Below are 57,671 nucleotides of genomic sequence, written 5' to 3' on the forward strand. Positions count from 1 at the left end.
AATCAGTCATAGATCTATTGATGGCATCCTTGCCTTTTAAACCAAATAAATCCGTGAATCCGCGGTTTATCATGGTAATTTCTGCTTTTTTATTTACAAGAATAATAGCATCATAGGCAATTTCGAGAACGGAGGTTAGTTGACTATACACAAAACTATAAGAAGACAGTAATTCTTTTGTAGAGATTACACCAATTGGAACTCCTTCTTCATTAACAACCGGAGCATTTCCAAAATTATGTTTCAAAAGCAACTGTCTTGTATCCTCAATGGCTTCGTTTGGGCGAAGGAAGACTGGACTGGGTGTATAGAATTGGTCAATGGTAGTGTTCAAGGATGGCTGGGTGGTCAGCAATTTAAAAACCTTATTTTTTGTGATGATTCCAATTAATTTATTGGAATCATCCACAACCGGAATAATATTGGAGGATGTTTTTGTAAACATAGGAAGTAATTCTCTTAAAGTTTGATTTTTGGTGCAGCAAACAAAATTTGATGTCATAAGATCGGAAACATGCAAATGTATTCACCCCTTTTCATGGTTATTATAACAAAAGGATTTGAAAGCGTTAACAGTATTACGTTAATTATATTTACAATTTACAATTTTCTGTTAATGATAATTTACAAGTTCAGTATAGAGGGTCGCCATTTAACGGACATCTAACTTGGCACGGAAATTGCAATTGTAATAGTTAGAGAGATTTTGAATGGAGGAAACTAGATGAACTAATCAATCGCCATAAAAGAAGAAATCACCTTATTCAAAAAAACCATCGAAGCCTTTGCGAAAAATGAAATTGAAAATTACTATTCAAAATGGGAAGAAGACGGAATTTTTCCTAGAGAATTGTGGAAAAAGTTAGGGGATGCAGGTCTGCTTTGTGTGGATATACCGGATCAATATGGCGGATTAGGTGCACCTTTACATTTTGCAGCATGTATTGTCGATGAATTCAGCAGACTTGGATACAATTCCGTCTCCGGAAACCTCGCCGTTCATTCAAATATTGTTGCACATTACATTCTGAATGCCGGTTCGGAGGAACAGAAAGCTCACTATTTACCGAAGATGGCTACCGGGGAATTGGTAGGAGCCATCGCAATGACAGAGCCTGGTGCAGGGAGTGACCTTCAAGGAATCAAAACAAAAGCCATTAAAAATACGGGTACGGGTGAATATGTGATCAATGGCTCAAAGACCTTTATCTCGAATGGACAAAATTTTGATTTTGTCATCGTGGTGGCTAGAACGAATCTTGATGTTTCCGCTTCAAGGGGGACCACACTCTTTATCATCGATGCTAATAGCAATGGCTTAACCAAAGGAAAAAAACTAAAGAAAATCGGACTTCATTCTGCTGACACGTCAGAATTATTTTTAGAAGAGGTTAAAGCGGGCTCACGCCAAATATTAGGTGAAATGGATCGAGGGTTTATTACCTTAATGCATGAGTTACCAAGGGAAAGGGCAACGCTTGCTGTCGGAGCATGCGGCGCTATGGAGGGTGCCCTAGAAATCACGATTAAATATTTACATGAACGTGAGGCCTTTGGAAAACCGCTCAGCCAGCTCCAGGTCATCCGCCATAGGATTGCCGAAATGACGACTGAGGTAAAAATAAATCGAGCCTATGTGAATCAATGTTTAGAGTTGTTAGAGAGAAGTGAGCTGTCAACTGCTGATGCCAGTATGGCGAAATTATCGACCACAGAGGCTCAAGGCCGGGTGGTGGATGGCTGCTTGCAGCTGTTTGGCGGATATGGCTATATGGAAGAATACCCAATTTCAAGAGCTTTTACCGATGCCAGGGTCCAACGAATATACGGTGGGACGTCTGAAATTATGAAGGAAATCATAAGTAAAGATGTATTAGGAATAGTAGAGTAGGAGGAATAATGGTGGGGATCTTGAACGGCTTGAAAGTTTTGGATTTCACTACGCTCTTGCCTGGTCCATTTGCGGCGATGATGTTGGCAGACATGGGAGCGGACGTGATAAAAGTGGAATCTCCTGAACGTGTGGATTTAACGAAATATGTCCCACCAATGGATGGAGGAGTATCGGCGTTGTTTGGACAGCTGCAACGCTCGAAACGATCTTTAGCATTAGATTTAAAGCAAACGGAAGCAAGAGAAATCGTCTACCAATTGGTACAGAAATATGACATTGTCATCGAGCAATTCCGCCCGGGCATCATGGATAAATTAGGCATTGGTTATGAAAAGTTGAAGGAAATCAATCCTAGTGTCATTTATTGTTCGATTACTGGATACGGGCAAACAGGACCACTGCGGAATAGGGCCGGGCATGATAATAACTATTTAGCGTTAGCCGGTATTGCCAGTTACTCCTCAAGGGAAAATGAAGCCCCTGTTCCGACAGGCATACAGGTGGCCGACCTTGCAGGAGGCTCACAGCCTTCGGTAATTGGAATACTTGCTGCCGTCTATCACCGTGAAAAAACAGGTGAAGGACAGTACGTTGATATAAGCATGACGGATGCAGTATTTTCCTTAAATGCCATGTATGGCTCAGGCTATTTAGCCGGAGGAAGAGAACCTGAACCGGAATCAGAAATGTTAAATGGCGGGTCCTTTTATGACTACTATGAAACAATAGACCACCGATATTTATCGGTGGGCAGCCTTGAACCACAATTCCAAGCAAGACTTTGTACATTAATTGGTGATAGCAATCTAGTAAAACTTAGCAGCAGTCAGAAACTTGAGGATCAACATGCTTTTAAAAGAATTTTAGCAGAGGAGATTAAAAAGAAAACGTTTGAGGAGTGGCTGACCATTCTTGGCGATGATTTTGATGGATGTGTCGAACCTGTGTTGAAATTCTCAGAAGCAGTCAATCATTCACAAATAAAGGAAAGGAACTTGGTCGTTTCAGTACCGAAGCCACAAGGGGGTACACAAAAACAAATCGCCTTTCCAATTAAGTTTTCAACACAGTCAGCGGAGTATCGATTCACAGGGGTGGAAACAGGAACACATACGGAGGAAATTTTAGCAGAGGCTGGTTTTGATTCGCACATGTTTGAAGCACTTGCTGATAAAGGAGTATTTGGAAAACAATTAAAAAGTAAGGGAGATGCGAGAGTATGAATGTAAAAGATAAGGTTGCGGTGGTAACAGGTGGAGCTTCAGGGTTAGGGTTAGCGACGGTTACAAGACTCGTAGAAAAAGGCGCGAAGGTTGTTATTTTTGATTTAAATGAAGCGAAAGCCAAGGAAGTTGTTGAACAATTAGGTGAGAATGTTCAATATGCAATCGTGAATGTGGCAGATGATGAATCGGTTCAGAAAGGAATCAAACAAACCATTGAAGCCTTTGGAGCGATCCATATTTGTGTCAACTGTGCAGGTGTCGGCACACCAGGAAAAACGATTGGGAAAAAGGGTGTGTTACCGCTTGAACAATTTAATAAGGTTATAGGGATTAATTTAATCGGTACATTTAACGTTTTGAGACTAGCAGCGAATGAAATGGTAAAAAATGAATCGCTTACCGATTCTGGTGAAAGAGGGGTCATCATTAATACCGCTTCGGTCGCTGCCTTTGATGGCCAAATGGGGCAGGCAGCTTACGGGGCAAGCAAAGCGGGTGTGGCAGGAATGACGTTGCCAGTTTCACGTGATTTGTCAGAGTTTGGCATTCGCGTAAACACGATTGCACCTGGATTGTTTTTGACACCAATGGCAGACACGTTACCTGAATTTATCGTTCAAAAATTAGCTGAAAGTGTAGAATTTCCGAAGCGATTAGGGCATCCATCTGAATTTGCGGAATTGGCCACATTTATGATGGAACATGAATATTTAAATGGAGAGGTTATTCGTTTAGATGGCGGTATCCGGATGGCGCCAAGATAAAAAATCAATGGGAGGTATGGAATCGTGACGAGTAAAGCAAATGTAATCGGTGTTAGCATGGTAAAGTTTGAGAAGCCAGGCAGAAACGAACCCTATGAAATAATGGCCTCAAAAGCAATTACTGATGCATTAAAAGATGCAGGTATTGAATTATCCAAAGTCGAGCAGGCCTATGCCAGCTATGTTTATGGTGACAGCACGTGTGGTCAAACAGCCTTATATAAAGTTGGAATGACCGGCATTCCGATTATTAATGTGAATAATAATTGCTCTTCAGGTTCCACAGCTCTCTACATGGCACGGCAAGCAGTGGAATCAGGGGCGTGCGACTGTGTCCTGGCATTTGGCTTTGAAGAAATGAAGCCAGGTGCCTTAGGAGAAAATTGGAGGGATCGAACTTCACCCTTCCAATGGATATACAATCGTTTTGAACAATTAAATAAAGGTTTACCAGAGGGACCGGTTGCGTTAAAGGTTTTTGGGGCTGCAGGAATAGAATACCTGGAAAAATACGGTGCAAATCCTGATATTTTTGGAAAAGTAGCGGTGAAATCAAGAAATCACGCAATTAATAATCCATATTCATTGTTTACAAAAGAACTTCAATTAGAAGAGGTCATGAATTCACCAGTTATCTACCCAGGACTGACTCGGTTTATGGCATGCCCGCCGACCTGTGGAGCAGCAGCCGTCATTGTTTGTTCTGATCGTTTCGCACAAAAAAATAATATCAACCATGCGGTAAAAATCATCGCTCAATCCATGACAAAAGATACACCGGAAACTTATGTGATGTCCTTATTCGGGACGAGAACGGCAACTATTATTTTGCTGATCGGAAAAAAGACATCGTAAAGACAGGTGGCGAGAATGTCTCAAGTCAAGAAATTGAAAGCGTCCTAAGTCTTCATCCGGAAATACAGCAATGTGCAGTTTTCGGTGTTCCTGAACCACGTTGGGGAGAAGCTGTAACCGCGGCCGTCGTTTTAAAAGATGGATCTACTCTAACAGAGGAAGAAATCATTGACTATTGCCGCCAAAAATTATCTGGCTTTAAAACACCGAAGCAAGTCGTGTTTAGGTCCAGCTTACCGACTACATCGGCTGGTAAACTACTAAAGCGAGCATTAAAGGATGAATATAAAAACTTATTACTGGAAATCTAAAGTATCAAAGTGAGGAATCCACTGCAATGGTGGATTCTTTTTTCCCGGTTCAAGAATAATAGACTTGTAAGATAGAAAGAAAGCCGCCAAGAAATGGCGGCTCTCTGCTTATTGTTGGACTTGCTTTTGATGCTCCATGACCTATGACAATCATGGTCCCTACAAAATACCAATATGGGGAGTCAAGTTCCACAGCAAGCAGCCATGTTCCGCCGAGGGAAATCAAAACCGCACCAATCATGGGAACATAAAGAAGAAATGCTTGTAACGAAACAAAATATGACGGGATGAGTTACGGTCGCAAAAACAATTTAAATGGTTCTAAATGAACGAGTAGTATACCTAGACATTCTATATATATTGATTTAGAATAAACCTAGAATGTCTAGGTATTGTTTTTTCTTGATGGGGGATTAAAATGCATAGAAAAATAATATTGATTATTGTACTACTTTTATTGGCAACTTCTATTGTAATAGTAAAACCATCTTTAACTCGTTCATTCCATTATCTCATTACATCAAGCACAAACTTTAAGAATGAAAATATAAATGGTCTACAATTGTTTGATAACATACACGACAAAAAATTCTTAAATATATACGATGAACAAACCACTAAAAGCCAAGATAATAACCTCTATAATTATTATGAGATTCAAGACGGAGTAGAAATTGCAACTAATGATAAAGGAGATATTTTAAGATTTATTATTGAAACGGGAATTCCAACTGCAAAAGGAATAGAAATCGGAAATTCTATTGATAAAGCAAAGGATTTATATGGAAAAAATTATTATAAACGTGTAGAACAAGGTGTCGATATTATTGGCTATGTGGATAAAAAACACCACCAATCTCTCGAATTTTGGTATAACCCTCAAAATAAAATCATCATGTATCGGTTAGATGACAATTCGATGAAATAGAAAAAAATAGCACGCTTATCCGTGCTATTTTTTGTGCAATACGGAATCCAAAAATCTGTTTTTTGAGTTTGTATTCCAGACAAATGCGCCATATGGAAGGAGCAAAACATGGCAAAGTAAGAGGGATCGTAGTTAAGTTAAATATTGGGGGGGAGGAGAACTCAATTTATGGAAATAAGAAAACCAAACGATTCAGAATATAAAAAGATTTTATCACTTTCACCACAAGCCTTATTAGATGGTACATTAGGCGAGTCAAAACCGTCAGATGAAAAAGTTAAACAACTTATTGAACCATTATTGGAGAAAGGAAGCTATTATTTAATAGCAACTGAAGGCGATATTCTAATGGGCTGGATTCTTATAGGAACAAGTAAAGACCCATTTACTGAAAAGATTTATGGATTTATTTATGAACTTTTTGTATTAGAAGAATTTAGAGGAAATGGAATTTCAAAAAGATTGATGGAGACTGGTATTGAACAGCTTAAACAAGCTGGATATTCAGAGGTTCGTTTAAGTGTATATGCAGGAAATCAAGCCATTAAACTGTATGAAAAATTGGGATTTAAAAATAGAACCATTACCATGAGTATGCCCATTTAAAATAACTATCTTTATTTAACAGCTAATAAGATGGTTTAAGGACTGTCGTTAATTGGGCAAAGATGATAATTATCTTAACAATTTGTAAAACAGTGCCTGGCACCACCTTAATTAGGTGGTGTCAGGCACTGTTTTAAATTCAGGTGTTTGAATTTAAAGTTGTGATTGTAGTATCGTATACACGAGGAGTGATAGCATGAACGAAACCATTCAATTATTAAAAAATCATCGCTCAGTTAGGGACTTCGACACTGAAAAAGAGGTAAGCGAAGCGCAAATCGAAGTAATTATTGAGGCGGCTTTGGCTGGTCCCAATTGGATTAACGGTCAGCAGGTGACAGTGATTGAAGTCAGAGATCCTGAAAGGAAAGCAGCATTAGCTAAAGCGGCAGGTAACCAACGGTGGATTGAGGAAGCTCCCGTGTTTCTCGTGTTTTGCATGGATTTTTATCGGGCGAAACTGGCTGCAGAAAAAAATGGGACGGAATTTAAAATTGTCGAGGACTTAGAAGCTATTATGGTTGGTTCAACAGATGTAGGGATCGCTCTGGGAAGCGCAGTAATAGGGGCTGAATCGATGGGGCTCGGGATCGTTCCTATCGGAGGATTACGGAGAAATCCCCAAACCTTTGTAGATCTTTTAAATCTTCCAGAATATGTTTTCCCCATCTCAGGTCTGGTTGTTGGATATCCACGATCTGTCCCCGAACAAAAACCAAGGCTGCCAATGAAGGCAACCCTTCAGAAAGAACAGTATGATACAAATTTTCAAAAGGAAGAGATTGATCAATATGATCAAACGATATCATCCTATATGTCTGAACGGACGAACGGGAAAGATACCAGCGATTGGTCAAGTAAAGTCGCTCAATTTTATGATACTGGTTTTGACCAATATGCAAAGAATTCCAGTCCTACGGTGAAAAATCAGAGGTTCCGATATAAGTAAAAAAATAGATTTCCTACAAACGCCTTCACACAAAAAAGGCTAAAAAATCACCAAAATGCAAAAAGCGCCTTCAAAAATCAAATTTGGAGGCGTTTTTTTGCCGTTTCGCTCTAAAAATGCCCTCAAAAATATGAAAAATGAAAGTTTTCTATACTGTCAATCTCGATATTGTAGAAGTGCTGAAGATGAGTACAAGGCATAAAGAATGAAGATTGGTGGAGTTAAACCGTGCGGTAAGAATGTTGATTTGATCACATTAACCACTCTTTTGCATATTTTCCAGCCGGAATGGGCAATTTTTATCAGTATAATACCTTGGTGAAAAATGCTTTTTTGGGGGGAATAATTTGATTTTTAATAAAGAGCAGCTAAGAGAAGAAGCGCATAAAACAGCATTAACCCACGATCCTTACATAAGTCGAAAGAAATCAACACGCTTTATACGGTCAAATGAGTCGGACTTTGAGAAATTGCGCAACTTTGTTAACGACTTAAGAGATAATTGTTCATCCTGTTCACAGCCAGCCGAAGATTGGTTACTAGATAACGCGGAATTTTTGGAAGAGCAGGTGCTTGTAGTAAACCAAGAGTTAACGAAAAAGTTTGTTAACTCTTTACCCCACCTAAAAAAAACGGGGGATTCTAGAGTTTATTCTATTTGTACAGACTATCTTCAATTTAACGACGGGCATTTAGATATGGATTCATATATTTCCTATCTACAGTCTTATCAGGAAGTTTCCGTACTGACAATGGGTGAAGTTTGGGCTGTGCCGCTTATTATGAGGGTGGCTTTGATTCGTCGGTTGGCCGAAATCATGGATACAGTCAAGGAAAGACGCGATGTTTGTGTGTTGGTTGAAAAGTTACTTACCGATATCAAGACCACAGAGATCACGCCAGAAAAACTGAAGCAAGTATTAGAGGAAGCTGGACAAGATATGCCTCTTTCTGGACCGATGATTGTCCATTTGGTAAAACATCTGCGCGAACGAGCTGATTATACTGCAACAGTCGGTGAATGGCTCATTTGCAAATTGGAGAATGGACCAGAGAGCCTTGATCACATATTGTCATATGAATATCAGCTCCAAGCAGCCTTTCAAGTAACAACAGGTAACCTGATCACTAGCTTGCGTAAGCTTTCTCGATGGGACTGGAAGGAAACCTTTGAGCAAATTAGCATGGTTGAGCAATCACTAAGGAAAGAGAGGACTGGCCTTTATGCGCAACTTGATTTCTCTAGTCGTGATACTCTTCGAAAGAGGGTCGAGAGGCTTTCGAGACGTTTAAATCTGCCGGAAAATCTTGTGGCAGCACAGGCAGTGGAGCTCGCGGATAAATATGGAGAGAAACTATCAGGTGAGGAATCGCAAGAACAGGAAAATAGCGAGGAACGAGCAGATACATATGGAAAGGAACTTAACGAAAAATATAGCAAGGATAAAAATCGTCAATTATTTGTTGCCTATTACTTTTTAGATCCCAATGGCATGATGCAATTGAGACAAGCGTTAAAAATGTGTGGTAAGCCACGAGCTCTCCCAGAAACAGGGATAATGCGCCGAGCCACAGGGACCTATTTTAATATGTTAGCAGTATACTTCGCTGTGTTCTTGATTGGCTTTTCAATATGGATAGGTTGGGATGAATTTTTTACACCGCTTCAATGGCTTGCTATTCTAGGAACTCTTTTGTTCCCAGTGACAGAATGGGCGGTTACTTCAGCTCATTGGTTTATTGAACGAGTCAAAAGTCCAGTCCCATTATTGAGATTTGATTTTTCAAAAGGAATTTCCGCTGATGCGAAAACGATTGTGGTGATTCCAGTCATCTGGTCATCGATAACAGAAGTAAAAGAGTTGACGGACCGGCTTGAATTGCATTATTTGGCGAATCGGGATTCCAATCTCCACTTTGCGTTACTTGGCGACTTCCAGGATGCGGAGACAGAGTCTCTCGAACAGGATGAAGTCATTTTAACAGCGGCTAAAAAAGAAATTGAACGATTGCGAACTACCTATTCCAGCACAAACTTTCATCTCTTTCAGAGAAAGCGGCAATGGAACCCGTCAGAGGGTGTTTGGATGGGATGGGAGAGAAAGCGTGGAAAGCTAGTCGAATTTGTAGAGCTTCTAAAAGGGAGAAAGGATACAAGCTTTGCTTTATTAAAAGCCGATTTGACTACCCTTCAGGATGTGCGTTATATCATTACTCTCGATTCTGATACGCAGCTTCCACTGGAAAGCGCCCAGCGAATGATTGGGACACTGCATCTACCCTATAATCAACCGATCCTAAATGATACAAAGACAAGAGTAATCGAGGGCTACGGGGTGCTTCAACCAAGACTCAGTATGAGTCATGAGGCCTCAATGAAATCGCGTTTTGCCAGACTATTTTCAGCAGATCCAGGGTTTGATCCATATGCGTTTGCCGTTTCTGATCCGTATCAAGATGCACTGGGTCAGGGGATTTTCACTGGAAAAGGAATATTTAATGTGGATGCGTTTTATCAAGTGCTATGTGAACGGATTCCGGATAACCGGGTGTTGAGTCATGATTTACTTGAAGGAAGTTTCCTGCGTGCAGGCCTACTTTCCGATATTGAATTAATTGATCATTATCCAGCGAAGTTTATCGTCTTTCAAAAGCGGCTGCATCGCTGGGTAAGAGGAGATTGGCAGCTATTACTATGGTTGCTGCCAAGAGTGAAGAACCGAAGAGGTGAACTGCTGCCAGTCGATATGTCTGTACTGACTAAGTGGCAGATCATTGATAATATACGGCGGAGTCTAATGTCTACGTCACTATTTATTACCACTCTATTAGCAGTCACGATCCTTCCGGGATCACCTTTACGCTGGATCGCATTGGTGACTGCGACATGGTTCTTGCCGATTCTTCGCCAGCTTGTTACCTTTCAGACAAGTTTAATGAATCTGCGTAGTATTTTAAACACGGCGGCTCAAGTCTTGTTAGGGATTGTTACCATGCCGTTTCAAATAGTCCTTTTGCTTGATGCTATTGTGAGATCGTTGTATCGTTTATTGTTTTCAAAAAAACGGATGCTCGAGTGGGTCTCAACAGATGAAGTAAATCGTAATAGCGAACGGAAGGGAACTCCTTTGCTCCAATCCATGTTAGGAGGTTATGTTCTTTGTCTTTTGTTCTTGGCGGCAACCTTATTTAATGGAAATACAGTGGTACAGATCATTGGGCTTACATTAACTGTGATGTGGATATGTGCTCCACTTGTCATAAGGTGGCTCGATCAGCCGTCTCCACAGGAACGTATGGCATTTTCGGAAGAGGAGCTCGAAGAATTAACGAACCTGGCTCAGCAAATATGGTCTTTTTATGAAGATTTTGTTACTGAAAAAGAGAACTGGCTGCCGCCTGACAATGTGCAAATGGAACCGCAGAACGGGGTAGCGCATCGAACCTCTCCTACCAATATCGGGATGTATCTTACCTGCGCTTTAGCGGCGAGGGATTTTGCGTTTATTGATACCCCTGGATTAATTTTGCGGTTGGAGCGGACATTGGAGACACTTGAGCGGATGGAAAAGTGGGAAGGGCATTTATACAATTGGTATGACACGGAGACACTGAACCCGTTATCGCCGAAGTATATATCAACAGTTGATTCAGGAAATTTAGTCGGCTGTCTGATTACGGTAAAGGAAGGCTTAGCTGAGTGGCTAGAATCTTTTGATAAAAAAGAAACTCCGATTTACCACTTTCATAACGATGAAAAACTGAAAACTGCTTTTTCCGAAGAAATCGCACCAGATGTCTCGAGACAACGAAGTGGTAAGAAGGCAAATATTATTTGGCGCGATAGGGGTCATGTGTTGCTTAAACGGATCGAAAAATTGATTGAGGAAACCAATTTCCAGCCACTATTTGATCATAGAGCTAATCTTTTTTCCTTAGGATACCATGCTGATCGAAATACACAGGATGAGGTGCTGTATGATTTAATGGCGTCTGAGGCAAGAATTGCTAGCTTTGTCGCGATTGCGCTTGGTCAAGTGTCTGTGTCCCATTGGCATGTACTTGGAAGAACGATGACAAGAGTGGGAAAACGGCCCGTCCTTTTATCCTGGTCTGGAACCATGTTTGAATTTTTAATGCCATGGCTGTTAATGAGGACCTATCGAAATACCTTGTGGGAAAAGACGTATGCTGCGGTTGTGGATCGCCAAATTCAATACGCACACCAGCGAGGAGTGCCATTCGGAATCTCTGAGTCAGGCTATTATGCGTTTGATTATCAAATGAATTACCAATATCGGGCCTTCGGTGTCCCGGGTCTCGGATTTAAACGGGGACTTGAACAAGATTTAGTTACTGCACCTTACGCAACGATTATGGCTCTGCCATTTGCAAAGGATCAGGCTTTGGCTGCTTTGAAAAAAATAGAGCAGTTAAATGGTCGAGGTAAATATGGCTTTTATGAAGCAATGGATTTTACGCAAGAACGGCTCCCTAATGGTAAGCAACATCAGGTGATTCAAAGTTTTATGGCCCATCATCAAGGGATGAGTTTCCTAACCCTGGCGAACCTATTGCTGCCAAAAACAATGGTAGAGAGATTCCATCGGAACAAACAAATCCGTTCAGCAGAATTACTTTTACAAGAGCGGATTCCTAAAACGCCGAAGTATATTAAGCATCCAGCCTTGGGACGTGTGCACAAGCCTTATTCCAAAACTGCTCAGGATGTTCCAACTGTAAGAGAATATATTTCACCTGACACAAAGGTTCCTGAGGTCAGCGTTCTCTCAAATGGTTCATTCACAACAGTGGTAACGAATACCGGCAGTGGTTTTAGCCAGTACAAAGGCTTATTGCTCTCTAGATGGCGCGAGGACCCGGTAATGGATCCATGGGGGAGCTATGTTTATATAAGGGATATCTCCCAAGATAAATTATGGTCGCCGTCGTACCAACCATGCCGAGTGAATTCTCCGGAACAACACGTAAAATTTGAATTAGATCGTGCTACGTATATGCGGGAGGATGGAGAGGTTAAGACAAGTATGGAGATTTGCGTTTCATCGGAATGGAATGCGGAGCTGCGTAGAATAACATTAACCAATAGCGGTGACGAAGCAAAAGTTTTGGAGGTTACTACTTTTGTTGAGCTTGCTTTGTCCAATCCTATCGCAGATGCTGCCCATACTGCCTTTAGCAAGCTTTTTATTCGGACGGCTTTCGATGCTGGATCAGGCTGCCTTATCGCTGGCCGAAGACCTCGTGAAGCAAAGGACCAGACACTCTGGTCGGCACATTCACTCATGGTGGAGGGGGATACCCTTGGATCGGTAGAATTTGAAACAGACCGCGCTAGCTTTATTGGCCGGGGCTATCGGCTATCCGATCCCCAAGGAATCCGGTCTCGCCTACGTGGTAAGGTTGGTTCAGTGGCCGATCCAGCCTTTGTGATGAGACGGCGGATCTGTATTGAACCTGGCAAAGAAATTCGATTAGTGGCCGTCACTTCGGTTAGTGAGACAAAGGAAGATGCAATCGAAATTGTCCGTAAGTTTGCTCCTAATCAAGCTGTGGAACGGGCGTTTCAATTATCATGGAACCGAGGACAGATTGAAATTCGTAATCTGCATTTAACGAATCGAGAGGCAACTGATTTTCAAAGGCTGGTAGGTCATATTTTATATACTCCTCCACTTAAAGAGGGCCGTGGAGAAAATATTTCAATCAATACAAAAGGTCAGTCTGGACTATGGAGTTTTGGGGTATCTGGTGATCGACCGATCGTCCTCGTCCGAATTGAAGACCGAAGCCAAATGCCGTTCGTTGTAAAAATGTTAACAGGTCATGAATACATAAGGAGACTTGGTCTTTTATTCGATCTTGTTCTCCTTAACGAATCGGAGGAAGGCTATCAACAATTCTTGCAAGAAGCACTTCAGCAGGCGGCAGAACAAGGAGTGGACCGTTTTGGTGCAGGTTTATCTGGAGTATATGTGATTGCCTCTAATCAATTGGCTGCGGAGGACAAAGCATTGTTAATGGCCGTAGCTCGTGTCGAGTTCCGCGCAGGCGGTGCTAGTATAGAAACGCAAATGCGATTGCCTAAGGTTGAAACAGAAAATGAACCGCTTAGGTCTGAAACGAAGAATGGGCTGCCGGACCAACTTAATCCGGTGTCTTCTGCAAGAAATAAGTACGTTTTTTCTGGTCAAACCATCCAAGTGGAAACGAAGGATTGGTTATTTTTCAACGGGTGGGGCGGGTTTTCCCCCGATGGAAAAGAGTACCGGCTCATGATTAAAAATGGAAACCACTTACCGGCGCCGTGGATTAATGTCCTGTCCAATCCTCGTTTTGGCTGTCTCATTTCCGAGATGGGAACGGGTTATACCTGGTGGCAGAACAGCCGTGAATGCAAGCTAACGCCATGGTCCAATGATCCCGTCCTTGATCCCCCCACGGAAACAGCCTATTTAAGAGATGAGGAAAGTGGTCAGGTCTGGTCAGTTGCACCATCCGCAGACCATTCAAACGAGCCATATAAAATAACGCATGGCAAAGGATTTACAAAGTTTGATCACGAAAGAAACGGCATTAAACACGAAATGCTGGTATATGTACCATTAGAGGATCCGGTGAAAATCATCAAGTTGAAGCTGCAAAACAAGACTACGGAGCAAAGGCAGATTTCTATTACCTATTATGCCGAATGGGTTTTAGGGGTTCAGCGACAGACGAATGCACCATTTATTGTGACGGAATGGGATGAGTCTGAGCGGGTCATGATCGCCAAAAACACATATCAAGAAACCTTCCGTGATGCCACCGCATTTTTGGGGATGTATCCGCAGCGGGGTGCTGATAAGGGCCCTGACCATTTAAACGATCTTACATGGACCGCGGACCGCAACGAATTTATTGGACGAAATGGAAGTATGGAACATCCAGCGGGAATGGATCGTGTTGGTTTGTCATGTCGGACAGGCACGCATTACGAATCTTGTGGTGCGATTCAGACTAAGCTCACGTTAAACCCGGAGAAAGAACAGGTTGTCTATATTTTATTAGGATGCGATGATTCTAAAGAGAGCGTCTTACAGTTAACTGAGAAATACAGCCAACCTTCCGCTTGTGATCAAGCGATGGAGGAGATTACTGCTTATTGGGACCATCATTTAGGCCAAATTCAAGTGTCAACCCCGTCAAAGGAAACCGATTTTATGTTGAACGGGTGGTTATTATATCAGTCTCTTGCCTGTCGAATATGGGCCAGAACGGCCTTTTATCAAGCGGGAGGAGCATTTGGCTTTCGCGATCAATTGCAGGATTCGCTAGCACTCCTTCATACGATGCCAGAAAAAACAAGAGCACAAATAGTGCTCCACGCCTCCCACCAATATTTAGAGGGGGATGTGCAGCACTGGTGGCATGAAGAAACTGAACGTGGGATTCGGACGACGTTTTCTGATGATTTATTATGGATGCCGTATGTGGTTTCACGTTACATCGAGCATACTGGTGATCGAACGGTTTTGGACGAAGTCGCACCGTTCCTAATGAGTGAACAGCTTGCTGAGGGTGAACACGAACGCTATGAACCGACCGTACGTTCTACTGAAACGGGATCTGTATATGAGCATTGCCTGCGAGCGATCGATCGGGCATTGAGTCGGATTGGCGAGCATGGTTTGCCATTAATCGGAGTAGGAGATTGGAATGATGGCATGAATCAGGTTGGTGTGAAGGGACGAGGCGAAAGCGTGTGGCTCGGTTGGTTTATTTGTGACGTGCTGAACCGATTTGTCGAGGTTTGCGGATTACGTGGGGATTCTGAACGGGTGGAGTCATACCAGACAATGCGGAAACAGTTAACAGACTCTCTCAACAATGAGGGCTGGGATGGTCAGTGGTACAGACGTGCTTTTACCGATGCAGGACAATGGCTCGGCTCCATTCAAAATGAGGAGTGCCGGATTGACGCCATTGCTCAATCATGGTCCGTAATCTCAGGTGCGGCACCAATGGATCGTGCTGTTCAGGCAATGAACTCGTTCGACAGGGAACTCGTCGAGCAGGACCTTGCTATTGTTCGGCTATTGACTCCAGCTTTCGATCAGACTGAACCAAGCCCTGGATATATACAAGGTTATCCACCAGGAATCAGGGAGAATGGTGCCCAATATACACATGGAGTTATTTGGGGCATCATCGCTTGGTGTCAGCTTGGTAACGGTGATAAAGCAATGGAGATGTTTACAATGCTTAATCCGATGACGCATACTCGTACCGACCAAGAAGTAAGAAGATATACAGGTGAACCCTACGCAATTGCCGCTGATGTGTATACGGCAGAACCGAATCAGGGACATTCAGGATGGACATGGTATACGGGTGCATCAGGGTGGTTTTATCAGGCCGGTATCGAGTGGATCCTAGGGATTCGGCGACGAGAAACTCGTCTTTATATTGATCCGCGTATTCCAAGTGAGTGGCCGGGATTCTCTGCTACGTACCGATTTGGGAAGACTTCTTACCACATTAACGTTAAGAATGGGTCTGGTGGCAGTGGAAGCGAGTTGACCGTTGACGGTGTGCAAATTCCGATTCTTGAAAAGGAAAAAGCTGCAGGACCATTTGTGGAATTACGAGATGACGGACTCGACCATCATGTGGAATTGAGAATTTAGGAAAAATAAAAACATTGGTAAGCTCCCTTTATTCAATAAAAATGCTCCGGGATTAATTGAACGGACCTAATACTGGAGTGGAAGGATTCAATGACGGCATTATCCAAGCAGTTGCCTTTTTGGGCCATGCTTGTGATAATGCTTTTTTCATTTGCACTCGGGCATGTTTGGCGGTGGAGTCCAGAACGCCAACCATTTATTGATACAGGTGCTTTCAACCCTTCATGATGCAAACGGAAAGGTATATGTTGACCATTTTTTACGATGTTGTTGTGGAGCTAACGAAATTTGAAAAGGAACAAATTAAAGCTAAATAATATACTTGTTAACTGCTCCCTGTTGTTCTTGTACGATGAATCAGGGGAAGAATTAGAATATTTTTCCTTAGACAATGCATACTAAAAACATAATTTAAAGCAATTGCAGAAAGGGACGGAGATGATGTTTTATTTTCTGAAGTTTTTAAGAGGAAAACGCTCTTCTCGGTTCCATCAAACAAGCAATAATTCTAATCTTCAGAAAAAAAATATGGAAGATGATGTCCTGGACTCTGATTTATCCCAAAATACAGAGAATCTCCGACTGCTTTATTCTCAAGCACCTGATTTAGTGATTCGCCGCTTTCCCATCGCCGCGGGCAAATCTGAGGCAGCTTTGGTGTACTTTTCTGGATTATCGGATAAAAATGCCATCCATGATCATGTTTTGAAGCCATTGATGCAAAGCGACTTCGATCTTCATAAGGAACTACCTATCACATTAGGTGAGGTTGATATTGTCTATACGTGGGATGACATCGAAAGTGCGATTCTAGGTGGGGATAGCGTTTTATTGTTAAACGGACAGATCACCGGGTATCAATTGAATACAAAAGGGTGGCCGCAAAGACAGCTGAATGATCCACAAAATGAAATCTCTTTAAAAGGCGCTCATCAAGGATTCGTAGAGACAGCGAGTCAAAATATCGCCTTAATTCGCCGATATATTCCCCATCAGGAATTGAGATTGAAAGAGATGACAGTTGGTATTCGGGGGAAAACAAAGGTATCGATTTTGTATTTGAATGATGTGGCTTCTGAAGACGTGCTGAGAGAATTGGAGTCACGGATTCAGAAAATTACGGTGGACGCGATCATTAATACCGGCGAGCTGATCGAGTTCATTGAAGATAATCCGTATTCACCATTCCCGCAAATTATGCTGACTGAAAGGCCTGATACCGCAGTATCCCAAATTCTCCAGGGAAGATTTGTGATTGTTTTGGACCGTTCTCCGAGCGTATTGATTGCTCCGACGAATTTTATGTCCTTTTTTCAGGCTGTGGATGATTACGGTTCCCGTTGGTTAGTTTCGTCATTCATCCGAGTGAGCCGTTTTTTATCTTTTTTGATTGCCTTATTTTTGCCCGCCACCTATGTTGCCTTTATTTCCTATAATTTTGAAGTTATCCCGATGGAGCTTTTACTTTCGATTGCAGAATCAAGGATACAAGTTCCGTTCCCACCCGTGCTGGAAGCGGTGATTATGGAAATGATCCTGGAGATGATGAGGGAGGCGGCACTAAGGCTGCCGACTCCGATTGGTCAGACCATTGGCATTGTGGGCGGCATTATCATTGGACAGGCGGCTGTTCAGGTGGGAATTGTCAGCAACATAATGATTATTGTCGTTGCTGTTACAGCGATTGCTTCTTATAACATCCCTAATTATGATATGAGTTCGTCCATTAGATTATTAAGATTTCCAATGATGTTATCTGCTGCCATGTTTGGAGTTGTAGGGATTGTGGTAGGATGGATGACTATAGTTGGACATCTGGTTAGTCTTGAATCATTAGGTACACCCTATGGTACTCCTCTAGCTCCATTCCGTTTTGCTGATATGAAGGATGCATTTTTGCGCTTTCCTTTATGGTCAATGAAAAGCCGCCCCAAAGGAACTGGGGCAATTCCAACTATTCGACAAGGGCGAAATCGCACTAAAAGGTGAAACGATGAAGAAATATTCCTATAATGAAATCACGCTCATGCAGTATATTTTTTTGATTAATGGAGCGCAGGTAGGGACCGGTGTTCTATCCCTCCCGCGCATACTTGCCGAAAAAGCTGGAACCGACGGTTGGATGGCTATCATAATTGGCTGGTTATGCTCAGTCGCTGCCAGCATTTTTTTAGTTAAAGCGGCTGCAAAATACCCGGAGGACACCCTTTACGAAATTCTAATACGTTTTTTCGGAAAAATACTGGGGAAAGCGCTCGTCTCGGTTTACATGGTGTACTTTGCATTTTACGCTTGGACCATTCTTGTAAATGCCTGTCTTTATATCAAGGCATGGTTTCTTCCTAAAACCCCTGATTATATCATTTTGCTATTATTTTCGATTCCAACTTTTTTTGTTGCCCGCAACGGGTTGCGCGTTTTAGGCAGGTATTCGGAACTATCTTTTTATATGGTCATGTGGATTCCTCTGTTTTTATTGATACCGCTAAAGGATGGAAATTGGCTCCACTTCCTTCCTTTGCTTAAAGAAGGGTGGCGACCGGTTTTGTCTGCTGTGCCGACCACTGTTTTTTCCTTTTTGGGATTTGAAGTAGCGTTCTTCTTGTACCCCTTTTTACAAAAAAAGCAGCATGCGGTGCTTGGAATCACGATTGCGAACACCTTAACGATGTTGTTTTATTTATTTGTCACGGTTGTCTGCTTTGCCTTTTTTAGCCCCGATGGGATTATTGGATTTAATCAACCTGTACTGAATTTACTTAAACTAATTGAATTTCGTTTTTTGGAACGTTTTGACATGGTTTTATTGTCTGTTTATCTGATTGTTGTTTCTACAGCCTGGATTCCATGCATATACCTTGCAGCGTTTTGTTCTAGTCAATTGCTTGGAAAACAGGATCACAGCAATTACGTGATCATTTTATTATTGGTCATTATTGGATCGGTATTTTGGCTCGATCCTACTTGGATTGATTCGGAAGGGTGGCAGAAAATGGTGGTCAAAGGCGGGCTGGTATTGGCATTCGTTGCCCCGCCCTTTTTATGGGTTTATAGCTGGATATATGAAAAGTTCCGTCGGAGGGTAAGCCATTGAAAAGGAAGACATTGCTTTGCCTATCGCTTGTGGCTATGATGATTACCGGATGCGTGGACCAAATGTATGTTGAAGATGTCACTCTGTCACTAATACTTGGTTTAGACTTGGATGAGGATGACCATTTAGTGGTGTTTATGTCAAGTCCGGTGTTTAATAAAGAAGCAGAGGTAAAAGAGGAGAAAGTCGAAGTGAAGGCTGTTACTATTCGAGATTCCAGGGAACTGTTTGATACGACCGTAATGGCTTTAACATCGGGAAGCAAAACGCAATTAATCTTAGTCGGGAAAAAGCTGTTAAAACAAAAAAATTGGATTGATTATCTCGATCCTTTTTATCGGGACCCCAAAAATACGGTAACCACACGCGTTGTCGCCGTAGATGGGCCTGTTTCGGATGTGATTTTTTTCAAGCCAAAAGACAAGCCTCGTCTCCCATTATATTTAACTAATTTAGTTGATACAGCCTCCAGAAGAAATATCGCTGTAAAAACGACCATTCAAGAGTTCCGTAAGCAAACGAAAGAAAAAGGGATGACAGCAAGCATTACCGATATGAAAAAAGACGACAAAATCATGTTGACCGGCACGGCGCTGCTGGATGAACAGAGCCGATATAAGTTAAGCATCACACCACATGAAAATAAATTTTTACGCATCCTTCAGAATAAAACAAAAGGGGATTTCCCATTTACCATTTCAGTTCCTTTGAAATCGAATGGACAGGATAAACATTGGATCAGCTTTAGTACGCCGAGCATCAAGGTAAAAACAAAGGTAAGGTATAACGATCATTTTATTTTTGACACAGACGTAAAAATGAGAATTGCCATTACAGAACGGCTTTTTCCATTCAATGTAAGGAAGGACGAAGCGAAACTGCAAAAGAGTATTGAAACGAAACTGCAAGCAGATTTTGAGCGCTTAATAAAGAAAACGCAAACCGCACTCATTGACCCTTTTGGATTTGGATTATATGCAAGAGCTTATACATATCCAGAGTGGAAAAAAGTCCAAAATCAATGGGGGAAAGCCTTTTCGAAGGCTGATGTAAACGTCAAGGTACATGTAACCATTGGCGGGATGGGAACGATTAAGTAACACGGGCCAATGATGTTCTATTTAAAAAAGGCTATTCTTATTGTTACAACCTTAACGAATGGATATCACATGATGCTTTTTTTAATGACCGTTACGAACAAACGAAAAGTTGAAAATAAAGTGGGTAAAACTTAGGAATATCGAATAAAAAGACAAAATGGGGAGGGAGCGAAGCTCCTTCCCCATTTTGTTAACAGCCCCAATTAGGACCTTTAATCAATTCAAGGTGTTTCTATAAACATAAGGGTCATTAGGCTTTGAAATGGTTTTGTAGCTTGTTACTTTTAAAACAGGAATTTTGGTTTTCATTTGTGAATAATACACTGTATCCATTGTTCCTGTTACTTGGTACCATTGGTCATTCGGAATGTGTACGTTTTTCGGGAATTGAATCATCATTCCAAAGGCACCAGAGTCAGCGACACAATGAATGAGCCCAAATCGAAGTAAAAAAAGTTGGTTAGGCTGTACTCCTGGACCATTGTAAGTAAAGCCTTTCATGGTCAGCGTTTTCCCTGCAAAAGCCCCAGAAAAATTATACATTACTTCTAACCCGACTAAATAGTCTTTATCCGTTAAAGTAATATTATTTTTTGGAATATAAGACTTAGACTCTTTCCTGACTAAATCCGTAAAATCAGCCTGGTTCATGAATTTACTCATATCAGGATTTAGGACTTGATGGGTCCCGTACCGATCATTTCCGTCCTCTAATGTTGGAAATGAAAACCCTTTGGCATCCACAAGCTGTGAATCAAGTGTTGCCACTGGCAAAAACACTCCAGTAATAGCAGGAATTAGCACAAGAGTGTACGCCAGGAATTTTTTTATCTTTTTTCCAGCTGATGGTTTCTTTTTTTCGTGACCATGGTCATGATGGTGTTCATGGTCATGATGATCGTGGCTACATTCACAATCCTGCTCGTTCTCTTGTTTATCTCCAGATGACCATAATTTAACTCCTTCGAAAACTGTAAGGATGGATAAAATCACGATCATACTCGCAGATAAGAAGCTATATTTCATGTTTATATATTTTGAGATGTTTCCTGTGGTATGCAGCATAAAAAACAAGTTTGTAGTAAGTATTAAAATAAGGACTCTAAACATCATCCCACATCCTTTACAAAAGAAGTGAACCAATGAATACAAATGATGAAATTAATGAAACTAAAAGAAGAACAAATTTTGCTTTAAAAGAACCAAACATCATCAGTAAATTTTTAATATCTACCATATTGCCAAACACTAAAAAAGATACAATTGAAGCTTGGGGAAAAAAATTACGAAAAGATGCTGCTACAAAAGCATCTGCTTCCGAACAAACGGATAAGATAAAAGCTAAAGCCATCATAACCAATATAGCCGTTACGTGCGTACCTCCCAGTGTTGTTAATATCCGTGTAGGTACATAAACTTGCATAGTGGATGCAATCAGTGCACCCAGCACTACATATTTACCCATACTAAAAAATTCATCAACGGTATGGTTAAAAACACTCATTAATTTTTGTTTAGTATTTTGGTGAGAATGGTCATGAGTGTGTAATTCGCTATTTTCCTTTAGTGGATTCTCCTTTATGACAAAAGATAATACAAGGCCAACTAAAATAGAAACACCGATTGCTAACCCTGCTCGGTAACCTACCATCTTCCAGCTATCTCCGAAAGCAATAAAAGTAGCGAATAAAACAATCGGATTGATAATTGGGCCAGAAAGCATAAAGGAAATAGCTGCATGTGGGGCGAGCCCTTTTTTTATCAGCCTCGAAACGATGGGAACAATACCACATTCACACCCTGGAAATAATACTCCCATTAAACTAGCCGCAATAACAGATAAATATCTATTTTTTGGTAGAATTCTAAGTAATGTATTTTCAGAGATAAAAACTTCAATCAATGCAGAAATAAATGCTCCCACAACAATAAAAGGGAATGCCTCGATGACGATACTTATAAAAATGGTGTTTAATTGTAATATTCGGTCCATGCAATTTCCTCCTGTGGTAGAACACATTTGGTTTCTAAAAAAACAAAACATATCATATCAAAAATAATACTAATATGCTATGTTTTGATTTTCCAAATGGAGTAGATATGTTTCCCATTAAAATATATTAAACAATCTTTGTGACGAAACTATTAACAGTTCAAAAGAATTTTCTAAATGTTTTATTTGAAACCATTAGAAATAGAAAATCCAGCACAATTACGGCTGGATCTCTTTGTATTAGGTAATGGTTCGTTTACACAAAGATGATTCTACTACTTAAATCAGGTCTTTCCAATTTAGGGAACCTTCTTGAATTACTTTAATTAATTGGAAATAACAGTAGAACAGAGCAGTTCCAATATTTCTTCAGGTGAATTACCACGCATATCCTTTTGAAAAAAATATGAATCGCTGCTTAAAGCCGTTAGTACCATATCGGCTTTAAAGACACTTTGCGAATGAGTGGTTTGCCCTTTTACTGTCACTTCGTCAAATAGTTGAACCAATATTTGATGTAATTCAACAAAAAGAGGGCTTTGGGCTCGGGACTTAAGTGGGTTAGTTGACTTCGTTTCCTCGACTCCTGTAAGCAGTTGTGCTTTTTTTTCTCTGAAACGAATAAAAAAGCGTATGATCTCTTTTAATTTTTGATTAGCCGGAACGGTTTCGTTTTCTGCCAAGTATGCTTCAATATCCTCGAAAAATAGATCAACACTGTCTTTAATTAAATCCAGACATAACTCACCTTTGTTTCTATAACGACGATAAAGTGTTCCTGGACCAATTTGTGCTTCTGTGGCAATTTGATTCATACTTACCTGTTCAACACCATTTTGTTCAAATAGTCTATGAGCTGTATCCAATATAAGCTGACGATTTTTTGCTGCATCACGTCGCTCAGCTCGAATAGGTGGTGTATTCTCGTCATTTACCATCCAATCACATCCTAAAAATCAATACTCACCTTGACAAGCGGAGAGGTCTCCATTTATTATAAGTGGAGAGGTCTCCATTTTATTTTAATCGAATAAGGAGGAACAAACAAGTTATGCAAAATCAAAATCAAAAAACGGCATTGTTAGTAATGGATCTACAAAATGGTATTGTATCCCGTTTCGCTGAAAATACTGAAATCCTTAAACCATTTCAAAGAGCTATTGAAGCTGCTCGTCAAAACCATATACCAGTTATTTTTGTTCGAGTAGGCTTTAGCGAGGGGTATCCGGAGGTCAGTCTACATAATAAGGTTTTCTCAGCAATGGCTAAAAATGGTGGAATGACCGTCTCTGATTCAGCAACACAAATTCACGAATCAGTTAAGCCAAAACCAAATGAACCCGTTATAACGAAGTATCGCATTAGTGCGTTTGCAGGCAGCAATCTTGAAATCATCCTTCGTGCACAACAAATCGACTCAATTGTTCTTAGCGGAATCTCAACAAGCGGAGTCGTCCTATCAACTTTAAGGGAAGCCGCAGATAAGGACATTTCCCTAACTGTCCTTTCGGATGCATGCCTCGATGCTGACCCTGAGGTTCATAGAGTTCTCCTCGAAAAAGTATTTCCACGCCAATCCGAAGTTCAAACTGTTGACACTTGGATTGGTACTTTAAATTAATCTCGATTTTTAAATAAATCCTAAAAATTTCGTAAATAACCAACAAGCATCTCTTAAAGGCTGGTCCTAGAAGAGGTGTTTGTTGGTTTTTATTACGCAGGAAGTTCCAATAACAAAATGTTAAAAAGGAGAGAGAGTACATTCATGCCCATCTGGAAAAGGAACTTAATTGTATGTTGGTTTGGGATGTTTATGTCCAGTATAGGGATGAGCCAAATTGCCCCCATATTACCACTTTATATCGATCACCTCGGAGTTCATAATACGGCTTTAATTGCTCAATATTCGGGATTTGCTTTTGGGGCTACGTTTATCATTTCAGCTGTGTTCTCACCAATCTGGGGAAGTGCAGCTGATAAATATGGACGAAAACCCATGCTGATACGGGCAAGCGTAGGTATGGGTTTTGTTATAGGATGTATGGGGTTTGCACAAAATGTCTATGAACTGATTGGATTAAGATTATTGCTTGGGGTGATTTCTGGTTATGGTTCAGCCTGTACAGCTTTGATCGCTACCCAAACAGATAAAGAACATGCAGGATTTGCTCTCGGCACACTTTCAACTGCGGGTACGGCAGGTTCTTTGCTTGGTCCACTGATAGGCGGCTATTTGGAAGAGAGCACTGGATTGCAAAATGTATTCTTCTTAACAGGTGCCTTGTTGGTTCTTTCCTTTATTGCCACTGCTTTATTTGTAAAGGAATCTTTTATTCGCCAAGATAAAAAAATCCTTCTCATTAAGGAGGTATGGAGTCAGATTCCTGAAAAAGGTTTAACATTAACTTTGTTTGTGACCTTTTTCGCACTAACTCTAGCTCTTTATTCCATTGAACCAATCATTACACTCTATATTACACAATTGACCCAAAACTCTAGCCATGTTGCTTTACTAGCTGGATTGACTTTCTCAGCTTCTGGACTGGCAAGTATTATTGCAGCCCCAAGACTTGGCAAACTGTCTGATAAGCTTGGAACACAAAAAGTAATCCTGGCTGCACTTATAGTGGCTGGACTTATGTTTATTCCTCAAGCCTTTGTTACAAATCCCTGGCAATTAATGGGGTTAAGATTTATTTTAGGATTGGCTTCAGCAGGACTAATACCATCTGTAAATACTTTGCTTAAGAAAATTACACCGGATTTTATTACGGGTAGAGTGTTTGGGATTACCATGTCAGCAGGGTATTTAGGGGTATTTGGTGGTACAACTTTAGGTGGTCAGATGGCAGCGCACTATGGAATCAGATCTGTCTTTTTTATTACGAGCGCCGTATTACTAATAAATGCTGTTTGGTTTTATATTAAAGTATTTAGAAAAATGAATATTAGAGAAAATTAATTATATAGTTTGTGAAAATTCCACTTTTTTTGATGGAATTTGGCGACCCAATAGGTAAATGAGGACAGGGCTTTTTGCCAATTAAAGAAAATTCATTAACAAAAAAAGTAGGATAATAGAGTGCATGTTAAAAGTATTCAGCATGGACTACTAAAATTTCTTCGTGTAAAAAAAGGGTGTGAGGGTTATTTTGCTTCAGTCAGGGGATTTACTTTTTAGGCAGCCGTCTTTTCGGAACTATTGGATATCGAGAATTTTAGCCTCAACCTCGTTCCAAATGCTCTCCGTCGCCATAGGATGGCAAATGTATGATTTGACACATAATGCCTTTAGTTTAGGGTTAGTGGGGCTCGCCCAATTTATTCCGATGGTATTGCTTACATTTGTTGTCGGTCAGTTTGCGGATCGCTTTGACCGTCGGAAAATTGTTTTTGTTTGTCTGCTTATTGAAGGTATCATCGCCGGACTGCTTCTGTATGCAAATTTAGGCAGCTGGATGGGGCGTGAACAAATTTTGATGGCAGCTGCAATTCTAGGAACTTGCCGAGCCTTTGAAGGTCCAACATCTTCTGCGTTATTGCCGCAATTGGTTACAAAAAAGCTCCTGCAGCAAGCTATTTCTCTAAGTACCACAGCAGGGCAGACTTCGCAAATCTTAGGTCCAATGATTGGCGGATTACTTTTTTCAATAGGGGCATCCTTTGTTTATAGTTCTGCTATAATCGCGTTGTTTTTTGGAGCAATTCTTACCTATTTCATTAGGACTGAGCATGAATTCGTTCGGAAAGCAGAGCCAGTTACATTGCGTTCTGTTTTCTTAGGGTTGGAATTTATCTACCGTCATCCCGTTATCTTAGGAACGATCTCCCTAGATTTATTTGCTGTTTTGTTAGGCGGAGCGACAGCTTTGTTGCCGATCTACGCCCAGGATATTTTGGATACGGGTCCATGGGGCTTAGGTTTAATGCGGACCGCTCCTGCAGTTGGAGCGCTACTCGTATCACTTGTCCTTGCCTATTTTCCTCTAAAAAATAAAATCGGACTTAAATTGTTTGGGGCACTCGCTATTTTTGGCTTAGCAACCATGCTCTTTGCTATTTCAACTAACTTATTTGTTTCTTTGATTGCGTTATTACTCATCGGTGGTTCAGATGTCATCAGCGTGGTGATCAGATCCTCGCTTGTGCAGCTGCAAACACCTGATGAGATGCGAGGGCGTGTGAATGCTGTAAACTCACTGTTTATCGGTACATCCAACCAACTTGGTGAGTTTGAATCCGGGACGGTCGCCGGGCTCATCGGTACGGTTCCGGCCGTCTTTATTGGCGGAATTGGGACGATTATCGTAGCAGGGATGTGGATGTATTTGTTTCCTTCATTAAGAAAGATTCGATCTTGTCGGAGAGTTAGAGACCGAAGTCCAGAGGGGATGGTTTTTTTGGTCGATTTTATCCTTTCAAAAATCCAACAGAACCGTCTCCTACGTCCTTTGTTATTATGCTAACGAGTAGGATTGTTCAAGACTGTTTAGCTATTTTTAATTAGGCTTTTTGTACTTTTCTAACAAGTATTGGAACCCATAAAACAAAAATGCCTTAAAAAAGAAATAGAAGAAAAATTGTAAATGATTAAGACGAACCAAAGTGAAGCATGTATATTCTAAAAAAGACTTTTGCGGTATTGCTTGGAAGTTTATTGTTATCAATTGGGATAATATTCTTTTTAGTTCCATTTGAATTACTTGATGGAGGAATAATTGGTATCGGGTTGATTATTAAGTATTTTACATCATCGTGAACGTTTAGAATTTACGAAATATTAACAAAATATTAACCTCTTCCCTGTATTTGATTACGAAGGTATTTGCAATAATTGTGAATGGGAGTTTTTTCTACAATAAATAGCTTTCTTCTAGAATAAATCAAATAATGGGAGGTAAGGAAATGTTAAAGTCAAAAACAATTCTTGGATTAGCCATAGCAGGGACAATGTTAACAGGTCCACTACAATTAAACGGGTCACCAATATTGGCAAAAACTGAGGCAAGCCAATTTAATACTGGCAGTGTAAACGGCAAACTTAAGGAAATCGGTAACTATCAGACAGGAATGAGTAATAAAGACGGTGGTATTGCAGAAATCGTAAAATACAATAAAGACAATCAAAAAATGTATCTTGTTAATGGGGCAAAGCAATCTGTGGATATCGTTAGTGTAGCAAATATCAAATCCAATCAAAAAACAGAGTTTAAAATCGATACTCGACTTAATATAACTGCGATGGGGCAAGCACACGGGTTTTCAGTTGGAGATATCACCAGCATTGATGTCAATACGAAAGAGAAGATTATTGCGATTGCTGTCCAAGGGACTACATATAAGGATCAAGGCAGTATTGTCATTCTTAACTATGATGGGGACTATATCAAGCATTTTGAGGCAGGCGTGCAGCCTGATATGGTGACTTTCAGTCCTGATTATAAATATATTCTTTCTGCAAACGAAGGAGAGCCAAGGGAAGGGTATTCGGCTACTGGAGCAATCGATCCTAAAGGTTCTGTAACCATTATCGACATTAAAAAAGGAGTAAATAAGGCTACTGTTCAAACAATTGTCTTTGAAAAGTTTGATACAGCTGAGGCGAGATCAGAACTTGTTAGAAACAACGTTCTGCTTAAACCAAACACAGCACCGTCTGTCGATTTAGAACCGGAGTATATCACGGTGTCGGATAACAATCACTATGCGTATGTAAGTCTTCAGGAGGCCAATGCTTTAGCCACAATTGACCTCAAAACCCAGGAGATAATTAACGTGAAAGGACTTGGTTTTAAGGATTATAATCTTGAAAAAAATGAGCTGGATGCTTTAAAGGATGGCCAAGTGAAACTTGCCACACAGAACCTGTATGGTGCCTACATGCCTGATGGGGTTGCTGCACAAAAAATCGGCGGCAAGAATTACATCTTTACTTCGAACGAAGGGGATGCAAGAGAATGGGGAGATTATCTAGACACCGGTTCTTATACCTTCCCAGGTACAAAATACAAAATTGATACTATCTTAAATTCAGAGAGAGACGGGCTAGAAGCAGGTAAGAATTATATATATGGCGGTCGCTCCTTCTCCATTTGGGACGCGGATACAATGGAACAAGTATATGATAGCGGAAGTGATTTTGAGAAAATAACAGGTAAGCTTTTTCCTGATGCGTTTAATTCATCAAACAACAAAACTGAACTAGATTCCCGAAGCGGGAAAAAAGGACCTGAGCCTGAAGATATTAAGGTTATGAAAGTAAATGGTAAAACATTCGCCTTTATCGGTTTAGAAAGAATAAGCGGCATTATGATGTATGATGTAACGGATATCGAAAATGTAAAGTTCTATGATTATATAAACCTAAGAGACTTTGCAGGAACCGATATTGCAACAAGCGGAGACCTGGCCCCTGAAGGACTCTCCTTAGTGGAAGCAAAGGATAGTCCAACTGGAAATCCCTTGCTACTTGTAGCAAATGAAGTGTCCGGTAATGTTAGAGTTTTCGAGATTAGTGGAAAATAAGTGGTGAAAGGTTAGTGAGATGTTCACTAACCTTTTTTATTATTTCGTTGGTTTGGACCAACATTATTTTTGTTATTGAAATCTCTCTTTTCATACTAAAAAAAATAATTTAAAGTAATCCTTTATACAGTTCTTACAAGGGAGCTATAGGAACTATTGCCTAGAACCGAATTAATCACCTTTTTAATAAAATGGCATCAATTTGCTAGTACATCTTGATACGCTTCCTTACTTTCAAGAACACTTTTTGCGTAAGGGCATACAGGAATAATATATAAGTTTTCATCTCTTGCATATTCAGCTATCTTGTTTACTAATTCTTTGCCTAATCCACGACCATTATGTCCATCGTATACAACTGTATGGTTTACAATAATTAAATTTCTTCCATTTACATCTTTTCCGCTTGGGATAAATTGAATTCTTGCAATAATTTCATTAGATTCCTCAATATAGAATTCATTCTTGCCCATTTTAATTTCAGTCATTTCCACATTCTCCTAACTTTTTTAGTTCTGTTTATTTTTGCTCATAAGTAAGTGCTCTGCTTGGACAACGATCAATCACTTCCATGATTTTTTCAGCTGTTGCATTCTGTGGTGATACCCAAGGTCTTTTCTGGGTATTGAATACACTGGGCAATCCCTTTACACATTCTGCTGCATGTTTGCAAATATTGGATTTCCAATATATTTTGATACCTTCAGCTTCATAAGTTTTAATATTTTCGCTCATAATATCCTCCTTCTAATAGTTCTGTGGGAATAATAATTTTAAATTTATATTTCACAAAACTGTATGATGGGTTTTTACCAAAAAACGAGCCACTTTGTAGCAACATTATAAATTTTTGAAAAACAATATTAATTTAATAGTACTTTATGTTATGAGGAATCTCCAATTTGAGGCTTGTTATTTAAAAATAAAATAATATAGACGTAGTGAAGTTATTGATAATTGGATTTTATTCCACAGAAATATAAACAATAAAGGGGCAGCATTCCTGTAATAGTTGAAAATAAGTTTGAAGGTTGTGAAAGAATGTACTGATTCGTTTTCAGTAAGATTATGTTTAAAGTATTTATTGTAGCTTCTTTAACTAACTAGGCAGGTTTGTTAAGGAAGGAATATAAAAGAAATTGGTAGAATAAGTAAATTGGATTTAAATCTTAACGTCTAAATATTAATAAGAGGAGAATGTCTATGGGAACTAACGAAGTAAAAAGCTTAAACTAAAATAAGCACGGGGGGTAAAAAAATATGAAACAATTGGGGACGCTATACTTTTTCTGTGGAAAAATGGGAGCTGGAAAGTCAACTAAATCAAAACAATTGGCGATAGATAAACATTCGGTACTGTTGTCTGAGGATGAATGGCTTTCATCTCTTTATCCCAATCAGATTGCATCATTTGAGGACTATCTAAAATTCTCAGCGCAGCTCAAGCCATTGGTGAAAAAGCATGTCCAAAACATATTAAGTGTCGGTACAGATGTAGTGATGGATTTTCCAGCTAACACTCAAAAACTGCGAAAATGGTTTTTGGATATAGCGTCAGAGGTCAATGCAAGCCATCAACTAATTTTCCTGAATCTAAATAACGAGCAATGCTTACATCAAATTGCACAAAGGCGTAACGAACAACCCGAAAGAGCAGCTTTTGACACGGAAGCAGTGTTTATTCATGTTACTAAATTTTTTGAAGCACCAGAGGCATCCGAGGGTTTAAATATTTTAGAGTTTTGCGGTAAAGAATAACAAAGAGTTCAATGATTCGTGTGTATAGAGTACTTTTTGTTCTGGGAGGTGCCCTATATGATATAAAATGAAATGTGAGTAAGAAAAGTTTCAATGTATATATGTTAAAATCGATGTAACTTTGTGAAGTGGTACTCTTAAACTAATTGGGTGCTTTAGTGAAAGAAGCGTAAATAAAAAAGTCGATTTCTTATTGGAAATCGGCTTTTTTTAGGTTGAAACTTCCTTAACGTTGTAAATCCGCATTTTCCTGACTCTACCCCAATTTGAAAAACGAGATTGAAAACTTGTTTCATACTTTGATAGACAAGGGATTGGAATGCCTCGCATGTTTGGATATGACACGCTAATAGATGGTTAGAATTTGTATTATAGAAATATGTTCTTTAAATCGAGGATAAAGTCTTCAAAAATACTTACTTCTATTAGATCTTTCCCTTTACATATAACTCTTGAAGTTGATAATATCCACTTTCCTTAAAGATAAGCACTTCAACTGTCTCAGTACGGTTATCTACGATCTAATACCCTTTAACTCCTGTCCGTCCATATACTTTTATTTTTAGCTAACGCTCATTTTTGTCAGTTAATGGCGTATTTTTACAATTATGGAGAGGGAACCGAATGGTAAACGTGGTTCCTTTTCCTTTTTGGCTTTGGACGATGATTTTTCCATGAAGCGAGTCGATAATGCGATAGCTCACCATGAGTCCTATGCCAGTTCCTTTTTCTTTCAGAGAATAAAATGGTTGTCCAAGACGTTTTACTTCGTCTTCATTCATCCCCACTCCCTCATCTTGGATTTGGATCACCACATGCTGTGATTCCTGTTTCATGAGAATGGAAACCGCACCACCTTGATGTATCGCTTCGATGCCATTTTTGATGATATTGAGGAAGGCTTGTTTCACTTTTTGGGGATGACCCAATATCACACACTCTTGCTCCGGAAGTCGGACGTCTATGCTTACTTTTCGTTCTAAAGCATAGGAGTAGAGAATATTGACGACTGTTTGTATTGTTTCGCAAACATCGACGGACTCTTTCATATCCGCTTCTGGCTTGGCAAGCGAAAGATATTCGGTAATGACGTCATTCGCCCGATCCACTTCTTCTATACAAATTTGAACATACCCTTTATACGTCTCTGAAATTGGCGATTGTAGAAGTAACTGGAGAAATCCTCGATTGGTCTGCATAGGATTTCGAATTTCATGAGCAAAGGAACTCGCCAATTCTCCGAGTATCTTATATTTTTCAGCCTGTTGAGCTTCCATGTGTAACTTAGAATTTTCCCTTAAGGTTTCAATCAGAAAGATAGTTACAATGGTGGCAACACATATCGTTAAAACTTCCTGAAGTGTGCTAAAAAATTCCATCTCTTGCAAATCCACGAGGATGAAGATTAAGGACATCCCCAATGTTATCCTCCAAGTCAGTTTCATTCGACCTTCTCGATCCTGCTGGACGAAACGTGGATATGCTAAAAAAAACATGGGTAAGAGGAACAAGATTTCGTATACCGTTGAATAAAAACCAGTCCCTCCAAAGTACCAACGATACAACAATAAAATGATCGTGAGAACTATACCTGTTGCGTATCCATCTCCATAAAATATACCTATCATGAGAGCTACAAACCGTAGATCATTTCGCTCGTTTACATCCGAATAGATTGGGAAGGACATGCACAATACTAACGTAATCATTGCCAAGAAACTGAAAATTAATTTTTGACGCTTCGTTTCGATGAATTGATGACGATTGGTTAAATACATAGAATAAAAAAAGACAGGAATCAAAATAATCATTACTTGTAAGAGCAAATTTTTAGTATATTCCATACAGTTTACCTCATTGTTAAACTCATTCTAGTATAAAAGGAAACTGAATATAAAAACAGGGGAAAAAAATGGGTTCTAATCCAAAAAACTCAAAACAATCGCAATTAATCTCTAAAGCTTGGAGATACTGATACTATTACTCTAAAAAAGGGGTAAAAAGGAGAAAAACGAATCAAGTTTTTAAATGATTTGTTATTTCTTTAAAAAACAGAATTAACCTCCCATATGAACTAGATGTTATTATGACACCAAGTTTGTGAAGATTTGTACTTTAACTATCAGGGAGATTAGTTAAAGAAGGATAGGGCGACTGTTGTGGCAGGTTATTATATCAATAAGTTATTCTTATAGAGATTTATAAAAATAATAAAATTTTTTTATGCTATTAGTTCCAGTACAATTAAGATGTAAACTCTTCGGTTAGACGTAGTGTTTTTAATGCAACAAGATGAAAGGAAGATTAGATGTATTTTGATTTAGACCCATCTTTATTAATTATTTTAATTGTATTTGGATTTTTAGCTTCATTTATCGATTCAGTTGTAGGGGGCGGAGGGTTGATTGCATTGCCTGCTTTATTATTTACAGGGATGACTCCTGCAACAGCTGTTGCTACGAATAAATTAGTAGGGACAATGGGATCTTTAACGAGCACGCTTATGTTTTATCGCTCTGGTAAACTCGATTTAACATCCTTATACAAGTTGTTCCCGCTCGTATTTATTGGCTCGATGCTTGGTGCCTGGACCGTTCATTTGATGAACCCAGAAGTGCTTAAGCCATTAATGTTAATAATGCTTGCAGCGGTTGCCTTCTATACGGTTTTCAAGAAAGATTGGGGCAGTATTTCAACCCCTAAGAAAATGTCAATTCGTCATTTTATTATTTTCACTGTGTTAATTTTTGCTATTGGTTTTTATGATGGATTCCTCGGTCCTGGCACAGGTTCATTTTTAATGTTTGCTTTTTTAATGATTGGATTTGATTTTATAAAGGCAGCTGGGAACGCAAAGTTTTTAAACTTTGGCAGTAATATTGCTGGTTTGTTGATGTTTATATTTTTAGGAAAAGTAAACTTTGCTTACGGATTACCAATGGCACTTGCAGGGATTGCTGGAGCTATCTGTGGATCGAAATTTGCCATCAAAAGAGGAAGTGGTTATGTTCGTGCATTGTTTATTGCCGTAACTTTGTTATTGTTAACAAAAAATATTTTCGATCTGATTAAGTAATCTCCCCTAAAAAGGTTAATATTTATAGTGAAAACACAAAGGAGAGGACTATGGAAATCAAGATTAGACAAGTAGATAAGGAAGAAGTATGGAAATTAAGGCATATAATTATGTGGGCAGATAAGCCATTTGACTATATTAAATTAGAGAACGATGATTTAGGTATTCATTATGGTTTTTTTAAAGAGAATATTTTGATTTCTGTCATCTCAATTTTTATAAACAATGGAGAATGTCAGTTCCGCAAATTTGCAACCCTTCAACAAGAACAAGGTAAGGGGTACGGAAGTATATTGTTAGATTATGTTATAAAGGAAGCACAGAACAATGGCGTGAAGGAAATTTGGTGTAATGCTCGAAAGAATAAGGTGAATTTTTATAGAAAGTTTGGGTTACAAGAGACAAACTCCAGCTTTATAAAAGAGGGTAAATCCTATGTAATAATGGAGAAATATTTGTAGGCAATTATGGGGGACTACCTAAAGATTAGTTTGTGAAAAAATGTACTTAAACAAACTGGTGCTTGAGTTAAGGATGATGATCGCTGCGGCGATCCCCTTTTTATATTGTGCTAACGGATGCAGAATAGTTAAATAACGAAGGAGAAATAATAAGCTAGATAATTCCTTTTGTAAAAGGGGGGGTATTAATATGACAATTAAAAATCAGTGGTTACTTAATATTGTAATGATAATACTCTCGTGGCTTACAATGCCTTTGTTAGGATGGAGGACTATAAGGAGATTTTTACCAGCATCAATCCTTGCTGTTCTAATATGTAGTTTGGATGCCCAAATTGGAAAAAAACGCAAATGGTGGTCTTTTTATAATTAACCAAAGTCCTTTATTCAAAATGAATTTCCTTTTCTCATAGGTCCAATGTTGGCGATGTCTTTATGGACATTAAAATGGGCATACGGAAATTTAAAAAAGTTTATTATGTTAAATGCTATTGGCGAAGCAATTTTTGTATCTCCTATTTCAAGAGTATTTACAAAATTAAAACTATATAGATTAGTTCAATTTAACGAATTTCAATTCTTTCTATATTTCTTTTACAAGGTTTTTTTCTTATATGGATTTCAATACCTTTTTGAAAAATGCAAAAAAACTAATGATTAGTTAAGTAACGGGTGCGACTCTTCAAGATGAAAGTTCCCTTTTATTGTTCCACAAGAAATATTGTGAAATATTACACTTAAACTATCGGGTGCGATTGTTCGATAAGAGCAATCGCTTTTTCTTGTTCCGCTAACGATGCAGGTTAGTGGAACAAGAAAGATGAAAATCCATCTCTCAATTATGACGCATTTGACTCAGATTGTGCAGCTAAGAAAAGTCGATCGATTTTTCTTATTCGACCAACAGAGTAGATATAAAGAAGGGAATAATACCTAGTATGTGGAAATTTATATTATGTTTCTAAATAAAATTAAAAAGAGGTATGGAATATGGAAAGTAAACACTGGACGATAGTTTATAGGCTTGCTGTTGTTGGAATTTTGATTTACATTGCTACTCAATTGAATCTATTAATTGACCTAACAAGAGTTTTGACTGAAGCAAGTGGGCCTTAGTGTTAATATTTAAGGGCATTTCATATGGGATGCCCTTTTTTATGGGAAAAAATCTATTTTTTTGATGGGAATGAGTTCCTTTTTAGATAATTAGACAGGAGACTACTTCATATTTTGAAGGACATTGTTTCAGGAGTTGATTATGAAACAGTACACTTAAAGTAACGAGTGCAAGAGTTAAAGGCTGGGATGGCGGCGGCGATCCCGTTTTCTTATTGTGTTAACAGATACAGATTACATGAATAAGAAGTATAAGATCGTAGTGTGTATCATTTCATACAAAATAGGTAATAAACTAGTCCGCACAAATCTAAGTTCACATAGACTAATGTAGTATCAAGATATTTTCACATGGAGGTCATATAACGATGTTTTGGAAAAAAAGTCCAAAAGCAGTACCAAAAATGAAAGAAACTCCAAAAGCGGAACCAAAAATGAAAGAAACTCCAAAAGCAGTACCAAAAATGAAAGAAACTCCAAAAGCAGTACCAAAAATGAAAGAAACTCCAAAAGCAGTACCAGAAATGAAAGAAACTCCAAAAGCAGTACCAAAAATGAAAGAAACTCCAAAAGCAGTACCAGAAATGAAAGAAACTCCAAAAGCAGTACCAAAAATGAAAGAAACTCCAAATGTAGTACCGAAAATGAAAGAAGTTCCAAATATAGTACATCCAATGAAAGAAACTCCCAATGTAGTACCACACATGAAACAGATGCCAGTCCAATACTTTCCATTTCAAGCATGTCAGCCAATATACTGCCCGCCTCAAGCGTTCCCTGCTCAATATTATCCACCACTAGTTTCACCTTGGCAACAATATGTAAAAACAAATTTGTATAATACACATGTACACCCTTCGCATACAACTACTTTTAACAAGCATATGATTCATCATCAATACTATTTCCCGCACACAGAATCATATGTAAATCAATGCTGTGAAACACCTACGATGTGCGGATTCCCATTCAACCCTTGTTGCCCGCCTAGACCATTTGGATACTAGCTTCATTTACCCCAGCCATTTAGGCTGGGGCATTTTTATTAAAGTCGTTTTTACTTCCCTAGGTGGGTCTATTGTGTAATATTTCTTATTAAAGTAACGGGTGCTTATCTTAATGATCTGGCTGTTAAAAATGCAGCCTTTTCTTATTGAGCTAACGGAGCAGCTTAGTTGAAGAAGGAAAATGATTATTTAGTAAAAAAATTGGGATTATCACTTTTTGTTGATATATCTTTAGTGAGATACAGCAATATGAAGAAAGTTATAAATTATGCTACGTTCGTGGTCCAGAGGGAATTATTTTGGAGTTGGCTGAGAAAATCAAATAAGTAATGTTAATTAAAATGAAAGTACGACTCTTTGTTACTTTCTTGCAACAATGCCTTTTTTACTGGTGTTTTTTGATAATGGAACGAAATCGTTATATTCCCACATAAAACTTAGAATACTAACAAAAAGGGAAGAACCCTTGAGGGGTGAAGCAGTTTTGGAAACATTATATCGTACGTTCATAATTTTTGTTGCGGGATATTTGTTTTTAAGGATTACTGGAAAAAAAGCTGTATCCCAAATGAACACTATTGATTTATTGTATATTTTTGTCCTTACAAATATTATCAGTACGCCCGTTGAGACTAGTAATGTATGGAAGTCATTAATCTATGCTGGAATCGTTGTGATACTTTATAAAATTATTTTGCGTTTATCCTTACATAATCAATTAAGATGGCTTTTATATGAGCGTCCAATTGTACTGATTCGTAACGGGGATATAGATCGAAAAGGACTGAAAAAGGCGAAGATGCCATTGAACGAATTATTGTCCAATTTACGAGTGAAAGGCTATACCGATACGCAAAACATTGCCTTTGCAGCCATGGAAGAAACAGGAAATATTAGTGTGATCCCGAAATCGCAATACAGACCAGTTCAACCGAATGATTTAAATTTAAAGGTAAAAAAAGAATACCTTCCAATTCCACTGATAATGGACGGTCAAATCATTTATCATAATTTAAAATATTTACAACTAAACCAAGGGTGGCTCATGAATGAGGTAAATAAAAAGGGAGAAAAAGTAGAGAATATTATGTTAGCAACTTTTTTAGAAAATGGAACGTTATTTATTGATAATAAGGAAATTAAAAATCATAAAAATGATCCTCGCTACTACAATCCTGGCAAAGGGGATTAATGAAATTTAAATAACCCTATTGCATAACATATTCTTATTTTTTGTAAATATCATAATAAAGCAGATAACTTACAATTTATATGCGAACTAATTGTGAAGGGGTGGGGGTATGGCTAAGGTAGGAAAAGATGATTTTGTAAATGGATTTGTTCCGCATCATAATCATGGTTCCGTTGATTACACCTCGATGGAGGCTGGGCATGTTCATCAGTGCTTAGATGTTACGTCTCCACCGATACAAACTCAGGATGGCAGCCATATTCATTATACTGAGGGATTTGTTGTTTTCGAAAACGGGCATAACCATCATTATAAAGCTTATTCAGGTCCGGCTATACCTGTTGGTAATGGAATGCATGTCCACTATTATGATTTTTATACATCAGAAGAAGATGGACATAAGCACCATGTTAAAGGTGTTGATCAGCCGGCTCCAGGAAATAAATAGATTGGCAGTGGGCTTCTAGATAATCAATAATGAAAATTAGCAGGATGAACGGGTAGCTTTAGTTTAATAAAAATAACGACAAGAAGATAAACCTTCTCGCTTTCTTTATTGGCATACAAAATCGCATAATGTTAACACACACCATAATTTAAATTATGGTTTGTGTTAACATTATGGTTATTGTAACTGCTATTTATAGCTGAAAAGGTGAAGAAACCTTGTTGCATCAATAAAAAAAGCAATGCGATTTCCTTTGAGAAATGCATTGCTTTTATATGTGATTTTATAGCTGCGGGTACTCCAAAAGAGAACGGCTTACTTATTGCTAAGCATTTTTTTATTTCACCTTATTTGGCTTTAGGGAATACTCTACGAATTGTTTCAGTAAACTCATTAAAGAAACCTGAGATTGGTCTACCATTACGAATATCAGAGGCATATGTGTTCATGCGATCATAAAAGTCAGGGTTTTCCGATACATAAACGTTATCAATATCCCGATCAGTGGATTTCACTCTTTGTGAAATCTTATGTTCGATGCTATAGGTATCCTTATTTCGAGATGTAGGTGTGAGCTTTACTGCTACATATGCATTATTTTCTGTAACTATGACATTTGCCGTGTCCACTTCTTTCATATCAACTACTTTTTTAGCTGCATCATCCGCAACTCTTATTCTTGATCTATTATCGTAATCATTATTGTCTCTGACGTTGGTGATGTTGTTCCTTGTCACATTTTGGTCACGATTTACAAGATCATTTTTATTTACGTTATTTCTGGCACACCCTGTTAATTCAAGGCTAAATATAAGAATCGCAAATAAGATTAGGCTCTTCTTCATGGTGTATTCCCTCCGTGAATTAAATTAAACACACGGATAAGTTCTCCATTTCCTTAAAAGAATATTCATATGAGGTTTAGTTAATCAATTACTTTATTTACTTTGAATTGGTGTAGTAGTGTAATCTCTTGTCAAACTCTAGTACAGTATGTAAAGAGCCCCACTGGGTACCGGCAACAATGCTGCTGCAGGGCGGAGAAAAGCTTCAATACGAAAACCGACGACGCGGATGCGCCGTCGTTTTTTGTGTTGAAGTTCAACCATATTTAGACACCATGTTACAACTCAAGGGCATAAATTTTCCTATGACAGGGATTTGATTGCAGGGGATTAGTCGAAATTTGAATTGGTAATATCTAAGTTTTCAGAAAAATATGTTAGAATGAAAATTGTACCCTGTAAATGATGGTAGCAGAGAGTTCAAAACAAAAATGTTAAAGTAAAAGAATATTATTTCCATCGTGGTATATGACAACTATTCACTTGTTCAATTGAGTACAGACTAAGGGGTTGAGTAAAAAATGAGTTTTAAGGAAATGCACATAAAGAATGTTTTTGAACTACCTAAAGAAACAGTTCTAAATGGATTTTATGAACGAATTATTTCAATCCCTATTGAAGCAAGAACAAATTTGAAAAAAGAGCTCATTACCGTCATTGGCGATGAACGAACAAGGGGCGTGTTTATTCGCTACGGCTGGCATTGTGGCGTGAGTGATGCGGAAAAAGCCATGTCATTACAATGGGACGACGAGCTAGATTTGGTAAATGCAGGTCCTAAATTTCATAGGTTGCATGGTTACTTAGATAAAGTGGAAATTTTGGGAATGAGCTTTGATGAAAATAAGAAGTGCAATTATATTGAAGTCCTTTGGATTAATACGTTTGAAGCCTCTCAATATTTAAAGGCCAAAGGCCTCAGTAAAGAGCCTGTTTGTCACACCTTGTGTGGATATGCAAGCGGTTACTTATCAAAAGTGTTGCAACAGCCGATCCTTGTTAAGGAAGTTGAATGTCGTGCGATGGGCCACGAGCAATGCAAATGTATTTGTATGCCAATTGAAAAATGGGGAGAAGAAATAACCAGTGACCTGAGTTACTATCAAGCGAATAGCATGATCAAGGAACTCGATGAAATAACAGCGAAATTAAAAATGGAGCGGGACCATTTAAGTAAAGCGAGCGATATACACCGGCAATTAATTGAAGAACTACTGTCAAACCAAGGCTTACAAAAAGTGGTTGATATTCTATATGAAACGACTGGTTTAACCGTCTTTATTGAAGATGAATATCATCAAATCATTGTAAAATCAGGAAACCTTCCGAATCAGCTTATTTTACATACATTTAATGATTCGAACACGGCATATGTACGTTATTCAGAAAAGCTTTCCTTGTTACGCAGCCCCATTATTAATGGAGAGCAAATGAAAGGCTATTGTTCTTTTGTTTATACAAGAGAGAATGAGCCGAATGAGCTTGATTATATGATTATTGAAAAGGCAGCCATAACCTCTTCGCTTATATTAATGAATGAGAGTATAAAAGTTAATACAGAGCAAACAATTAAACGGAGCTTTTTAAATGATATCTTGGAAGGTCGATTAGCAAAAGAAGAAATGTATAAAATCGCCTATTATTTAGATTTCAATCCTTCCTCGACCTATTGGATGCTCACGTTAGAACGATTTGTAAAGGAACACAAAATTGAACATGAGATCGCGTTTAATGAAGAATTGATTCGTCATATTCATCTATTTTTGAAAGAGCGCAAGATCAATTCAATCGTTTCACAAAAACTCAACAAAATTATTATATTAATGGAATACCCTACTTTTGAAAGTTTGCATCTATCACAGTCTACGTTTATTGATCAATTGTTAAAGCATTGTTCGCGGCGCTTCCCAAAATATAGAATCTCTGTTGGTGTTAGCTCTGTCATCCAGGAGTTTTCACAAACAGTCACACTATACAAGGAAACATTGGCGGCATTAAGTGCTACAAATAATCGAAAAAATGTATATTACTTCGAAGAACTTGGAATTGAAAGTGTTTTATTCCAGATACAGGATGATGTATTGATTGAGCGCTTTGTGAATCAACATATTGGTAGGTTGTTAGAAGCAGATAGCCATGAATTTGAGTTAATAAAAACGTTATATGCCTTTATAGATAATGGAAGCAGTATTAACAATACCGCGAAGGAATTATCTATGTCGATTAGCGGATTACGCTATCGACTGGCCAAAATTAGTGAGATTTTAAACCATAATCTGAATGATACCCAATTTGCCTTCACGCTATATTTAGCCATCAATATTTTAAAAGCAAAAGGAAAAATAGAGATTTAACATATAAGGCCTTGCCCATTCACTTGTTGATGGACAAGGCTTTTTTGTCGTTTACGCAACTCAATTAAATATATAAAGATAGTATTTAGTAGAAAACGTTTTAAAAATTAGCAAATTTCAATATTTATTGTAGGTATATTTAAAATATTCTAACTATTATAATTCAAATCAGAAGCAGCCGCTTTATAGAATTTGAAAACGTTTACTTAAAAGGAGGAAGGTATATGGCAGTTAATCTTTTAGAAGTGAAAAAGACCCCCAACAAAGAAGAACTTCTGATGATGGCAAAGGAAGTCGGTTTATTAGCAGAGAAATACGCTTTAAAGGCAGATCAAGATTCAAAGCTTCCAGATGAAGTAATTGAAAAAATTAAAGAAGCCGGTTTTCATAAACTTATGCGACCGAAAGCTTATGGTGGTCAATATTTGGATTACTTTACGTTTGGTGAAATCATCCGCACCATCGCCAATCATAGTGTCGCTGCTGCCTGGTTAAGTTACTTCTTTGTTATTCATGAAACCTGGGTTGCTTTTTTGCCAAAAGAAAGCCGTGATGAATTATACAATCATGGTGGATTAATGGCGGACGTATTTGCTCCTGTCGGGAAAGTAACAGATGATGGCGAAGGCTATCGCCTTTCAGGTCAATGGAACTTCTGCAGTGGCGTGCTTTGGAGTGATTGGATTGGTTTAGGCGCAATTGCCAAGTTAAAGGATGGCACAGAGCCGGAATATTGCATGTTTATTTTGAATAAGGAGGAAGCGGAAATTATCCATAACTGGGATGCAATGGGCTTGCGCGGCTCGGGAAGTAACGCGGTAAAAGTTGATAATGTTTACATACCGCCGAATCGAATTTTCCATGCAACTCGTGTTATTAACGGAGAAGGCCCAGTAGATGGCAATTTTGAGTCTGACTACCAAATTTTCAATGTACCATATATCCCATGGTTTTTAATGGGCTTCCAATTTATTCAGATTGGCGGCATAGAACGATTGATAGATATTTTCCAAGAAAAAACTGAAAATCGGATTCGTATTTTTAACAATAATTCAAATGAAAAAGAAGCAGCTAGCAGCCAGCGCGTACTGGCCGAATTAAAACTACAATTAAGTTCTTTAAAAGGCTTAGCAAATGAATATTGTGAGAAGTTAACGTATTACGAGCAAAACGGCATGACAACATTGGATGAAGAAGAACGTGAAAAATTGTTCGGGATCCGTGGGCATATAGCGAAGACGACTTCTGAGATGGCGCTCCGTATTTTGCTCACTTTAGGTGGAAACTCCGTATTTAAAGGGCAGCCAACTGAATTGTTTGTACGTGACCTTATGACAGCGGCTTCTCATCCGACACACCATTACGAGGATGCAATGGCTTCATACGGCAAGTCAATCTTTGGTTTTAAAGGAAACCCAATTTGGTAAAAAAACTTTGGAGGGAATGTGAAATGATGAAAGAACCTATTTTTGACGTAGCGCATTTGGCACATATTGAAATTTATAGTCCTAAAGTAGAAGAGTCAGTTTGGTTTTTTAAAGAGATTTTAGGGATGGAAGAATCGCACCGACAAGGTGATTCTGTTTATATGCGTGCTTACGAGGATTTTTATCATCATACATTGATCATTACCAAAAATGAGGAAGCGGGACTTGGGCATGTTGCATGGCGTGCTACTTCTCCGCAGGCTCTAGAGCGTCGTGTACGAGAGATTGAAGCGACAGGTTATGGAATGGGGTGGATTGAAGGCGATGTCGGTCATGGACCAGCGTATCAGTTCACAACGCCAGATGGTCATAAAATGGAAATTCTTTGGGAGGTTGAATATTTCAAACCGAATGAAGAGCAGGCAACACCACTTCTGAATCGTCCGCAAAAACGTCCACGCCGCGGAGTACCAGTCCGCCGCTTAGACCATGTTAATGTACTGGCGAAGGAAACAAATAAAAACGTTGAGTTTTTAGAAAATGCACTTGGATTTAAGGTGCGTGAAAGGATTCTAAATGATGATAATACAGATGTAGCAGCCTGGTTAAGTTCAAACTCATTAGTGCATGAAGTGGCCATCATGGGAGATGCGTTAGCTGAAAAGGGAAGACTGCATCATATTTGCTACTGGTACGGGTATCCCCAACATCTAATGGATGTGAGTGAATTATTGGTAGAGCACGGCTTTAAAATTGAAGCAGGTCCTGGCAAGCACGGTGTCTCTCAGGCTTACTTCCTATATGTGATCGAACCAGGGGGCAATCGTGTTGAATTATTCGGTGACACGGGGTATCAAATTTTTGATCCGGACTGGAAAACGGTTGAATGGAAAGGGAAAGATTTAGAGCATGCCATTATTTGGTACGGTTCTAATTTACCACAAGAGTTCTTTGAATATGGAACACCAGTAAGGAAAAAGGCAGTTGCACCAATAAAATAAACGATGTTGAATCGTTAAAGGTGAGCTTGTTGAAAGGGGAAACATGGACTTCCTGCTACGGACAAGCTTACTATGTATGGAATCTAAAAGCGAGAGGAAGCTTTCAATAGTTTCCTCTATCTCTTATTTTAATAGATGAAAGGAGCAATGCATTATGGCGATTATCTCAAAATATATGGATGTGAATGGGATTAACACACACTACCATGAGGAAGGGAGAGGAGCAGAAAAAATTATTTTAATACATGGGTCAGGACCAGGTGTATCTGCCTTCGCAAACTGGCGCTTAATTATCCCACGTTTAAGTGACTCCTATCATGTATTTGCACCAGATATTATTGGTTTTGGTAAGACGGATAAACTCCCTGATCATCAATATAACGTTGAATTGTGGGTACAGCATTTAATTAGCTTTATTGAATCCGTGTCTGATGAGCCTGTTCACTTAGTCGGCAACTCAATGGGCGGCGCATTAGCACTCCATGTTGCCTACCAAAGACCGGACTTAGTGAATAAATTAATTTTAATGGGTAGTGTTGGCATCAAGCACCAAATTTCAGAGGGGTTAGAACGTGTTTGGGGTTATGAGCCAAGTTTGCAATCCATGCGGGAATTAATCGAGCTATTCTCGTATGATGAAAAAGCAGCGAAGAATGAAGAATTGGTCCGTCTTCGCTATGAAGCTAGTATTGAACCTGAGGTGAAAGATGCATTTTCGGCCATGTTCCCAGAGCCTCGCCAACAAAAACTCGATGAATTGGCGTTAACGGATGAACAAATTCAAAGCATAAACGTACAAACACTATTATTCCATGGCTTAAATGACAGGGTTATTCCTATTGAAGATACAAGCTATCGTCTGATTGAATTGCTTCCGCATGCAGAACTACACGTATTTAATGAGTGCGGCCATTGGACACAAATCGAAAAAACCGAGCCGTTCGTGGAGAATATTTTAAGATTTATTTAATGATGAATCAAAAGGATATGCCCTTCGTGTGATAAGGATTTCGAAAAGTAAAGGTGGGTAATTTCAATATTCCTACTACATAAAAATAATTTTGGGAGGTTGTTAGAGATGGATGATCGTCAATTTCGAACGGCAATGGGAAAATTCGCAACAGGGGTAACCGTGATTACCACAGAACTTGATGGAGATATACATGGTATGACAGCAAATGCCTTCATGTCTGTATCCCTTGATCCAAAGCTCGTTGTCATTTCAATTGGAGAAAGAGCAAAAATATTAAATAAGATTAAGGAAAGCAAAATCTTTACCGTGAATATTTTAGCTGCGGATCAACAGGAGATATCGATGATTTTTGCGGGACAAATCAAGGAACCCCGCGAAGTTATTTTTGCTCGTTTAGATGGTAAACCCGTGTTAGAAGGAGCATGTGCACAGGTGGCTTGTGAAGTATCCACGGTGCATGTGGAAGGAGATCATACTTTGTTTATTGGAAAAGTAACCGATATTCACCTGGAAGAGAAGGAACCGCTTGTTTTCTTCAATGGAAAATATCGTGCATTGGCAGAAGTATAAGCTGACTTTATTTTTGAACATGAAAGGAGACTGGATGGAAACAATCTATTTAAATAAGGAGAATTTGGCTGCTTATCAGGAAGTGGCAAGCGTAAATGTTATGGCACTTGGATGTTTTGACGGTCTCCATCATGGGCATGTAAAAGTGATTCAAACCGCATGGGAGGAAGCAAAGGAAAGACAAGTCTCTCTTTCAGTCATGAGTTTCTTTCCTCACCCGAAAACGGTCATCGGGGGGAAGGCGGGTTTTCACTATTTAATGCCGCAGTCCGAAAAAGAAAAAAGGCTTTGTGAACTAGGTGTTGATACTTTTTACCTTGTGGAGTTCGATAGAGACTTTGCAGGGTTGTTACCTCAAACATTTGTTAAGGAATACCTTGTTAATCTGGGTGTTATTCATGCAGTAGCAGGATATGACTTTTCTTATGGCAGCCGAGGTGCAGGAAATATGGATACACTAAAACAAGATTCCGGAGATCGAATAGATGTAACTGTGGTCGAAAAGGTGGAGCACAAAGGTGAAAAAATCAGTTCGACTCGTATCAGAGAACTATTGTTAGATGGGTATGTCGAGGAGCTGCCCAATCTGATCGGTCACTCTTACGAAATAAAAAGCAAAGGCGCTGGATCGGTGTTAACACCCTATTCGCACTTTACACTCCCTGCTCCTGGAAGATATGATGTTACATTGAAAAATAAGAGCAAATCTTTTCAGACCGAAGTGATTGTAAAGGAGAAAGGCGTAACGCTTACTTGTTTAGATCAAATTCCGTCATGGCTCGAAGGAAACTTGACCATAGTCTGGAATCGGCGGTTGAAGACTGAAAGGGTTCAAACGGGGAAAAAGGATCATACTTTTTGTCGTCCCTTATTTGTATAAATGCAATATAAACCGATTATGAATAGAAAGTAGGGTTAAAAGTGGCTCAAATTGTAGAAGCCTATAAGCATTTACTTCAAGCTGAGAAAAACAAAAAGTCTGTGGCCCCACTTACGGATTTGTATCCTGATATCACTATTCAGGATGCTTACCGTGTTCAAATAAAAAATATTGATCAGAAGGTTAAGGATGGACAAAAAATTGTTGGGAAAAAGATCGGGTTAACATCATTTGCGATGCAGGAGCTATTAGGAGTTGATCAGCCCGATTACGGTCATTTATTGGATAGTATGGATATTCCCAATGGTAGTATCATTTCAATGGAAACACTTTTTGAGCCCAAGGTAGAGGGGGAGCTTGCTTTTGTGTTGAAAAAAGATTTGATAGGGCCAAATGTTACAGTAGAAGACGTCCTAGAAGCAACAGAATATATTGTCCCTTCTATAGAGATTGTTGACAGCCGTATTACTGATTGGAAAATTAAATTAGAAGATACGGTTGCGGATAATGCTTCTTGTGGACTATTCACCTTAGGCCGTCAAAGGTTCGATCCAAATGAAATGGATTTAACGAAAATCGAAATGAGTCTTTATAAAAATGGTGAGTTCATAAATAAAGGGACAGGGGCCGATGTGTTAGGTCATCCTGCAGGATGTGTTGCATGGCTGGCAAATAAGCTAGCAGAATACAATGTTACTTTAAAAGCTGAAGAAGTCATTTTATCTGGAGCCTTATCTGCGGCTGTTGCAGCTCAAAAGGGAGATGTCTTTACAGCTGAGTTTAGCCAGTTAGGAAAAGTTGAGGTATCTTTTGGTTAAGTTACGAATGGTGATAGTTGGTGCCAGAATTGTTCAGATTGATTTTTCTATTAAGTAAATCTACTTATATAATTGTCAACACGATTGTAAATACCTCAAAGTAAGCTGTAAAAAATTGCCTATGAAAATGAAACAATTAAACTGATAAGTAGAAATGAAAATAGAATGGTGGCATCGATGTAGTTGAAAACTTTACAAATTATATAGAATTACCTACTAAATATGATGTGAATGAATATTGATAATGGAAAACTTTTGCCTAACTGTAGGAGATCAACGAAAGCAGGAAGACTTATCTAGGGCAATTAGGGAAGAGGGGCCTATAGAAGATTGAAGGACAAAATTATTGATGGTGGAATGGAAGTCAAATGGTATTCATACCGAGAAGTGTTTAAAAGAAATTGCGATTGAAGGGTGTCGGGGAAAAAATAGACTTTATTGAATAGAAAAGACAGGAGGTGATTACTAATACAAAAGGCAATCACCTTTTCTTTTTGAATTAAACCAGCTAATAGTTTGTTAACATTTTTCAATAAATAATCATAATACCTCATAGGCAGTGCAATTTTCTAAAGAGTTTTCAATGCGATTTCCTTTGTATTAATTTATGAATAATCGCACTTGTAAAAGAGCCTAATACAGCACTTCCTGCAATGTCAGAAGGATAATGATGTCCTACCCAAATTCGTGACAATCCCGTTAAAAAAGAAAACCCCAACATAATAGATCCAAGGATACGTTGATTAAAGAGGACTATTGTTGAAACGGCGAAAGTTAGTAGAGTATGTTTACTTGGAAAGGACGAATCGAATTTAGAAGGGGAAAGAATGTCTACTCTCCCTTTTATAAATGGACGGGGTTTAAAATAAAATAACTTAATTATAAAATGCAAGATTAACGAAATCATGATAGACACTACTGCTTCAATAGTTACATTCTTTTTTTTAAAGAGCAAAATCACTAAAATAATAAAGAAAACAAATTTCATCTTTTTGGAAATAAGTATCATTAATTTATCTATTATTAAATGACGTCCGGAAAGCAAATTTATTAAATGAAATAGTTTAACATCCAAGCTTATTCACCTCTGTTTACTGGAAGGCTTTGGATAAAGTGATAAATGACATGATTCAATTTACTTGCTGCTTTTGTTGGGACCTGATGTTTAATGCCTTCAACAAAGGTTATTTCATTTTGAGGTAGTTTCGTATGTAGTTGTTTTGCATAACGATAAAATGTTCTATCTTTCGCACCATAAATGAGGGAAATTGGCATAGTAATGTTCTCTAGTTGATCGGAAATGTTATAGTTCAAACTGTAATCATAGTATTGCAAGATGTTTCTAGCATCACCTTTTTTAGCTTCTAGTAACATCTTGTCGAACAACTCTTTTGTATTTGAATTGCTATTGGATATTGACCGAGCTAAAGCAGGTAATGCCCCAATCTTTGAAAGGTTTTTAGCAAGGCATATTCTGTTTTTTAGACGCCAGTCACTTACCTCAGACATTCCACTAATAATGATTCCACCTAAAGCACGCCCTTTAGATGTTGATAACAAAAATTCCAATAGGATAGATGCCCCTGTTGAATATCCGCATAAAAAGGCTTGCTTAATATCCAAATGGTCCATTAGGTTTTTTATATCCTCAACGATTAGTGGATAGGTAACAGGTTTTCTAGAAAAAGGACTCCTTCCATGTCCTCGTATATCAAAGGTGATAACTTGAAAATAACGAGATAGTCCTTCTAACTGGTATATGAAATTTATAGAAGTTAGAACGGGTGGATGAATAAATATGATTGGAATCCCTTTACCTTTAACAGTGTAGTAAAGGGTACTCTCATCAACTTCGAGGATTGGCATTGAATCACCTCAAATTAATAATAACTTGATTTGCTTTCATTTATTATTTGGTTTATTTTGTTGAATCATACAAAAAAGGCTTAGTCTCCCTGGCTTTTTTAGAACTATTAAATTGTGTCATCTGCATCTTTTTGTTGTTTTTGAAACATTTTTTGTAAAAAACAGAAGATTGACACTATGATAAATGATATATAAAATATTTTTATATATTTAAAGATAATAGATTGGGGCTATGACATGTTTAAAACTGAGATAAACACCGTAGTAACTCTATGTCAGCTTCACACAGATCTATCGGAACAAGACATACAAAAGATCCAAGAAGTCGTTCAAAACCTGCAATTAATTGCCGATTTAAATCAAGCAAATGTGTTTGTCGATTGTCAAACAAGAGAAAAAAAGCATGCTATTGTGGTGGCAGAAGCAGCGCCTGCAACGGCCAGTTCTGTCTATAAAAATCCGGTAGTCGGAAAGTTTGCCTATGAAACGTTTGAGCCTGCTGTTTTTTATGCGTTTCGGACGGGTAAGCCGCTTTTTCTCAATCATGCCTTAACCCAGGAGGGGAAAAAAGTCGAACAAAGCGTTGTTCCGATTGTTGGAGTCCATAATCGGGTGATTGGCACGTTGATCATGGAGAAAGACAACAGTGATAAGCTCCAAAATCAAAATAAACTGAAAGCGTTAACAGAGGCGAATGAGACGCTTAGCGAACTCTTACTGGGAATGGCTGAAAATCGCCCTTTTATCCCAGAAGTGATGGAGGAATCTCTATTCATCATTGACGAGGATTTACGGATTCAATATTCGAATCCTGCTGCAATGAATCTTGTTTTAGAAATGTGTTCGGAGGAATGTAAAAGCGGCAAACTTTTTACTTCCTATTTTCCTAACCTTGCAGAAATGTGCAGGCTGCCGGATGAACTTGTGATCCAAGAAATCATCATTCAAAATAAAGTCTTTCAAATGAAAAAAATTGCTCTTGTGCAGCATGAGAAAAATAGCGGATCATTTATCATTTTTCGAGACTTAACAGAGTTGCGTGAAAAAGAGAGGGAGCTTACCGTAAAGACCGTGGCCATCCGGGAAATCCATCATCGCGTAAAAAATAACTTGCAAACGGTAGCGAGTCTTCTTCGGCTGCAAATGCGAAGAGGCGTCCCCGAAGAAAGCAAGATTCATTTTATCAAGAGCCTTAACCGAATTGTAAGTATTGCCTCTGTCTATGAAATCATCTTATCCAATTCTGAAAATCAAGATGATGTAGAACTTGTTAGTTTAATAGAAAAAATCGGGAATATGCTGGTCTTTAGTGAAGATCATGAAGGAAAATTGATTTCGATCGACTATTCGGGCCAAAAGATCTTGATTAAATCGAATCTAGCTGTTTCCGTTGCTCTTGTTATCAATGAATTAATTCAAAATTGTGTGAAGCATGCATTTGCGGAGATGACAGAGGGCCAAATTCATGTAGTTATCCAGGAAGAGGCTTCTGCAGTAAGAGTCCTCGTAAAAGATAATGGAATTGGCTATACTCCTTCCATGAAGCCGTCATTAGGACTAGATATCGTTAAAATGATGATTGAACACGATTTATTGGGCCATTTTTCCATGGAAGGAACAAGGGAAGGAACGGAAGCAATCGTCGAATTTCCTTTTGCGAGGGAGGTTTAAGGTATGAAAAAGCGAATTATCGTAGTGGAAGATGAATCCATCGTCCGATTGGATGTTTCCCTCATGTTAAAAGATGCGGGCTATGATGTAGTGGCTGAAGCAGCTGATGGCGAGAAAGCAATTGAATTGGCTTACAGCCTTAAGCCTGATTTAATGATCATGGATATTAAAATGCCGAAGCTGAACGGTTTAAAGGCCAGTGAGATTATTTCCAACAAATTCAATATCCCGATTTTGCTGTTAACGGCCTATAGTCAAAAGGAATATATAGAGAAAGCGAAGAAGGCAAATATTTTAGGGTATCTTGTAAAGCCGATTTCGGAGGCTAACTTGATTCCGGCGGTTGAAATTGCATTGAAGCAGGCTGAAAATGCTATTCTTTACAAAGAAAAAGTAGAAGAAATGAATCGGGAACTGAAAAACCGAAAGATTGTTGAAAAAGCAAAAGGAATTTTAATGAAACAATTGAATTTACCGGAGGAAACGGCTTACAATAAGATTAGAGACCTTAGCATGAAAAAACAAATGCCATTGGAAAAAGTGGCAAAGTACATTATTTTGAAGTACCCAAGTTAGTTTACAAGTGAATGGCTGAAGCAAAGGTGCTTAGTAGGTTTTATTTTTTATAAAAATAAAGTCTATTAGGCATTTTTTTATTAATTTGAGAGGCGGGTTTGTCGTGAAAGAAGAGAAAAAGCGGTTTATACAGGAGTTTGTCCCAGGGAAACAGGTAACTTTAAGCCATATTATTGCCAATCCGGACCCGGATATGTTTGAAAAATTGGGGATCCAGGAGGCTGGGGCATTAGGGATTTTGACGCTGACCCCAAGTGAGACGGTGATTATTGCCGGAGATTTAGCCACCAAATCGGCTAATGTCAAGTTAGGATTTTTGGATCGCTTTACCGGAAGTCTTGTGATTGTCGGCAATGTTTCAGAGGTGGAAATGGCGATGCAGGAAATCAACCGCTTTTTGCAGGCTACGCTGAAATATACCCCGGCCGAGATCACGAAGTCATAGAATCAGAAAATAGAATTTTTCAAGAAAGGAGGAAATAGGATGACGAAAAAGAACCGGGCTATGCTAATCGGTTCCGTTGGTGCAGGAAAATCGACGTTAACAAATGCATTGCTTGGTCGGGAAGTGCCTGCTGTCAAAACGCAGTCGCTGAATTACTATGATTGGATTGTTGATACCCCAGGAGAATATTGTGAAAACCCGTTCTATTATAAAAATATCATGGCAACAGCATTAGAAGTGACCCATGTCCTGTATTTACAGGATGCGACCAAGAAGAAAATGATTTTCCCGCCAGGATTCAGCAGCGGAATCAATAAAATCCCCATAGGGGTCGTCACAAAAAGTGATTCAGACCAGGCTGACGTTGAATTAGCCATTTCTTTGTTAAAAAAGGTAATCGTAACCAAAGGTCCAATTGTCATTACCTCGTCCCTAAAAAATGAAGGAATAGAGGAGATCCGGAATCTAGTAAACTACCGTACGACACAGGAAATGAAGAAGTATCTTGAAGGAAATCCATCCCCATTGGTTATTTTTTAAATGAAAGCCTTTACAATATCCAGAAAATAATTTATATTATGAATAACAAATGAATTTAATGGCAATGGCGCCTCTTTTAAACTATCTAATTTGGGATAGTTTACAAGGGGCGTTTTTTGTTTTTTTGGGGGAGTTGAGATGAAATTCAAAGGCCCGCAAAAAGAAGAATTGATCAGTGCGGGGATCGATATAGGCACAAGTACAACAAAGCTGGTAATCAGCCGGTTCACGTTAATGAATATGGCTGGCGGGGCACATGTGCCGCGAATTGAAATCATTGACAAACAGGTCATCCATCGCAGCCCGATTTACCGGACACCGCTGCTTTCACCAACCACAATTGATATTGAAAAAATTGAAGACCTTGTCAGAAAGGAATATCAGAAAGCAGGTATTGAGCCGAAGGATATTCAAACGGGGGCAGTGATTATTACGGGTGAAACAGCCACAAAGTCAAATGCAGAAGTAATGCTGCATCAGCTGTCTGACCAGGCTGGGGAGTTTCTAGTTGCAACAGCTGGTCCTGACTTAGAAGGAATAATAGCCGCTAAGGGATCGGGTGCCTATGAATATTCGAAAGATACGGGGAAGGTTATCGCCAATATCGATATCGGAGGGGGTACCGCCAATGTGGCCGTTTATAAATCTGGCAGACTTTGTGGAACCTGTACGCTTCATGTAGGCGGCCGATTAATTGAATGTAACGATCATAAAATCCAAAGTATTTCTCCGCCAGTTAAGAATTTACTGCGACTATGGGATTCAAGGATGGTGGAGGGGCAAACCCAAAATCCATCCGCTATAAAACAAGTAACCGATTTTATGGCAGATGTCATTGCACGGATGTTAAAAAAGGCACTCACAAACGAGGATCTAACGTTGCTGCTAGGGCATGAACCTAACTGGGTGGAAGATATTGAGGCGATTATGTTCTCAGGAGGGATAAGTGAATGCATGTATCAGCAGGAGACCGGAACCGTACAGTCGGCCAAATACGATGATATCGGGTTGATGTTAGCCGCGTCCTTAATGGAAAGCTCAAGTCTTTCTGGGTGGACTTGGGTAAAACCGAAGGAAACGGTTCGGGCCACAGTGCTGGGCGCCGGAATGCAAACAACTGAAATCAGCGGCGCAACCATTGAAGTTGATCATCGTAAATTGCCGATGAAAAACTTGCCGGTTTACCAGATTCGATTCGAGGGTGATTTTAAAACGGAAATAAACCAATTATCCAAGCGGATTGAGGAAGCACTCGACCTCTATGACCCGCAGCGTGACGGACAGAATTTTGCGGTTTATTTTTCTGAACTGCCTTACTTAAGATTCCGTGATATCGATGAATTTGCTGAATCCATCCTCAAAGCCATGAAACAAAAACCGAATCAAACTCAAGAGTTGGTCCTTGTGCTTGACCGGGATTATGCCAAAGTTCTCGGGCAAACACTCAAGCGGAAGGCTCCGGAGCAATCCGTCATTTGTATTGATCAAATTAAAGTTGAAAATGGGGACTATTTGGATATAGGCCAAGTGCTCGAAACCGATGTTGTTCCTGTCATCATAAAAACATTAACATTCCAGAAATGACGAAAGGGGGCATTCTTATGAGATTAAAGTCCACCTATTTAGGTACCGTCTATCAATTTTCCTCGCTAAAGGATTTATTTGCGAAAGCAAATGAAGAAAAATCCGGCGACCGCTTAGCAGGGATTGCTGCTGAAACTGTTCAAGAAAGAATTGCAGCAAAACAAGTGTTGAGCTATTTAACACTACAAGATATTAGGGAAAATCCCATGCTATCCCCTGAAGAGGATGAGGTTTCGAGGATTATCGAGGGTCAAATCAACGACCCCATCTATCAATCGATTAAAAATTGGTCTGTTTCGGAGCTTCGCGAGTATATCCTGAACGATTCAACTACCGGTGAAGACTTGAAACGCCTCAGCCGAGGTCTGAATAGTGAAATGATTGCAGCGGTGGCAAAAATCATGTCCAACCTCGATTTAGTCCATGCCGCCAATAAAATTGAAGTTTTATCCAAATGCAATATTACGATTGGTCAAAAAGGAGTGTTAGCCTCTAGGCTGCAGCCAAACCATCCGACGGATAATGTCGACGGGATGATGGCCTCAATGAAAGAAGGGCTTGCGTATGGGATTGGAGATGCAGTAATTGGAATAAACCCGGTAGATGACTCCGTTGAAAGTGTAAAACGGTTATTGCATGCGACACATGACTTTATTCAAAAATGGGAAATTCCAACGCAAAACTGTGTGCTTGCCCATGTGACAGCTCAAATGAAAGCGGTCCAGCAGGGGGCGCCGGCAGATATGATTTTCCAGAGTATTGCCGGAACCGAAGCGGCGAATCGTTCTTTCGGGATTACCGCTTCCCTCTTGGAGGAAGCCAATGAAATGGCGAAAGTATACGGTACAGGAACTGGGCCACAACGGTTGTATTTTGAGACAGGTCAAGGCTCGGAATTATCCGCCGAAGCTCATTATGATATCGACCAATTGACAATGGAATCCCGGAATTATGGCTTTGCCCGCTACTATGACCCGTATATTGTCAATACGGTAGTCGGCTTTATCGGACCAGAGTACTTGTACAACAACAAACAAGTGATTCGAGCCGGTCTTGAAGATCATTTTATGGGAAAAATGCATGGCCTTCCAATGGGCGTTGATATTTGCTATACGAACCATATTAAAGCAGACCAGAATGACATTGAAGATCTTGGCGTGCTGCTTTCCGCAGCAGGGGTGAATTTTATTATCGCTGCTCCAATGGGTGATGATTGTATGCTCAATTACCAGAGCTTAAGTTATCACGATGTTGCGACATTAAGGCAGACGCTGAATAAACGGCCGGCACCATTATTTGAAGCATGGCTGGAGAAAATGGGGATTTTTGAAAACGGGAAATTAAGTAAATATGCAGGCGACCCGACGATTTTTTCGCGATAGGAGGTGTAGGGAGTGAATCCTGAATTAGTGGAACAAATCACGAAAATGGTGGTTGAAAAATTGCAGACGAAGACCGCTGCTGGCGGTGCGGCGGTGGAAGAAGTGCAGAAAAAGACGAACGACGATCCATCGGCAAAAGTGGAAGTGAAATTTTGGAACCACCGGACGAATCATGTTGAAACTGAGTGCAATCAGAGTTCGGGCTACGCGAATTCAGCCCTTGAAAAAGAAATACTTCTAGAACCAAAGCCGCCTGTAGGACTTGAAAATCCTATAAATAAGGAAGAACTGGATCTTTTAATTAGCAAAACACCGGCAAGAATTGGCGTCGGCCGTGCGGGATTAAGGCCCAAAACGGACACTTGGCTGAAGTTTCGCTTTGACCATGCGGCAGCAGTCGATGCCGTTTATGGTGATGTCGATCCGAAAATACTTGAAAGCTTATCCTTATTAAAAGTTAACACGAAGGTTTCCGACAAAGAGGTCTATGTCCGCCGTCCTGACTTCGGCCGAAAGCTCTCTGATGAGGCAAAACAATTAATTGATCAAAAATGTAAAAAGTCTCCGACGGTTCAAATTATTGTTTCTGACGGCTTAAGTTCGAAGGCGGTCGAGGAAAATATAGAGGATGTCTATTTATCTCTTAATCAATCGCTTCAAAGCTTAGGGATCGATGTCGGAACACCATTTTTTATCGAAAAAGGCCGGGTGGCGGCAATGGATGATGTTGGGGAGATCCTAAAACCGAAAGTGATTGTTTACTTGATTGGTGAACGTCCGGGTCTCGTGAGTGCGGAATCGTTAAGTGCGTATCTCTGCTACGAACCACGCGACGGCACCATTGAGGCCGACCGGATGGTCATCTCCAATATACATAAGGGCGGCATTCCACCAGTGGAGGCCGGCGCCTATATCGGAACGGTCGTGCAAAAAATATTAAAATATGAAGCTAGCGGTGTTGCGCTGGTACAAAAAGAGCAATAAGGGGAGGGTTAATAAATGGCATTAGAACGAATTCATGCAAATATCTTGGCTGTTCGGATTATTCCAAACGTTGACCCTGCCTTAGCAGCTCAGTTTCAGTTAAAACCCCATCAACGGAGTTTAGCGATTTTTACCTCAACGATTGACGATGTCGGCTATACAGCTCTTGATGAAGCAACAAAACGCGCAGATGTTGATGTTGTCTATGCAAAGTCCTTCTACGCAGGTTCTGCGCATGCATCAGGGCCATTGTCTGGTGAAATGATCGGCGTGTTGGCCGGGCCAAGTCCAGATGAAGTGAAAAGCGGGATTGATGCGGTGATTCAAACTGCAGAAAATGAAGCGTATTTTGAGGCAATCAATGAGGAAAAAAGCCATGCATTGTATGCCCATGTCGTGGCAAGAACCGGTTCTTATCTATCAGCTGAGGCAGGGATTAATCAAGGAGAAGCACTAGCCTATTTGATTGCCCCGCCGCTTGAAGCGGTGGTGGGAATGGATGCTGCGTTAAAGGCTGCGGATGTAGAGCTGGTTAAGTTTTTTGGACCGCCTTCGGAAACAAACTTTGGAGGTGGGCTATTGACCGGATCGCAATCGGCATGCCAGGCGGCAGCGGATGCTTTTCGTGCTGTGATTATCGAGATTGCGAGAAATCCACGACAGTAATAGATTCCTTTATAATGGCGGATAATGCTGCATACGTGTAATTTCTTACACAAAAACAAGAGAGAAAGGAGTGTCCCTGTTGCCATTCGATTTAGATTTACAATCCATTCAGGAAATGCGGGATGCCGTTCAGAAAGCGAAAGAAGCACAGCAAAAGTACTTGGCGTTTTCCCAAGAACAAGTCGACAAAATTGTGAAACGGGCTGCCGAAGCGGCTGCTGCCAAATCACTTGAATTAGCCCAGATGGCGGTCGAAGAAACCGGAATGGGTGTAGTCGAACATAAAAAAATGAAAAATGACGTCGGTTCACATGCTGTCTATGAATCGATTAAAAACGAGAAGACAGTTGGAATCATTAACGAGGACCGTACAAAGAAAATCGTCGAAGTCGCCTCACCTTTTGGGGTGATTGCCGGGATCATTCCAACGACAAATCCAACTTCGAGTGCGATTTTTAAAGCATTAATCGCACTAAAAACAAGAAATGGAATCGTATTTAGTCCGCACCCACGGGCAGTGAAATGCTCAGTCGCCGCTTTAAAGATTTGTTTGGAGGCAGCCGTTGATGCGGGTGCGCCGGACGGAATTATTGGCTGGATCTCAAAACCAACAATGGCAGCAACCACTGAATTAATGCACCATCGTGATATTAATTTGATTTTAGCAACTGGCGGAAAAGATTTAGTCCGTGCTGCCTACAGTTCAGGTAAGCCTGCCTATGGTGTCGGTCCTGGAAACGTGCCCGTCTATATCGAAAAAACCGCCAATATCGAAAAAGCGGTGAAAATGATTGTTCAAAGCAAAACGTTTGATAACGGCACGATTTGTGCAACGGAACAAGCCATTGTGGTTGACCAGAATGTCAAAGAAATGGCCGTAAGGGAGCTTAAAAATAATGGCGCCTATTTCTTAAATGAGCAGGAGAAATCACTTTTAGAAAAGGTGATTTCACCATTGCCAGGTCATCTGAATCCGGCAATTGTTGGTCAAAGTGCTGTCAAGATTGCGGAATTGGCGGGTATTTCCGTTCCTGCCGACACAACGATTTTAATTGCAGAAGAAACGCGGATAGGGAAGGACGTTCCTTTTTCCATT

Annotated in this window: 50 protein-coding genes and 1 pseudogene (2 of these 51 cut by a window edge); 40 read left to right on the top strand and 11 right to left on the bottom strand. The window is 39.4% G+C overall.

Annotated features, from left to right (window positions below; genetic code table 11):
* Window positions 1–502: the beginning of a sigma 54-interacting transcriptional regulator gene (locus BR30_RS33010; protein ID WP_155928534.1), read on the bottom strand. Its footprint begins 1,199 nt before the window's first position; 502 of the gene's 1,701 nt are visible here — the first part of the coding sequence; its start codon is at window positions 500–502; its stop codon lies beyond the left edge, outside the window.
* A gap of 252 nt (window positions 503–754) precedes the next feature.
* On the opposite strand from BR30_RS33010, the gene BR30_RS0110055 reads away from it, so the two are divergent.
* From BR30_RS0110055 to BR30_RS38815, 5 genes are read left to right on the top strand one after another with little or no spacing between them, the layout of a single operon-like run.
* Window positions 755–1,891 carry an acyl-CoA dehydrogenase family protein gene (locus BR30_RS0110055; protein WP_269320607.1) on the top strand — a complete coding sequence of 379 codons (1,137 nt, stop codon included), beginning with the start codon at window positions 755–757 and terminating at the stop codon, window positions 1,889–1,891.
* Between the two features lie 11 nt (window positions 1,892–1,902).
* The gene (locus BR30_RS33015) at window positions 1,903–3,117 is read left to right on the top strand and encodes a CaiB/BaiF CoA transferase family protein (RefSeq protein WP_197032314.1); all 1,215 of its coding nucleotides are present in this window, start codon (window positions 1,903–1,905) and stop codon (window positions 3,115–3,117) included.
* Window positions 3,114–3,884, top strand: coding sequence for an SDR family NAD(P)-dependent oxidoreductase (locus BR30_RS0110065; protein ID WP_026564924.1), 771 nt, complete (start codon window positions 3,114–3,116; stop codon window positions 3,882–3,884). Before BR30_RS33015 ends, BR30_RS0110065 begins: the two co-directional genes overlap by 4 nt.
* Window positions 3,885–3,908: 24 nt before the next feature.
* Window positions 3,909–4,739: a thiolase family protein gene (locus BR30_RS33020; protein ID WP_051633549.1), complete on the top strand. Its 831-nt coding sequence runs from the start codon at window positions 3,909–3,911 to the stop codon at window positions 4,737–4,739.
* A 32-nt stretch (window positions 4,740–4,771) separates the two neighbouring features.
* The gene (locus BR30_RS38815) at window positions 4,772–5,050 is read left to right on the top strand and encodes an AMP-binding enzyme (protein ID WP_442852966.1); all 279 of its coding nucleotides are present in this window, start codon (window positions 4,772–4,774) and stop codon (window positions 5,048–5,050) included.
* A gap of 49 nt (window positions 5,051–5,099) precedes the next feature.
* Here the strand turns inward: BR30_RS38815 and BR30_RS36600 are convergent, their stop codons facing one another.
* Window positions 5,100–5,291, bottom strand: coding sequence for a hypothetical protein (locus BR30_RS36600; RefSeq protein WP_155928538.1), 192 nt, complete (start codon window positions 5,289–5,291; stop codon window positions 5,100–5,102).
* A gap of 177 nt (window positions 5,292–5,468) precedes the next feature.
* On the opposite strand from BR30_RS36600, the gene BR30_RS0110080 reads away from it, so the two are divergent.
* The 7 genes from BR30_RS0110080 to BR30_RS0110120 all read left to right on the top strand — a co-directional run bounded on the left by BR30_RS0110080 (window position 5,469) and on the right by BR30_RS0110120 (window position 20,417).
* Window positions 5,469–5,978 (top strand): hypothetical protein, encoded by a 510-nt coding sequence (locus tag BR30_RS0110080; protein ID WP_026564925.1) that lies wholly within the window; start codon window positions 5,469–5,471, stop codon window positions 5,976–5,978.
* A 168-nt stretch (window positions 5,979–6,146) separates the two neighbouring features.
* Complete coding sequence (locus tag BR30_RS0110085) at window positions 6,147–6,584, top strand: GNAT family N-acetyltransferase (RefSeq protein WP_026564926.1); 438 nt, start codon at window positions 6,147–6,149, stop codon at window positions 6,582–6,584.
* Window positions 6,585–6,780: 196 nt separating this feature from the next.
* Window positions 6,781–7,533, top strand: coding sequence for an NADPH-dependent oxidoreductase (locus tag BR30_RS33025; protein ID WP_035445327.1), 753 nt, complete (start codon window positions 6,781–6,783; stop codon window positions 7,531–7,533).
* Window positions 7,534–7,880: 347 nt separating this feature from the next.
* The gene (locus BR30_RS0110095; protein ID WP_026564927.1) at window positions 7,881–16,223 is read left to right on the top strand and encodes a glycoside hydrolase family 94 protein; all 8,343 of its coding nucleotides are present in this window, start codon (window positions 7,881–7,883) and stop codon (window positions 16,221–16,223) included.
* A 441-nt stretch (window positions 16,224–16,664) separates the two neighbouring features.
* On the top strand, window positions 16,665–18,212 hold the full coding sequence (locus BR30_RS0110110; protein WP_026564928.1) for a spore germination protein: 1,548 nt from the start codon (window positions 16,665–16,667) through the stop codon (window positions 18,210–18,212).
* Window positions 18,213–18,216: 4 nt separating this feature from the next.
* Window positions 18,217–19,317 (top strand): GerAB/ArcD/ProY family transporter, encoded by a 1,101-nt coding sequence (locus BR30_RS0110115; RefSeq protein WP_026564929.1) that lies wholly within the window; start codon window positions 18,217–18,219, stop codon window positions 19,315–19,317.
* The gene (locus BR30_RS0110120; RefSeq protein WP_026564930.1) at window positions 19,314–20,417 is read left to right on the top strand and encodes a Ger(x)C family spore germination protein; all 1,104 of its coding nucleotides are present in this window, start codon (window positions 19,314–19,316) and stop codon (window positions 20,415–20,417) included. Before BR30_RS0110115 ends, BR30_RS0110120 begins: the two co-directional genes overlap by 4 nt.
* 216 nt (window positions 20,418–20,633) lie before the next feature.
* On the opposite strand, the gene BR30_RS0110130 is transcribed toward BR30_RS0110120, so the two are convergent.
* The 3 genes from BR30_RS0110130 to BR30_RS0110140 form a co-directional block, all read right to left on the bottom strand.
* Window positions 20,634–21,530, bottom strand: coding sequence for a TIGR03943 family putative permease subunit (locus tag BR30_RS0110130; protein ID WP_331280779.1), 897 nt, complete (start codon window positions 21,528–21,530; stop codon window positions 20,634–20,636).
* Between the two features lie 10 nt (window positions 21,531–21,540).
* The gene (locus BR30_RS0110135; protein WP_026564932.1) at window positions 21,541–22,410 is read right to left on the bottom strand and encodes a permease; all 870 of its coding nucleotides are present in this window, start codon (window positions 22,408–22,410) and stop codon (window positions 21,541–21,543) included.
* Between the two features lie 326 nt (window positions 22,411–22,736).
* Entirely contained in the window at window positions 22,737–23,348 is a 612-nt protein-coding gene (locus BR30_RS0110140; RefSeq protein ID WP_026564933.1) for a TetR/AcrR family transcriptional regulator, read from the bottom strand.
* A gap of 113 nt (window positions 23,349–23,461) precedes the next feature.
* Here BR30_RS0110140 and BR30_RS0110145 point away from each other — a divergent pair, with 113 nt between their 5' ends.
* From BR30_RS0110145 to BR30_RS33035, 5 genes are all read left to right on the top strand, one after another.
* Window positions 23,462–24,031 carry a cysteine hydrolase family protein gene (locus BR30_RS0110145; protein WP_026564934.1) on the top strand — a complete coding sequence of 190 codons (570 nt, stop codon included), beginning with the start codon at window positions 23,462–23,464 and terminating at the stop codon, window positions 24,029–24,031.
* Between the two features lie 144 nt (window positions 24,032–24,175).
* Window positions 24,176–25,372, top strand: a complete 1,197-nt coding sequence (locus BR30_RS0110150) for a multidrug efflux MFS transporter (RefSeq protein WP_026564935.1) — start codon at window positions 24,176–24,178, stop codon at window positions 25,370–25,372.
* A gap of 178 nt (window positions 25,373–25,550) precedes the next feature.
* Window positions 25,551–26,876, top strand: a complete 1,326-nt coding sequence (locus tag BR30_RS33030; protein ID WP_081825398.1) for an MFS transporter — start codon at window positions 25,551–25,553, stop codon at window positions 26,874–26,876.
* 146 nt (window positions 26,877–27,022) lie between these two features.
* Window positions 27,023–27,169, top strand: a complete 147-nt coding sequence (locus BR30_RS35780; protein WP_442852964.1) for a YitT family protein — start codon at window positions 27,023–27,025, stop codon at window positions 27,167–27,169.
* Window positions 27,170–27,315: 146 nt separating this feature from the next.
* Window positions 27,316–28,935, top strand: a complete 1,620-nt coding sequence (locus tag BR30_RS33035; protein ID WP_051633551.1) for a choice-of-anchor I family protein — start codon at window positions 27,316–27,318, stop codon at window positions 28,933–28,935.
* A gap of 197 nt (window positions 28,936–29,132) precedes the next feature.
* Here BR30_RS33035 and BR30_RS0110165 read toward each other — a convergent pair whose 3' ends face one another.
* Window positions 29,133–29,423, bottom strand: coding sequence for a GNAT family N-acetyltransferase (locus tag BR30_RS0110165; RefSeq protein WP_026564936.1), 291 nt, complete (start codon window positions 29,421–29,423; stop codon window positions 29,133–29,135).
* A 31-nt stretch (window positions 29,424–29,454) separates the two neighbouring features.
* The gene (locus BR30_RS0110170; RefSeq protein ID WP_026564937.1) at window positions 29,455–29,670 is read right to left on the bottom strand and encodes a (4Fe-4S)-binding protein; all 216 of its coding nucleotides are present in this window, start codon (window positions 29,668–29,670) and stop codon (window positions 29,455–29,457) included.
* A gap of 525 nt (window positions 29,671–30,195) precedes the next feature.
* Here BR30_RS0110170 and BR30_RS0110175 point away from each other — a divergent pair.
* The gene (locus tag BR30_RS0110175) at window positions 30,196–30,693 is read left to right on the top strand and encodes a P-loop nucleotide/nucleoside kinase family protein (RefSeq protein ID WP_026564938.1); all 498 of its coding nucleotides are present in this window, start codon (window positions 30,196–30,198) and stop codon (window positions 30,691–30,693) included.
* Between the two features lie 566 nt (window positions 30,694–31,259).
* Here BR30_RS0110175 and BR30_RS0110180 read toward each other — a convergent pair.
* Complete coding sequence (locus BR30_RS0110180; protein WP_026564939.1) at window positions 31,260–32,537, bottom strand: ATP-binding protein; 1,278 nt, start codon at window positions 32,535–32,537, stop codon at window positions 31,260–31,262.
* A 464-nt stretch (window positions 32,538–33,001) separates the two neighbouring features.
* On the opposite strand from BR30_RS0110180, the gene BR30_RS0110185 reads away from it, so the two are divergent.
* From BR30_RS0110185 to BR30_RS0110215, 6 genes and pseudogenes are all read left to right on the top strand, one after another.
* Window positions 33,002–33,769: a TSUP family transporter gene (locus BR30_RS0110185; protein WP_026564940.1), complete on the top strand. Its 768-nt coding sequence runs from the start codon at window positions 33,002–33,004 to the stop codon at window positions 33,767–33,769.
* A 50-nt stretch (window positions 33,770–33,819) separates the two neighbouring features.
* A complete protein-coding gene (locus tag BR30_RS0110190) occupies window positions 33,820–34,230 on the top strand; it encodes a GNAT family N-acetyltransferase (RefSeq protein ID WP_331280780.1) in 411 nt (136 codons plus the stop codon).
* Between the two features lie 1,484 nt (window positions 34,231–35,714).
* Complete coding sequence (locus tag BR30_RS38820) at window positions 35,715–36,353, top strand: CotD family spore coat protein (RefSeq protein WP_442852965.1); 639 nt, start codon at window positions 35,715–35,717, stop codon at window positions 36,351–36,353.
* Window positions 36,354–36,580: 227 nt separating this feature from the next.
* Window positions 36,581–36,679, top strand: a pseudogene (locus BR30_RS37765) (VOC family protein); the annotation flags it as partial.
* Between the two features lie 158 nt (window positions 36,680–36,837).
* Entirely contained in the window at window positions 36,838–37,545 is a 708-nt protein-coding gene (locus BR30_RS0110210; RefSeq protein WP_035445328.1) for a DUF421 domain-containing protein, read from the top strand.
* A 109-nt stretch (window positions 37,546–37,654) separates the two neighbouring features.
* Complete coding sequence (locus tag BR30_RS0110215; RefSeq protein ID WP_026564944.1) at window positions 37,655–37,993, top strand: YmaF family protein; 339 nt, start codon at window positions 37,655–37,657, stop codon at window positions 37,991–37,993.
* A gap of 347 nt (window positions 37,994–38,340) precedes the next feature.
* On the opposite strand, the gene BR30_RS0110220 is transcribed toward BR30_RS0110215, so the two are convergent.
* Window positions 38,341–38,838 carry a YhcN/YlaJ family sporulation lipoprotein gene (locus BR30_RS0110220; protein WP_026564945.1) on the bottom strand — a complete coding sequence of 166 codons (498 nt, stop codon included), beginning with the start codon at window positions 38,836–38,838 and terminating at the stop codon, window positions 38,341–38,343.
* Between the two features lie 521 nt (window positions 38,839–39,359).
* Here BR30_RS0110220 and BR30_RS0110225 point away from each other — a divergent pair.
* From BR30_RS0110225 to BR30_RS0110255, 7 genes are all read left to right on the top strand, one after another.
* Window positions 39,360–41,192, top strand: coding sequence for a helix-turn-helix domain-containing protein (locus BR30_RS0110225; RefSeq protein ID WP_026564946.1), 1,833 nt, complete (start codon window positions 39,360–39,362; stop codon window positions 41,190–41,192).
* A 224-nt stretch (window positions 41,193–41,416) separates the two neighbouring features.
* The gene (locus tag BR30_RS0110230; protein ID WP_026564947.1) at window positions 41,417–42,619 is read left to right on the top strand and encodes an acyl-CoA dehydrogenase family protein; all 1,203 of its coding nucleotides are present in this window, start codon (window positions 41,417–41,419) and stop codon (window positions 42,617–42,619) included.
* Between the two features lie 23 nt (window positions 42,620–42,642).
* Window positions 42,643–43,620 (top strand): catechol 2,3-dioxygenase, encoded by a 978-nt coding sequence (locus tag BR30_RS0110235; protein WP_026564948.1) that lies wholly within the window; start codon window positions 42,643–42,645, stop codon window positions 43,618–43,620.
* Window positions 43,621–43,774: 154 nt separating this feature from the next.
* On the top strand, window positions 43,775–44,590 hold the full coding sequence (locus BR30_RS0110240) for an alpha/beta fold hydrolase (RefSeq protein ID WP_035445329.1): 816 nt from the start codon (window positions 43,775–43,777) through the stop codon (window positions 44,588–44,590).
* A 108-nt stretch (window positions 44,591–44,698) separates the two neighbouring features.
* Window positions 44,699–45,163: a flavin reductase family protein gene (locus BR30_RS0110245; RefSeq protein ID WP_026564950.1), complete on the top strand. Its 465-nt coding sequence runs from the start codon at window positions 44,699–44,701 to the stop codon at window positions 45,161–45,163.
* A complete protein-coding gene (locus BR30_RS33045; protein ID WP_231507670.1) occupies window positions 45,132–46,043 on the top strand; it encodes an FAD synthetase family protein in 912 nt (303 codons plus the stop codon). Before BR30_RS0110245 ends, BR30_RS33045 begins: the two co-directional genes overlap by 32 nt.
* Window positions 46,044–46,084: 41 nt before the next feature.
* The gene (locus BR30_RS0110255; protein ID WP_026564951.1) at window positions 46,085–46,861 is read left to right on the top strand and encodes a 2-keto-4-pentenoate hydratase; all 777 of its coding nucleotides are present in this window, start codon (window positions 46,085–46,087) and stop codon (window positions 46,859–46,861) included.
* A gap of 580 nt (window positions 46,862–47,441) precedes the next feature.
* Here the strand turns inward: BR30_RS0110255 and BR30_RS0110260 are convergent.
* Together BR30_RS0110260 and BR30_RS0110265 are read right to left on the bottom strand one after the other, a co-directional pair.
* Window positions 47,442–47,936, bottom strand: a complete 495-nt coding sequence (locus BR30_RS0110260) for an undecaprenyl-diphosphatase (RefSeq protein WP_026564952.1) — start codon at window positions 47,934–47,936, stop codon at window positions 47,442–47,444.
* 2 nt (window positions 47,937–47,938) lie between these two features.
* Window positions 47,939–48,727, bottom strand: a complete 789-nt coding sequence (locus tag BR30_RS0110265) for an alpha/beta fold hydrolase (protein WP_026564953.1) — start codon at window positions 48,725–48,727, stop codon at window positions 47,939–47,941.
* A gap of 237 nt (window positions 48,728–48,964) precedes the next feature.
* Between BR30_RS0110265 and BR30_RS0110270 the strand changes: the two genes are divergently transcribed.
* From BR30_RS0110270 to BR30_RS0110310, 9 genes are all read left to right on the top strand, one after another.
* A complete protein-coding gene (locus BR30_RS0110270; protein ID WP_026564954.1) occupies window positions 48,965–50,398 on the top strand; it encodes a sensor histidine kinase in 1,434 nt (477 codons plus the stop codon).
* A gap of 3 nt (window positions 50,399–50,401) precedes the next feature.
* A complete protein-coding gene (locus BR30_RS0110275; RefSeq protein ID WP_026564955.1) occupies window positions 50,402–50,974 on the top strand; it encodes an ANTAR domain-containing response regulator in 573 nt (190 codons plus the stop codon).
* 103 nt (window positions 50,975–51,077) lie between these two features.
* Window positions 51,078–51,419: an ethanolamine utilization microcompartment protein EutS gene (gene eutS, locus BR30_RS0110280; RefSeq protein ID WP_026564956.1), complete on the top strand. Its 342-nt coding sequence runs from the start codon at window positions 51,078–51,080 to the stop codon at window positions 51,417–51,419.
* 39 nt (window positions 51,420–51,458) lie between these two features.
* The gene (locus BR30_RS0110285; RefSeq protein WP_026564957.1) at window positions 51,459–51,959 is read left to right on the top strand and encodes a EutP/PduV family microcompartment system protein; all 501 of its coding nucleotides are present in this window, start codon (window positions 51,459–51,461) and stop codon (window positions 51,957–51,959) included.
* 138 nt (window positions 51,960–52,097) lie between these two features.
* A complete protein-coding gene (locus tag BR30_RS0110290) occupies window positions 52,098–53,543 on the top strand; it encodes an ethanolamine ammonia-lyase reactivating factor EutA (RefSeq protein ID WP_026564958.1) in 1,446 nt (481 codons plus the stop codon).
* Window positions 53,544–53,560: 17 nt separating this feature from the next.
* Entirely contained in the window at window positions 53,561–54,925 is a 1,365-nt protein-coding gene (locus BR30_RS0110295; protein WP_026564959.1) for an ethanolamine ammonia-lyase subunit EutB, read from the top strand.
* 12 nt (window positions 54,926–54,937) lie between these two features.
* On the top strand, window positions 54,938–55,909 hold the full coding sequence (gene eutC, locus BR30_RS0110300; RefSeq protein WP_026564960.1) for an ethanolamine ammonia-lyase subunit EutC: 972 nt from the start codon (window positions 54,938–54,940) through the stop codon (window positions 55,907–55,909).
* A 15-nt stretch (window positions 55,910–55,924) separates the two neighbouring features.
* A complete protein-coding gene (eutL, locus tag BR30_RS0110305; RefSeq protein ID WP_026564961.1) occupies window positions 55,925–56,575 on the top strand; it encodes an ethanolamine utilization microcompartment protein EutL in 651 nt (216 codons plus the stop codon).
* A 79-nt stretch (window positions 56,576–56,654) separates the two neighbouring features.
* A protein-coding gene (locus BR30_RS0110310; protein ID WP_051633553.1) for an aldehyde dehydrogenase family protein crosses the window boundary here: on the top strand, window positions 56,655–57,671 show its 5' portion. Its footprint extends 507 nt past the window's final position; only the first 1,017 of its 1,524 coding nucleotides appear in the window; it begins with the start codon at window positions 56,655–56,657; the stop codon falls past the right edge of the window.

The organism is Bacillus sp. UNC41MFS5 (assembly GCF_000686805.1).

What these genes read in the sequence shown, in the direction of transcription:
- BR30_RS35780 (WP_442852964.1), top strand. Translation starts at nt 27,023, where the DNA reads ATGTATATTCTAAAAAAGACTTTTGCGGTATTGCTTGGAAGTTTATTG.
- BR30_RS33035 (WP_051633551.1), top strand. Translation starts at nt 27,316, where the DNA reads ATGTTAAAGTCAAAAACAATTCTTGGATTAGCCATAGCAGGGACAATG.
- BR30_RS0110145 (WP_026564934.1), top strand. Translation starts at nt 23,462, where the DNA reads ATGCAAAATCAAAATCAAAAAACGGCATTGTTAGTAATGGATCTACAA.
- BR30_RS0110130 (WP_331280779.1), bottom strand. Translation starts at nt 21,530, where the DNA reads ATGATGTTTAGAGTCCTTATTTTAATACTTACTACAAACTTGTTTTTT.
- BR30_RS0110170 (WP_026564937.1), bottom strand. Translation starts at nt 29,670, where the DNA reads ATGAGCGAAAATATTAAAACTTATGAAGCTGAAGGTATCAAAATATAT.
- BR30_RS0110065 (WP_026564924.1), top strand. Translation starts at nt 3,114, where the DNA reads ATGAATGTAAAAGATAAGGTTGCGGTGGTAACAGGTGGAGCTTCAGGG.
- BR30_RS0110235 (WP_026564948.1), top strand. Translation starts at nt 42,643, where the DNA reads ATGATGAAAGAACCTATTTTTGACGTAGCGCATTTGGCACATATTGAA.
- BR30_RS0110140 (WP_026564933.1), bottom strand. Translation starts at nt 23,348, where the DNA reads ATGGTAAATGACGAGAATACACCACCTATTCGAGCTGAGCGACGTGAT.
- BR30_RS38820 (WP_442852965.1), top strand. Translation starts at nt 35,715, where the DNA reads ATGTTTTGGAAAAAAAGTCCAAAAGCAGTACCAAAAATGAAAGAAACT.
- BR30_RS0110225 (WP_026564946.1), top strand. Translation starts at nt 39,360, where the DNA reads ATGAGTTTTAAGGAAATGCACATAAAGAATGTTTTTGAACTACCTAAA.
- BR30_RS0110290 (WP_026564958.1), top strand. Translation starts at nt 52,098, where the DNA reads ATGAAATTCAAAGGCCCGCAAAAAGAAGAATTGATCAGTGCGGGGATC.
- BR30_RS33025 (WP_035445327.1), top strand. Translation starts at nt 6,781, where the DNA reads ATGAACGAAACCATTCAATTATTAAAAAATCATCGCTCAGTTAGGGAC.
- BR30_RS0110180 (WP_026564939.1), bottom strand. Translation starts at nt 32,537, where the DNA reads ATGGAATATACTAAAAATTTGCTCTTACAAGTAATGATTATTTTGATT.
- BR30_RS0110215 (WP_026564944.1), top strand. Translation starts at nt 37,655, where the DNA reads ATGGCTAAGGTAGGAAAAGATGATTTTGTAAATGGATTTGTTCCGCAT.
- BR30_RS0110150 (WP_026564935.1), top strand. Translation starts at nt 24,176, where the DNA reads ATGCCCATCTGGAAAAGGAACTTAATTGTATGTTGGTTTGGGATGTTT.
- BR30_RS0110295 (WP_026564959.1), top strand. Translation starts at nt 53,561, where the DNA reads ATGAGATTAAAGTCCACCTATTTAGGTACCGTCTATCAATTTTCCTCG.
- BR30_RS33045 (WP_231507670.1), top strand. Translation starts at nt 45,132, where the DNA reads ATGGAAAATATCGTGCATTGGCAGAAGTATAAGCTGACTTTATTTTTG.
- BR30_RS0110240 (WP_035445329.1), top strand. Translation starts at nt 43,775, where the DNA reads ATGGCGATTATCTCAAAATATATGGATGTGAATGGGATTAACACACAC.
- BR30_RS0110165 (WP_026564936.1), bottom strand. Translation starts at nt 29,423, where the DNA reads ATGACTGAAATTAAAATGGGCAAGAATGAATTCTATATTGAGGAATCT.
- BR30_RS0110190 (WP_331280780.1), top strand. Translation starts at nt 33,820, where the DNA reads ATGGAAATCAAGATTAGACAAGTAGATAAGGAAGAAGTATGGAAATTA.
- BR30_RS0110270 (WP_026564954.1), top strand. Translation starts at nt 48,965, where the DNA reads ATGTTTAAAACTGAGATAAACACCGTAGTAACTCTATGTCAGCTTCAC.
- BR30_RS0110080 (WP_026564925.1), top strand. Translation starts at nt 5,469, where the DNA reads ATGCATAGAAAAATAATATTGATTATTGTACTACTTTTATTGGCAACT.
- eutL (WP_026564961.1), top strand. Translation starts at nt 55,925, where the DNA reads ATGGCATTAGAACGAATTCATGCAAATATCTTGGCTGTTCGGATTATT.
- BR30_RS0110115 (WP_026564929.1), top strand. Translation starts at nt 18,217, where the DNA reads ATGAAGAAATATTCCTATAATGAAATCACGCTCATGCAGTATATTTTT.
- BR30_RS0110265 (WP_026564953.1), bottom strand. Translation starts at nt 48,727, where the DNA reads ATGCCAATCCTCGAAGTTGATGAGAGTACCCTTTACTACACTGTTAAA.
- BR30_RS0110135 (WP_026564932.1), bottom strand. Translation starts at nt 22,410, where the DNA reads ATGGACCGAATATTACAATTAAACACCATTTTTATAAGTATCGTCATC.
- BR30_RS0110245 (WP_026564950.1), top strand. Translation starts at nt 44,699, where the DNA reads ATGGATGATCGTCAATTTCGAACGGCAATGGGAAAATTCGCAACAGGG.
- BR30_RS36600 (WP_155928538.1), bottom strand. Translation starts at nt 5,291, where the DNA reads ATGATTGGTGCGGTTTTGATTTCCCTCGGCGGAACATGGCTGCTTGCT.
- BR30_RS0110275 (WP_026564955.1), top strand. Translation starts at nt 50,402, where the DNA reads ATGAAAAAGCGAATTATCGTAGTGGAAGATGAATCCATCGTCCGATTG.
- BR30_RS0110085 (WP_026564926.1), top strand. Translation starts at nt 6,147, where the DNA reads ATGGAAATAAGAAAACCAAACGATTCAGAATATAAAAAGATTTTATCA.
- BR30_RS0110175 (WP_026564938.1), top strand. Translation starts at nt 30,196, where the DNA reads ATGAAACAATTGGGGACGCTATACTTTTTCTGTGGAAAAATGGGAGCT.
- BR30_RS0110220 (WP_026564945.1), bottom strand. Translation starts at nt 38,838, where the DNA reads ATGAAGAAGAGCCTAATCTTATTTGCGATTCTTATATTTAGCCTTGAA.
- BR30_RS0110230 (WP_026564947.1), top strand. Translation starts at nt 41,417, where the DNA reads ATGGCAGTTAATCTTTTAGAAGTGAAAAAGACCCCCAACAAAGAAGAA.
- BR30_RS0110285 (WP_026564957.1), top strand. Translation starts at nt 51,459, where the DNA reads ATGACGAAAAAGAACCGGGCTATGCTAATCGGTTCCGTTGGTGCAGGA.
- BR30_RS0110110 (WP_026564928.1), top strand. Translation starts at nt 16,665, where the DNA reads ATGTTTTATTTTCTGAAGTTTTTAAGAGGAAAACGCTCTTCTCGGTTC.
- BR30_RS0110185 (WP_026564940.1), top strand. Translation starts at nt 33,002, where the DNA reads ATGTATTTTGATTTAGACCCATCTTTATTAATTATTTTAATTGTATTT.